Here is a 57,671-nt window from a genome sequence, read left to right as displayed (position 1 = left end):
CTGCGAATATTCCGTTGCTTAAAGCTAATTTATGTCCTCTTACGTTCTTAGATGTACCAGAAGAAGCCTACAGTAAAGCGGTACTTGGTGTGTACGAAATGAATAGAATTGAGTTGCTGCGTGATCTGTATTTATGGGCGTACGAGCGCTCAACAAAAGAATACCTAGCCGTAAAACAAGAGTTAGTAAAGCCAGATCAACAACGATTGCAATATCGAGCAAAGATAAAAGAGATTGTTAAACAAGTCATACTGACGCCTGAATCTCAACCCCTTGATATCATTGAATCGTTTGTTAGCAATGAACAAGAAATGGATAAGAAAAACATTATCGCCCTTGCATTAGAGGAATTAAGACGAATTCACGAGGGAGTTCTAGCTAGATACGGTTTAAGGCCGTCTCAGTTAGAAAAGTGGCGTCAATTGCATGGATAGTGAGTAACATCAAAAGCAATTTAGATTAGCTCACTTTAGCTGATGGTAGAGTGAGCTTAACAAAAATAGGACTTTATTTTTTCTCGCAACCAGATATTTGCCGGGCTTTGTCGCTCTCGATTATGGGTGAGTAAGCGATAGTGAACCGGCTTGGACGTAAATGGGCAATCTAACACTTGTATATCCAGCTTATCGGCAAATGCGGTTGCGATACTCTCGGTTACCATTGCAATGCAATCACTCGCCGCGGCCATCGACATAAGCGACACTAGAGAGGTACATTCTGCGGCTACTTGTCGTTCACTTAGTCGTTCCTCGGTAAAATAATCTGCCATGTAGGTATCTTCACGGCGTAATTTCCAAGTAATGTGTTTCTCAGCATAAAACTGCTCACGAGTAACACTGCCTTCTATTCTAGGGTGTCCTTTTCGTGCAATCAGACGGATCTTATCTTCAAACAGTGGCTCGGTAAAAAACGAGTGTGTTGAATAGTTAGATACTTCGATAGCAAGATCGGCTTGATGCTGGTTGAGCGCTTGGATCAGTGCTTCTTCATTAGAGTGTGTTGGTTGCAATTCAATAGTGACATTACCCAAGCTATTGTCGACTTCTAATTTAGGTAACAGCATTAACATCACAGGTTCTGAGGTGTATATAACGAACTTGCGTGGATACTGAGTCGAAAATCCCTCTAACCCTTCTAATGCGTTGTTGATTTGAGCTAATGCGGGCTCAACATGACGAATTAATTCTTGAGCATGCTGCGTTGGGATAATCCCTCGACCTGATCGAATAAACAGCTGACTTCCCACCTGCTGTTGCAAACGCTTAAGTAAACCGCTAACTCCCGGTTGAGTTAATCCCATTTCTTCTGCGGCTAAGGTAATCGATTGGTGGCGATAAACCACAACAAACACTTTTAATAAGTTTAGATCTATATTTGAAACCATCCCTTCCTCAAACATAACATTTTGTGATGTGTTAAATACAGTTTCATGCATGTATTGCTATGTGTCAATACGCTAAATTAGCACCATACCAATACGAATTCCCAAAGAGGCTACTTATGAAAACTCGTTTTACTCTTTCAGTTCTTTCACTCTCTGTTATGGTTTCATTTGGCGCAGCAGCTAATGATTATGCATCTATTGATACGTACGAGGGAAAAGCGGCATCTAAGTTCACCGAAAATGCCAATACCGCAGTGGCAAAAACGCTTCCTTGGGAAGACACGTCTGCGTTTAAACGCACTACTCATGGTCTTATTGCTGAGTTTGGTACGCATGAAGCAGGCGAGCTTAAAAACCGTTTTGAATACATGGCGGATATGTCTGTGGAAGACTTACCACCTTCAGTAAACCCATCAATTTGGCGTCAAGGAATGCTAAATTACGCGGCAGGCGGTCTGTACGAAGTGACGGATGGGGTATACCAAATTCGTGGCGCTGATTTATCAAACATGACGATCTACCGCACCGATAATGGCTATGTGATTCACGATCCGCTTCTGTCTCGTCAAGCCGCAGCCGCTTCGTGGGAATTCGCAAAACAGCACCTACCAGCGATTAATGGTGAGCACAAAATTACGGGCATGATCTACTCACACATGCACGCCGACCATTTTGGTGGTTCACGTGGTGTTTATGAATCAGGTGATTTTGCAAAAGATGCTGAAATCTACGCACCAAAAGACTTTATTAAAGAGCTGGCTGATGAGAATGTCATCGCAGGCACCGCAATGGGCCGCCGTGCAAACTACCAATACGGCACAACCCTTGATACCAACACCAAAGGCATTGTAGATAACGCACTTGGCCTTGGTACATCACGTGGTGAAGTGACGCTAGTTACACCGACGATTGAGATCCAAGAGCGCGAAAAAGTCATCAACATTGATGGGCTCGATTTCCACGCAATCAATATGCCGGGGGCCGAAGCGCCAGCAGAGATTGTATTGTATGTGCCAGAGTACCGTTCATTGAATACCGCAGAACTGACTTATGATGGTATGCACAATATTTATACTTTCCGTGGTGCAAAAGTTCGTGATTCATTGGTGTGGACTAAATATCTCACGGAGTTAAAAATGCGTTTTGTTGATAATGGGTTAGTAGACAATATTCACGCGGCACACTCAGCACCAGTATGGAATGAGGCAGGCACTGACGTAAACGAAATTTCTGAATACATGACGCTACAGCGTGACAACTATGGTTTCATTCATAACCAGTCGATGCGTTTAGCCAATCACGGTGTGACTATTCATGATGTTGGTCGTCAAATTGAAGAGATCGTTCCACAATCTCAAATCGATACTTGGCACACCAATGGTTACCATGGTTCATACAGCCACAATGCGCGTGCAGTGGTAAACCTGTACCTTGGTTACCATGATATGAACCCTGTGAACACCAACCCATTGCAAACCAAAGATCAATCTTGTGTGTATGTGAATGCAGCAGGTGCAGACGTACTATATAAAGCGGGTATGGCTCACTTTAATGCTGGTGAATATCAAGAAGCCTCTCAACTGTTTAACGACCTAGTACAATGTAACCCGAACAACATTGACTACCGTTTCGCACTCGCAGACAGCTTTGAACAGCAAGGTTACCAGTCTGAAACCATGGCATGGCGTAACAGCTATTTGCAAGGTGCGGTTGAACTGCGTACTGGTGAGATCCAAGAGTCAATCAAACTTGCTTCACCTGATGTAATAGCGAACACGCCAACGGGCATGTTTTTAGACTTTATTGCTGTGAGTTTGAACGCACCAAAAGCGGAAGCCGCAGGTCTTGACTTCAACTTCGGTGTTTACCACCCAGATCTTGAAGAGCGTTATTACGGTGAAGTGTCTAATGCGAATATGGCTAACATTGAAGTCGATAAGCTACCAAAAGTGGATTTTGAATTAATCATCAACAAAGCAGATTTTACAAAAGTCGTTCTTGGTGAGACAACGCTAGAGGCATTATTCAAATCTGGTCAAGCGGGTGTGAAAGGCGATGCATCGCTGTTAGAGCAACTGGCTGGCTCATTAGATAAGTTTGATGGTATGTTTGAAATTCTACCAATGCCAAGCAAATAACATTTAATGATAAAACCGCTCTATTGTGGGTAATGAAATGCCAGTCAGTTAAGTTGACTGGCATTTTTTTAGTTTGATGAAAAGAGGGAGGCGCTTATTGGCGATACGGATGTGTTAGTGCAAGTAAGCTCTACACCTCTCCAGCCACCGCACATTGGCCTTCAATCATTACCTTCTGCTTCTTCTCTAATATCTCAAACATAATCAACAACACAGCAGCGATAACAGCACCAGCAAAGCATAAATACAGCGCGCTGTAGTAGTTGTATAACTCACCCACCACACCCACCATCACGCTTGATACCAAGACACTGATGTTCAACATGTTTGAGAACAGGGTAGAGGCTGTGCCTAATCGGTCTTTCATCATGTCTTGCAGTGCGACCATACCAAGCGTGGCACACACACCAATGAAGAATCCATTAAGTATTTGAGCAATCAGCATGCCTGTAAAACTGGTGGTTGATAGCATAACAAGAAAGAACATGGCACCAGATGTCACGCCAAGTGTCATTACTCTGGTTGTGCTTAGTTTTTCAGCCATTTTACCTGCCCCAAGCATTACAGGGATCTCGCAAGCTGCTGCCATACCAAACATTAAGCCTAACCAACTCACATCCACTTGCAGCTCTTGTGAAAGATATAGAGGCATACTGGTGATGTACAAGTTGTTGGCAGAAAACGCACACACAATAATGAAGCAATAAAGAATTACCATACGACCTAACGGTTTATGCTCAACAACAGCCGCTGTTCGTTCTTCTTTTGTCACCACGTTATCAGGGATCAACTTAGCGATGATGAGTATCGCGATAGAGACCGTAATGGCAGAGACCACAAACGCCGCACTAAAGCCAAATTGTGCTTTAAGCATGAACGCCGCAGGTGGACCAAATACCCATGCAATGGCAAGGCCTGCACGCATTTTGGCTAAAAAACTGGTGCTGTTAGCGACGTGTCTGTCACCGTATTCTCGACCTAGAGCAAACAGTTGACCAAAAGAAGCGCCACTGACGCTACCGAAGACCACGGCCATCGTAATCGCTAACCAATAATCACGAATAACGGTAAAACTGGCGACTAAAATTAAGTAACTTGCTAACGAGACAATCAGAATGGTTTTACGGTTCCAATGCGTGTCTGAGCGCTTGGCAATAAACTGAGACACGATCACAGAACTGCTGACAGCGAGCGTCATATACAGACTTAACATCATTGGTGATGCGCCCAACTCCTCTACAATAAACAAGCTCGATAGTGGGTAAAAAAACGCACTACAAAGCCCAGTAATAAAGGCGATAAAAATAAACAAAAATGTCTTCTTGTTTTGCGGCATAGTGAAGCTCCAGTGTACGAAATAGAATGTGGTTGAACCGTTTTATTTAGGCGTAGTCTACTCAATGATGAGGACGGGTATTGATGTTATTCGAGCTACCTCTAATACTATTCAGTCATTTTGCTCTCTTTCTTTGACAGGTGACGCTTACACGATTAGCCTGAGAGTGATTTATTTCGAGTGGTATTAACCGTTAAGGCCAAACATGAAACCATTTAAAGAACACGTGCAAAATGTACCTAGTTTTGATTGGAAAGTAAGAGAGTTTCATTGTCGTGTAGAAGATAATGAGTTTGCGTGTTCTTGGCATTATCATTCTGAATATGAATTGGTGCTGTATTTAGATCCTGATGAGGCATTTCAAGGCAGTTATTTTGCAGGGGATGCGATTGGCGATATCCATCATAATTCTCTGCTTCTTTATGGTCCGGGTTTACCTCATATGGTGGCGGTACGAGGTGTAAAATTAGAGCAATCGAAGCATCACACGGTAATTATTTGGTTTGCTCACCATTGGGTTGAGCGCTTAATGATACTGATCCCTGAAGCGAGAAACCTCAAGCGCTTATTAGATAATTCAGCTTATGGCTTATCGTTTAGCCCAGAAACCGCACATAAGATGTCAGAATTATTAAAACAGGCTAATACGTTAGATCGTCATTTGCAGGCGATAAAAGTGATTGAGATATTGGTTAGCCTTGCTGATGATTCCAAAGCCAAAAAGCTATCAACCACACCTTATCGAATTAAGCCGCTTTCCGATGATTCTGAATTAAACCATCGAATTGAGCGAGCAACTCGTTATATAGAAACGTATTATGGTGATGCAATTAAGATCTCTGATTTATGTCAGCGACTTCATATGAGTGAGAGCTCGGCTTATCGAATGTTTGAGAAGCATTATGGAATGAGTTTTTCTGACCATCTAAAGCAATATCGTATTGGTAAAGCGTGTGAGCTGTTAGCGAGTACTAACTTTCCTATCGCATTAGTGGCAGAAAAGACGGGGTTTAAAAATATATCTAACTTTAATCGCCAGTTTAAAGAGTTAAAAATGATGACGCCGACTGAGTTTCGACGTCGATTTAATTAGGGATTTCTTCAGAGATATCGAGTAGGAAGCGAAATGAATTTAAATTTTATCAAGCATTTTTTAGCGGTATATGACTTTGGTAGCGTGACAAAAGCCGCTGATCATTTGGATATTACCCAGCCTTCAATGAGCAGTGCGATTAAAAAATTTGAAGAGAGTTACGGGCAACCGTTATTTTTAAAAGTAGGGCGATCTCTAGAGCCAACCGATGCCGCCCATTCATTAGCCTATCAAGTTAGACCTATCATGGAGCAACTGGTGGTGGCATTAGAGTCCCCACGTCGTTTGATAATCAGCGCGCCAGAAATCGTATTGCAATCTCTGCCTGATATGGACGATGCCTTACTGACAGAAAGCCCTGCGGTTGAATATCAAATGCTCGATAAGATTCGCTCAGGTGAGGTGGACATATTAATTGATGATATTACCGTGACGGACTACACCTTTGTGAGTGAGAGTTTAGGTAAGCTAGATATTGCTTTTGCGTGTCGATGCGATCACCCAAGCATTACGGGAAACTCATTAAGTTTAGAGCAATTTAACCAAGCTGAGCATGTTATGCTTAAATTGAAAAACGAGAACATGGGTGCATTTGAAACCCGTCCTGATGAGATATTTGAACGCAATATCGTTCGTGAAGTGAGTGGGCCATCTAATTTATTGTTGAGCGTGAGAAATACGGATGCGATCTGCATTGTTGCTGAAAGTATGTTTGGTTTAGCTCAAGAGCTCGGTTTAAAAGTATTAGAGTCACCTTTCCCACTCCAACCGTATGAAATAAAGCTTATTTACCATCGTCGTAATATAAGTAATAAAACGCATCAATATATACGTGAGCAGATTAAAGCTAGACTGAGTGAACTGCATCAATGAATACATAGATAAAAACTATGCATCGAATAGTCTACGACCAATAGTTTCTCGTTATCAAGCATCATAGTATTACCTGATTACAGTCTAATTCATTAATCTTTAATGAAAAATTAGGTTGATTCTAACTACAGGTAAACCGGAGTTATTTGATGAAAATTGATAAAGATGTTGTTATTCCTCGTACATTAATTGCCACTATTATCGCTGTTTTAATTATTGCCCCTAATGTAGGGTAAGTGTTTCTTATTTATATTTGAGATTTAATAACTGCTGTTATAAGCGTACTCTTGTTTCAATCGGTTTTTGAGGCGATTGAGCTTGTAAAAAGGGCAGAAGAAGTAACCCTATGACAGCGGCACAAGTCGAAATGGTGATAAAGAACCCTGTCCATCCATAGGTTTCTAAGATCATCGCTAATGGGTAGCCTGAAAGCGCTGCCCCCATATAAGCAAATAATCCAACAAACCCTGTAGCAGCGCCTGCCGAGTCTTTGTGTGAGCATTCCGCCGCAGCCATGCCAATTAACATTTGTGGACCAAAAACAAAGAAACCAACAGAAAACAACCCAGCAGCTTGAAACACAAAGTTAGTTAGCGGCATAAGCCATAACGCTGAAACAGAAAGGAAAATACCAATAGCGAACAAAATGTTCATTGGTCCACGATTGCCCCCAAAGAGCTTGTCCGATCCCCATCCTGCAACAAGAGAGCCTACAAAACCGCCAATTTCAAATAGAGATAATGCGGCATTCGCATTAATTAAGCTGTAGTTGTGCTCTTCTGTGAGATACAGGTTTCCCCAGTCATTTACAGCTGTTCTTACGATGTAAACCAATACATAGCTAAAAGCGAGTAACCAAATGTACTTATTACTAAACACATAGGTTTTTAAAATCTCTCGATAGCTTAGCCCTTGACCATGGTTTTCTTGTGCGAGCTCTAGTGGATCGTTACGCCATTTCCCCACACTAGGTAAGCCCATGGTGGTGGGTTTATCACGTAGACGCCAACATACAATCAGTCCAATTGCGACACCAATCATACCCGGTAAGATAAAACCTTCTCGCCAGCTGTAATGAAGGGTTAAATAGCCTACAAGAATAGGAATTAACGCTCCACCGATGTTGTGTGCTGTGTTCCATATTGCCCAACGGAATCCTCTTTCAGAACGAGAGTACCAAGTGGTGAGGAGCTTTGAGCATGAAGGCCAACCCCATCCTTGAAACCATGCATTAAGTACCCATAGAGAAATAAAAGCCGCTAATGAACTAGAGAAGCCAAAAGCAATATTAATCAGTCCGGTGGCAATTAATCCTAGTCCCATAAAATAACGAGGGTTAGAGCGATCAGAAATGGTGCCTGAAAGAAATTTTGATAAGCCGTACGAGATATAGAAAAGAGTGCCGATTAAACCGAGATCACCTTTATCAAGCCCTAAATCTGTGATCATAGCAGGAGCGGCGTAGTTAAAGGTTTTACGAGTAAAGTAAAAACCAGCATAACCAATGTACATGCCGATCATGATATGTAAACGCCAATAGCGATAACTTTCGTTTACTTGAGTATCACTAAGTGTGTTGTCATTTGATGTGGTTGAGCGTAAAAATCCAAACATAGTCATACTCACATTTTTGGTAGTGCAATGCTAATTTGAGTGCCAGAAATAGAGGCGTTGGAATTGATGATCATTTTCCCTCCAAGTGCTTGAACTCGCTCTTGCATGCCTCTTACTCCCATTCCATTCATCAAATCTTGAGTTTTAAATCCAATGCCATTATCCGTAATAAAAAGACTGACTTGTTCATCAAGAGTAAGATCGATCCTAATTTCACTGGCTTGTGCGTATTTATAAGCGTTATTGAGTGATTCTTGGCATAAGCGGAAGATAGTGACTTTAAGCGTATCGCTTAAGCATGAATAATCACCTTGCCAGTTCAGTTGTATATCGACGCCGTGATCGGAAAACTCCATTTCACGGATGAGTTGCTCAACGGATTCTTTTAAATCCAAATCATCCAACATTTTGGGTCTTAGTTTGGTTAATAATCGCTTGGTTGTGTCATAGACATTGAGTGAGAGTGTTTCGATAGTATCGGCGCAACGAACACTCATCTCAGCGGCATCAATGCGTTTAATAATGCTCGCTTGAGTGCGAATCGCAGTGATGTTTTGACCTATTTCATCATGTAATTCACGTGCAATATCACGACGAACCGATTCTTCCGCAGTAATTAATTGGCGTGATAGGTTTTGATTACGAGACAGTTCACTACGTAATTTTTGGTTGAGATCTTTCTGCTTTTGAACCGCTAATCCAAGTAAAATACCCGTAATGGTTTGTGCTGAAAGTGATAAAAGTAAATCGGTAATTTCAAGTTTAGATACACCACTGTGAGCTGCAATTAATGCCACACTATTAAATAATGTCGCTAGTAAAGCTCCTTGCCACCCATATCGTACCGCAAGCAAAATAATCGGAATTGCCATACAAAAAGGAGCGAAGCGTCTTAACTCATCAGGCAAACTCGTTTGTATTAAAATGCTAGCAACCAACAATAGACTGTATAAAGCGATGTGACGTATTTTAAATTCAACAGCGGTATTGATTAGGTGGGAGCTAAGCGGTGCCCATTTATTTTGAAATAGGTAGTTCCACACTAAATAGCACATCGGAACCAGCATTAACCCGCCTGTAATACTCACAAGCCATACCATGTAAATGGACGGAACGTGAGAGCCCACAACCGCAATATTGATGAGTGCGGTGATCATAATGACGCTTGCCATGATGAGAAGATGACGGTTTTGATCGCCGTAGTAATACCGTTTTGCAAACCATGTAATGGGAATACTTAAGGCACTAGCAATAAGAACGGTTAGCCATTGTGGTTCATCAAGTAGTAGAGCTAAAGCGATGGTTAGCCCCCATTCTGCAATGTAAATCGCAGGCCAATAGGAAGGGCGAGTGTGCAGAGTCATTCCTAAGCGTAGAGAAAAGGGGAACAACAAAATGGCGAGCTCAGGGTCATTAATAAAATAATAGGCAATGACCCATAAACAAAACCAAGCACAAGCGGCCATAAAAGCACCGCATAGTGATGTTGCGAAATAGGAGCGCATTAGTATGAATCTTGAGTAAAGAGTTTAGCCAGTTCAACGTTATTTTTTACGTTAAGTTTATCCATTGCATTGGCGCGGTGAACATGGACGGTTTTATGACTAAGCCCTAATTCAATGGCAATGGATTTTACGTCTAATCCAGTTGCAAGTAATTGACAAACTTCGTTTTCACGTCGAGTTAGGTGATTTAGTGCGGTTTTGTTTTTGACAGGTGTTGCCAGTTTAATCGCAATATCTGGCGTAAGGTAACAACCGCCATTAGCACTGGTTCTTACCGCTTGAATGAGTTCATCAGGGCTACAGCGCTTACTTAGGTAACCTTTTGCTCCCAACTCTAATGATTTCTCAACCATGGCAGGAGAATCATGCACACTGAGCATAATGCTAGCAATGCCAGATGGAATATCTTCTAACAGGCTTAATCCACTCTCATCTTGCATTGAAATATCTAAAATGACGACATCAGGATGGCAACTTGGTAGTCCACGACGTGCCTCTGCTGCTGAGCTAAATTCCCCAACGACAGAGATATCTGATTCCAAGCTAAGTAATTGAGCGAAACCAGAGCGGACAATGATGTGGTCATCAACAAGTGCAACATTAATCATGATAAGTAACCAAAATTGGGAGTGAAAAGCAAAATAGCCCCAATGGGAGCGACAAGAATATAAATATAAGGTGGGGTAATGATACTGAATTGAGAGCGCTATTGGTATGATCTCGCGCGCTTTAGCTAAGTAAAGCGCGCGAAAGTATTACGCTTGTTTTGCAGCTAGGTGCATTTTTTTAGCGTGACGGATTTTCTTCTCTTCGGCGATAGCGACAAACACAAGTAAGAAAATACAGATTGCAGCAGAGGTATCTAACGCTGCAAATGTGCCTTTCCAACCGGTTAAGCCAAAGATAGGAGTACCATCTGCAATCATACCAAGGCCTAGTTTTGCAAAGCTGTCACCAATTAAGTAAGCGAAAGTACCTTTCACACCATCGGCAACACTGATGGCTTTTTTAGGAACAAAACCAACCGCAGCAACACCAATTAATAATTGAGGACCAAACACTAAGAAACCAAGTACAAACAGAGAAGCAAGGTACATGAACTCACTGGTCGCGTGTTGGTAAAACTCTAGTGACACAATGATTAAACCAAGAGATACACAAGCAACCAAAGCTCGACGACCATTAGCAAGGTCAGATAAATAACCCCACATTAATGTGCCAACAAGAGCGCCGACTTCGAATAACGTAAAGCCTGAAATAGCGGTTTCTTTTGATAGACCTAACTCTTGATAAGCGTAAACCGTAGACCATTGATCGATACCAATACGAACAATGTATAAGAAAATATTCGCAAAGCAGAGTAACCAGATCACTTTGTTTTTAAGTACATACTCAACAAAGATCTCTTTTTTCGTCATTTGATTTTCTTCAGCGGCAGTATCTTCTTCACTGATTTCTTCATCAAAAAGCTCTTCAACTTTACCTAAGCCATACGCTTCAGGAGAGTCATTACCAAAGCGCATACCAATAAAGCCGACAATGATTGCAATGATCGATGGGAATACGAACATACCAATAACGTTGCCATCAAATAGGTAGTTTGCACCAAATAGAGCAACACCTGCCGCACCAGCACCACCAACGTTGTGTGACATATTCCAAAGGCCTAAATATGAACCACGTTTATTACGAGGCGTCCATTTAGTGATGGTTGAGTAACTTGAAGGACCACCTGTACTTTGGAAAAAACCACTTAACGCATAGAAAGCCACCATCATGAATAGACTCGCGCTGCCGCCACCCATACTGAAGCTAAAACCTAGCATCGCTAGACCAGACAGAATAAGCATGAAAGGTAAGAATTGTTTGGTGTTTTTACCATCGGCATAGTAAGACACCACGGTTTTACCGATACCGTAAGTAATTGAAAAGCCAAGACCAATCAGACCTAAATCAGTCATTGATAATCCGTACGTTGAAATCATGTCGTTTTGTGCGACATTGAAGTTTTTACGGATCAGATACATGGTTAAATAACCAATAAATACAACTAGGTAAGACTGTAGGAAAGGCTTAAACCACATTTTTCTTCGTACTTCTACCGGAAGATCTAATGTTGGTTTTCTAACCTGATCTAAGAACTTTAACATTGTGAACTCTCTTATAATCTATAAGGATATGCACGGAGTGATGTGCTCCATACTCTCTTTGTTATTTGACGAGAGAATAGTAAGGAGTCTAAAAAGCGACCGCATGAGAGAGGGTCTTAGAATAACTAGGAAAAATTCCTAGAAATTGATGAGGGATATAGAAAGCGTGAAAAAGCTCACATTGTGTATGATTCTGTTGGGTATTGTTTAAGTGGCTAGTTGAGTGTGTTAAAGGATGGATAAATAGGCATTTCCATCCTTTAAAATATGGATTTTCTATATACTAATTTATTATCTATTCAATTACTTCAGAGGACGTAATATCTTGTTCTAAAGGGCATTGAACGTCGATTAATAACTCATTAAGCTCTGTTGGACAAAGCATTTGCTCTTTTGTGATAGAAAATTTGGCCGCCATAATTTGATTGAATAAGTTCCAATGTTGCAATAATAGTTTTTCTTGGTTATTTGCAAATTGCGGCCAGGTTTCAGACATCATTGGCGTTAAGCTAGAAGCCCCATGAGAAAAGATCAGCATTTGCCATTTTGTTTCCCATATATCAAGTTTACTTTCTGGATTTACCTGATTGTATTCTTCAAACAGATCTCTAAATATCGCTTCAAATTCACACTTGGTTTTTAAGAAATATTCAAGTAATGCATTGTCATCTTGGCGGATCGCATCAGCAATCATTTTGATTGGCTGTGGATTCATTAGTGTAAATGCAGACAATTTAGTGATGAATAAGTAAATGCGATAGCTTGGTGTTTTATCTGTTGGAAGAGAAGCTATTATTGCATGTAAATAAGCTTGCATATGCTTATCGCAAGCATCACAAATCGCCTTCCAAATCATATCCTTACTACCAAAGTGATGACGAATAAGACTATGGGATACGCCTGCTTTTTCACTGATATTACGCAGTGATACTCGTTCATAACCTAACTCACCGAACATCGTTGCCGCAACCATTAAAATTTGACATTTCGTTTGTTCAGCAGCTTCGTTACTTCTTTTTCCCTGCTTTTTTTCGGTCATTATTCGCCCTTAGTTTTATGCATTTATTTGTTGCTAATTACTTTGGAATCTGAACAGCCAATTCTGATTTCGTATTCAAGCATACCAATTTCATCGCCTAACGCGTACTTAAAAATGTACTTTTCAATTATTTTACTGCACAAGTGTAAAATATATTGATCTACTTCAAATAAAAACTATACTGCACAGGTGTGTAGTAAATAATATGAGTGGAGAATATTGTGCGAAAACAAAATATAAAACGCACATTCCTAGGTGCTGTAATAGCATTGAGTTTGTCAGGAATGCTTACTGGTTGTGAAAAAGCAGTATCAGAAACAACGGATCAAACGATTAAACCAGTAAAATTGTTGTCAGTTAAAGATCTTGCTATGGCAGATTCTGATGCTTTTCTGGCGCGCATTGATGCGACGTATCGAGCGCAGCTGTCATTTCAAGTGGGCGGTGAAGTTTCTGATCTCAAAGTAAAAATGGGACAGGCGGTAAAGAAAGGTGAGTTATTAGCATCGTTAGATCCAAACGATTTACAGTTGGCGTTAGATGCCGCTAATGCTCAGTTTTCATTAGCAAAAACACAATGGACTCGCGCTAAGAGTTTGTATAGTAAGAAATTGATAAGTACTAATGATTACGATCAACGTGAAACGCAATATCAAGCAGCATTAGCTAATTACGAGCAAGCGAAAACAGATCTAAGTTATACCGAAATTCATGCGCCGTTTTCAGGCATTATTTCTTACACCTATGTAAAACCACATCAGATCGTAGGTGAAAAACAAGAGATTTTAAATCTTATTGATAATTCAACACTGGATGTATCAGTAACATTACCAATCAGTTATGTGGACTCTATTTCTATTCCAGCACTCATTAGCAGTGATATGTGGGTCACCATGGATAATGAACCTAATAATGAGATAAAAGGTAGATTTAAAGAGATTTCCACTCAGCCTAATTTAGATACGAACAGCTACGAAGCCATTATCACTATGATGCTACCAGAAGGCCGTAATTTACTTACAGGTATGACAGGTCAAGTTCATATTCCAAAACAAAAAGGTTCTGACTATTTACAATTACCACAGAGTGCATGGGTTAATAAGAGTCTTAATCAAGGACAAGTGTGGTTAATGAACCAAGAGACGAAAACAGTAACGAAAACAACGTTGCCATTAAATGAGCAAGGATTAGTTATTTCTGGTTTACATGCAAATGATTATATCGTTATTGCGGGTGTTGATAGCCTTGTTGAAGGTCAAACTGTAAAAGCATGGCAGCGTGAGGAAGGTATTTAATGAATCGTTCATTATATTCATTACTTGTATTAACTCTGTTTATGTTAACTGGTTGCCAAGAAGAAAATACAACCGAACAAAGTAAACCACTTTATATTTCAGGTTTTACTGTAAATGCACCTGTGACTCAACAATTTCGTTCTTTCAAAGGGCAAGTTGTGCCTGCTGAGCAAACACCGATAGCGTTTCGAGTAACGGGTGAAATCGAAGAAGTGTTGGTTAAAGCCGGAGATGCGGTTAAACAAGGGCAACTGGTTGCAAAGCTAGAAGACAGTAAGGTAAAGCAAGCAGTTAATGATGCTAAGGCACAGTATTCGTTAGCATCAAAACAGTACCTTCGTGGTAAAGAATTGAACCGTCGAGCTATGATTTCAAAAGCTGAACTTGATGAGTTATTTGCGAATAGAGAGCTGGCTCAAGCGACGTATCGTGCGGCAAAAAATCAATTAGCTTATACCCATCTTGTTGCACCGTTTAACGGTAAAGTGCTTGATGTTTATAAAGAGCAGTTTGAACGAGCTGCAGCAGGTGAGCCGATTATGAATGTGTATCAAAACGATAAAGTGTACGTGCGTATTGATCTTTCAGATAACGTGTTAGCCATGATAAATCCTGAAACAAATCGAGATTCTTACCATCCGATGACAACGTTTGTTGGTTTATCAGACTCTTACTCTATGGAGTATTTGGAGCACACAAGCGAGCCAAATGCTCAAACTCAGACGTATGAAATGTATCTCTCTATGCCGCAACCTAATGTTGAGATCTTACCGGGAACTAGTGCAACAGTGAATGTTGATATGGTTGAAGCAGGGATCACTTCAATTGATGGTTATCAAGTGCCTGTGACGGCATTACAAGCAGGTCAAAAATCAGGTCTGTTCTATGTTTGGATCATACGTGATGGGCAAGCAACTAAAGTGCCTGTAACTATCCGAAAAATCAGTGGCGAAGGCGCGATTGTTTCTTCTGGTATCAAACAAGGTGATGTCTTAGCTAATTCAAATTTACGAAAGCTACGTGATGGTAAAAAAGTAATGCTAATGGAGAATCAACACTAATGAACATTGCTGAATATTCAATTAAAAATAAAGTCATTAGTTGGTTATTTATTACCATTTTAACGATTGGCGGTATTACCTCATTTCTTGATTTAGGACGCTTGGAGGACCCTGCATTTACGATTAAAGATGCAATGGTTGTTGCTACCTATCCAGGAGCAACGTCAAAAGAAGTGGAAGAAGAATTAACCTACCCGTTAGAAAAAGCGATCCGTAAATTACCTTATATTGATAAAATTACGTCGACCTCATCCAATGGCATGTCACAGATTATGGTGAGCATGAAAATGGACTATGGCCCAGATGAACTACCTCAAATCTGGGATGAAATGCGTAGAAAAATTAATGATTTAAAACCAACTCTGCCTCAAGGTATTCAATCTTTACAAATCATTGATGATTTTGGTGACGTGTTTGGTGTGATGATGATGCTTACTGGAGACGATTATAATTACGTTGAACTTAAGCGTTATGCTGACACATTAACTCGTGAATTAGAGCTTATTGATGGTGTTGGTAAGATCTCGATTGCGGGTGATCAACAAGAAATGCTGTTTGTAGAGATTTCGTTGGATCGCCTAGCTGCCCTTAATCTAGATATGAATACGGTTGCAGGTTTATTGAATCAACAAAACAATGTGGTTCAAGCAGGTGAAGTATTAGTGAATGGAGAAAGCTTAACGATTCGACCAAGTGGAACATTAACTACCGTTGAATCGTTGGGGGACTTGATCATCCATGGCCGTGATACTGGTAATCTTATCCGTCTAAAGGATGTTGCAACGATCACTCGTGGTTTACAAGAAAAGCCGGGCAACATTATTCGATTTAATGGTAAAAATGCCTTAAATATCGGACTATCTTTTGCATCAGGTGTGAACGTGGTTGAAGTTGGTCAACGTGTCCAAGAAGAGCTAACGTATTTAGAGTCGATCAAACCTGCGGGACTTGAGTTAAGTTATTTCTATAACCAAGCACAAGAAGTAGATACGTCAGTTCGTGATTTTATTATTAGTTTGGCGGAAGCAGTAGCTATCGTTATTGTCGTTTTATTGTTTGCGATGGGGATGCGAAGCGGCCTAATTATTGGTGTGGTGTTACTACTGACCGTGTTTGGTACGTTTATCTTAATGAGCTACAACAACATTGATCTTCACCGTATTTCATTAGGTGCGCTGATCATTGCGCTAGGGATGCTGGTTGATAATGCCATTGTAGTGGTTGAGGGGATTTTAGTTGGTCTCAAAAAAGGACGAACCAAAGTTCAAGCAGCTGCGGATATTGTAAAACAAACGCAATGGCCTTTATTGGGTGCAACAGTGATCGCGATTGCTGCGTTTGCTCCGATTGGTTTATCTGAAGATGCCACCGGTGAGTTCATGGGGGACTTGTATTGGGTGTTGTGTTATTCACTGTTTTTAAGTTGGGTAACTGCCATTACGATCACGCCATTCTTAGCTGACTTGTTATTAAAAGAAGAAGATAAAAACACAGGTGAAGAAGAAGACGCTTATAAAGGGTTCTTATTTACTGCATTTGCTTCATCGCTTAAGTTGGCGTTACGTTTCCGTTGGTTAACAGTGGCATCGCTAGTGGGTCTACTTGTTGTTGCAGTAATGGCGTTTGGTAATGTGAAGCAGCAATTCTTCCCAGCATCTAATACGCCAATGTTCTACGTGGATATGTGGATGCCAGAAGGTACAGATATTCGTGAAACTATCAAACAATCGGAAGCAGTAGAAAGTTACATTAGTAAGCAAGACGATATTGAGTTTGTATCCGCATCGATTGGTCAAGGTATGCAGCGTTTTGCTTTGACTTATCAACCAGAAAAAAGCTATGAAGCGTATGCACAATTTCAGATCCGAACTACAGATCGTGAATCGATGTTTGGTTTATTAGAGAACTTAACCAATTCATTAGATAAGACGTTTGATAAACCGACATTCCAATTCAAAATGATGGAATTCGGCCCGTCTCCAGCATCAAAAATTGAAGTTCGAATTTCTGGGCCAGATCCCCAAATCTTACGTAACTTAGCTACAGATGTTGAAGATATTATATTAACGGACCCAGGTTCGAGAAATATTCGACATGATTGGCGTGAACGAACAAAAGAACTTACGCCGATATTTAATGAATCAAAAGCGCGTCGTTTAGGTATTTCAAAAGAAGACTTATCGAACACATTACAAATGGCGTTTGGTGGTTCTACGTTAGGTATGTTGCGTGATGGTACTCATACATTACCGATCGTGACACGTTTACCAGAGTCAGAACGTGTGGATTTTGAATCTTTACAAAACGTAAAAATCTGGAGTCCATCGCTTCAAACTTATATTCCAGTAGATCAAGTCATTGATGGAGTAAATTTAGATTGGAGTGAACCGCTGATTCAGCGTCGTGATAGAAAACGTACGATCACAGTAATGGCAGATCATGATTTATTAAGTGATGATACTCCAGCAAGCCTGCTAGCGCGTATTCAACCAAAAGTGATGGAATTACCATTGCCTGAAGGGTATGAGATTACGTGGGGTGGTGAATATGAATCGTCTAAAGATGCACAGGAGTCTTTATTTGGTTCATTACCAATGGGCTACCTATTTATGTTTATTATCACCATGTTGCTATTTAACTCGGTTAAAAAACCATTAGTGATTTGGTTTACGGTTCCACTGTCTATTATTGGTGTGGCTTTTGGTTTACTTGGTACAAACATGCCATTTAGCTTTACGGCATTTTTGGGACTATTGAGCTTAAGTGGAATGATTTTGAAAAATGGTATTGTTTTGCTTGATCAAATCAACCTTGAATTGGCGTCAGGTAAAGATCCATACCTTGCTATCGTAGACAGTGCTATTAGTCGTGTTCGTCCCGTAAGTATGGCGGCATTGACGACAATTTTGGGGCTAATCCCATTACTGTTTGATGCATTTTTTAGCTCAATGGCGATTACCATCATGGCTGGTTTGGGTTTTGCTACCGTATTAACCTTAATTGTGGTGCCTGTCATGTTCGCTATTTTATTTAAGATCAAACCGACACAACAACACGCATAAATTAACACTGCCTTAGAGTGATTTTTATCTCACCAACCACAATAGCTAACGCGTTTATTGTGGTTGGTTTTTTTATTTTTATAATAAGCTCTAAGGTAGATATTTATTAGCACTATATTTTGAAGTATAACTCTGTATAATTCGCCGCCTATTCACCCTGTTTGAACAACCGATACTTAGGAACTCGTTATGATGACTGATGAAGAAAGAATTGAACTGCAACAAAACAACCCATTACACGGTCTTAAGTTAGAAACCTTGCTACAAGAGTTGGTTGATTTTTACGGTTGGGAAATTCTTGATACCGCAATGCGTTTGAACTGTTTTAATACGAACCCATCAATTGCAAGTAGTGTTAAATACCTAAAGAAAACAGAATGGGCGAGAGAGAAGCTAGAAAACTTCTACTTATACCGTTTTAAACGTATGCCACGCGCATCAAACCTAGAGTTTGATAAGCCGCCACGTTCACGCACATTCCCACATGGTCTTGAACCAAAAGAGCCAATGGAACTGACGGTTGATTCGATTTTGAAATCACAAGCAAAAGCGGCATCAGCGCATAAAGCTCGTACTTCTAATCGTGGTGGTAACTATCGCCGTTAAGAGATACGTCATTAATTGATGTGACTCTTTAGTTTGAACAAAATAAAAAAGCCAAGCAAGTATCTCAACTATTAGAGAATTCAAGCTTGGCTTTTTTGTGTTTATTATTTAACGATGCGTTGATTAGTATGTTAGTACTTACTATGGTTGCTGTTTAGTTGGTGCTAGCGCAATTTCACGAATACATACGTTTTGAGGTTGTTGGTAAGCAAAAGATACTGCACGAGCAATGTCGTCAGCAGCTAGTACGCCACCCATGCTTTCTTTCCATTCACCGTAACCGTCTTTAATTTCTTGAGAAGACGTATGAGATAGAAGTTCAGTCTCAACCGCTCCCGGTGCAATTGTTGTTACACGAACGTTTGATAAAGCTACTTCTTCACGCACGTTTTCAGAGATAGCGTGAACCGCAAACTTAGTACCACAGTAAGCAGCATGGTTAGGGAATGTTTTCTTACCAGCAATAGAGCTGATATTAATGATAGTACCGCTGTTACGCTCCATCATAGGTGCAAGAACTGCTTGCATACCATTAAGAAGACCAAGAACGTTTACATCAAACATGGTTTTCCACTCTTGTGCGTCTTGAGTGTCAATTTGACCAAGAAGCATTGCGCCAGCGTTATTTACGATAGCATCTACAGGACCAAACTTTGCTTCACCCTGAGCAATAGCCGCTTCAAAAGAAGCTTTGTCTGTTACGTCTACTTTTACTGATAAAGAGTTTGGTAAGTTAAGTGCTTCAAGACGGTCAATGCGACGAGCAAGAAGAAGTAGAGGATGACCTTCATCGCTTAAACGACGAGCGATTGCTTCACCAATACCAGAACTTGCACCTGTAATAACAACTAATTTTTTCATCTTCTATTTCCTCAATAAATTCAATAAGCAACGGGATTTAAAACCCTGTTTCGTTGCGATGGATGTATATTACTGCGACTCTTATTGTTGATATATAGTCATTTACTTGAAACTCTGTTGCTGTGCTGCAACAATAAGGCATCAATTACTACAGAGTTAACTATGATGATTAATCGCATTAACCTTACCGATATCCGTTCGTTTGTCCTTATTGCTCGCTTGGGGAATTTTACTAAGGCGGCGGAAACACTCGACGTATCTCGTTCTCATGTGTCACGCCAAATAAGTAGCCTAGAGAAACAAATGGGCGTGACGTTATTAATTCGTACAACTCGAACGCTACGTTTAACGGAAGCGGGTAAGCATTTTTATCATCAATGTGAACAAGCTCTTCATACTATAGATCAAGCTCTGCTTTCTGCTGTGGATGATGTTGAAAAGGTGCAAGGGGAGATAAAAATAAACTGTGTGGGCGGTTATTTAGGTGAGGTATTTTTAGCTGATATCGTTAATGCCTTTATGCAACAGTATCCAGATGTATCTATCAGTTTAGATTTTAGTAGTAATCGAGTCGATTTAATTGAAGAAGAGTTTGATATTGCTTTTCGTATGGGCAGTCTTGAGGATTCTGGTTTTGTTGCGAAGAAATTACTTGATATTGAGATGGGAACATTAGCCAGTCCAAAGTATTTACAACAATATGGTCGTCCTTCACATCCTAAAGAATTGCAGCAACATCATTGTTTAACAGGCTCTGTCCGTAAGTGGCATTTCCAATCTTTAGTTAATAAAGAACATTATGATGTCTCTATTAAAGGGAATTTACAGTGTAAAAATGGACGAGTATTGGTTGCTGGTGCCATCGCAGGAAATGGAATTATTCGAGTTCCACTGATTTATTGTCAGCAAGAATTAGATGATAAAAAGCTTGTGCAAGTATTTGAAGAGTGGGGAATTCCAACCGTTGACTTTTCTGCGATTTATCATCGAGATCGTTATCAGCCTAAGAGAATAAGAACATTTATTGATTTTGTGAAACAATATTCAGACTCTTTATTTACTTAAACATAATTACAATCGCCATGAAGCACACTTGAGTGAATCATGGCGTTTTATTGCTGGATAGTCTTATTCTTCCTCTGCTTGATATTCTAAAATATCCGCAGGTTGGCATTTTAAATGTTTGCAAATGGCTTCTAAGGTTGAGAACTTTATTGCCTTTGCTCTGCTATTTTTTAGCACAGATAAATTCTGTTCCGTGATACCAATTAACTGTGCTAACTGATTTGAGCGCATTTTCCGCTTGGCTAACATGATATCGAGATTTACAACGATAGGCATATATATTGTCTCTAGATTGTGAGTTCTTGTTCTTCACGAATAAGGCTTGCTTCTTCCATTACTTTTGCGATAACTCGTACGATTAAACCAATAACTAACATACTGATTTCGCTGTCTGAAATGTTAAAGCCTCCTTCCACATTATCTTCAGTATAAGAGAGTGCGATACTGAGAAGTATATCGGATAACACTTGAACAAATGGCATCATAATTAAGATGTTAGCGATTTTACGATACCTGATGGTGTTTTCAAGCGTAAATACTTGCCCTTTTTTGTATAAACGAAATAAAAGAATTAACTGCCATAGAATCGCACAGCTTAATAGTGTGGGTAGCATACTTGGTAGGTAACCTAGCATAGAACGTGAAAAAGAGAGTGGAAGAGTAACTTCAACAGGAAAAGTACTCTGGAATGATTGTGAGTTATAAAGAGTTGAAGCAAACCAAAGGACGGTATCCATTAATGGTAAAGCAACAAAAGCAAACCCAAAAACAATAAGCAGTTTTGAACTAAAAGATTGGATGTTATTTAAATTATTCATGGTGTTTCCCATTCAGTGTGTGTGATGAGAATATATGCCTATTCAAAATAAATAACAATAATTATTTATCGTTTTGCGATAAGTTTTTATCGCTATTTGCTTTGTAAATGTTAACGCTTTAATTTTCCTGCTCTTAATTTCTTGATTGAATCGCTCATTTTTCAAGTATTTATTAGTAATTTTATCAATAATTGTTAGTATACAATACAAAGGATTGTTAATTATATGTTTCGGTGTTGTATGAGTGTTCGATTAAAACTGATTTTATTTTTGTTGGTGTTGTTTTCTGTGGCTATTGCGAGTTCTGCTTTGACATTTAAGCTTGAATCTTATGGAGAAGAGAAGCTTGCATGGGTAATTCATACTCATAATGTTATTACTAATTCAGAAAAATTACTGAGTAGTATGAAAGATGCAGAAACGGGTCAGAGAGGTTTTTTATTGACCCAAGAGATTCATTATTTGCAGCCTTATTACACAGGAATCGCTGATTCCAAGCAGCTATTATCTACTTTGCAAGAGTTGACAAAAGACAATCAAAAGCAACAAGAGGCTCTTAAATACATTGAAAAATCAATGGCTCTTAAATTTGAAGAACTTGCTGCTACCATTGATTTTGTTCAACAAGATCAATTGCCTAAAGCCTTATCTCTTGTCAAAGAAGATAAAGGTAAAGCTTATATGGACGATTTAAGAGAAGATTTGAATCAATTTACTAATATTGAATTGTTGCTACTAGAGCAAAGAAAAGGCGACTTTAAAGAGAATCGCAGTCAACTTGTTACGTTAATTAAGATGCAAATACTCTTTTTAATCTTTTTGGCAATTGGTTCTATTTTCTTTATGAAGCGTAATGTATTTGACCCATTAAAATTATTGCTATTTAGTACGAAGAAAATGCAAAAGGGCCATAAGCTTGATATTGCGGATATCGTCGAGAAAAATGAAATGGGTAAGTTATTATCTGCTTTCTATCAAATGAATGAAGTCGTTCATGAAAAGACAGAAGCATTAGCTTACAAAGCGCATCATGACGAACTTACTGGGCTTAAAAACCGTAGTATGGTTAATACTGAACTACAAGCAGCACTTCATCAAGCAGCAAAAACCAATACGAAAGTCGCCGTGTATTTTCTTGATTTAAATAAGTTTAAAGAGATTAATGACACATTAGGCCATGATATCGGTGATGAGGTTTTAAAGAAAACAGCTCAACTGTTAACTGAGACGGTGAGAAGTCGTGATAATGTATTCCGTCTTGGTGGGGATGAGTTTTTAGTTATTGGTCAAGGTATCGCCCAATGCTCTGGAGTGAAAAAGTTAACCTCGAAACTATTAGAGCAGTTTAAGTTTCCCGTAAATATCGGCTGTGAACCTCTATCTATTTCTCCTAGTGTCGGTGTTGCTATTTATCCAGATGACAGCATTGATGGCGAAGAGCTAATAAAGTTTGCTGACATCGCCATGTATGAGGCTAAAAAAGATAAAGGCAACTCATATAAAGAGTTTGCCCCTATGATGCTTAAACGAGAAACGGATTGATTTCTTTTGCTATATGGTAACGATTTTTTCCTGAAAGTTTAGCTTGGTACATGGCCTTATCGGCTTTTTCTAGAGCCTCTTCTAATGGAGTCTGATCGTTACCAGACCAGTAGTATGCACCAATACTTGCAGATACATAAGGAGTGGCTCCATTAATATTAATAGGGTAGCTAATTGCATTTAAGATACGCTGCAAAATAGCATTAATTTCTTGAGTTGCTACCCTCGGATTTGTTAAGTACAAACCAAGTAAAAATTCATCGCCAGATAGACGAGCGACAAGATCGTTTTCAAAAACATTATTGGTCAAACGTTGTGAAATGATTTTCAATAAATCGTCACCACATTGATGCCCATAAGTATCATTTACCGCCTTAAATCCATCTAAATCAAGGAAGATTAGATAAACGGATTTCTGTTTTTTATGTGCATTAAGTAGCTGTTTATAAGCATTTTGACGGTTAGCTAATTGTGTTAATCCATCATGGTTGGCTTCAAAGTTAAGGCGCTGAAGCTCTTTTACTTGAGTTTGGTCATTAAGTGATATTACAAATGACTCTACTTTATTATCGCCATTTTTGATTAACTTAATGGTTAGTAAACAAGGCAACCAATGTGATTTGTTAGCATGTTTTCTTGAAAAGAACGGACTTGTAACGTCTGTTTGAAGTTTAAAATAACCTACTTTTAGCACCTGCTTTAATACCGATGTATTGAGCTCGATAGGTTGACGTAAATGAAGCTGATTTAGATTGGTGATGTTTCCAAACGTTTGAATAAAGGCATTATTTTTAGTCTCTATTACCATTTTTCTTGTTACAACAATCACTGAACTTGGGTTTTGGTCAAAAATCATTTCAGCCATTCGTTGACGCTGTTCAATGAGGTAACGTTGGCTGATATCTTCTATGTGCACTAATGAGTTATTTTCACCAGCAATCGGGTAAGTCGATATTTGATATTGTTGCCCTGTACCTTGGTGGCGAAGGGTTGTTGGTTCTAATCGTTGATGCATTTCGATGCATTCACGAAGCAGAGTTAATCGGTTTATTGGTTCAAAATCAGACAATAAATTTTCAATATGCTGCTGATTAAGAGATGTCATTTCATCATTATTTAGCTGAATTTGAGGCAACAATAAACGAGCTGCTGGATTATGATAAATTACTTTTTTATTAGGAGAGACAACTAATAGTCCTTGATCAAGTGAATCTAACACTTGATTAATGTAATGAGTTTTATCTTCCAGTCTTTGAAACGCTAGTGTTAATTGAGAGTCACGTTGACTTAAGTTATCAAGCATTTCATTAAAGCAATGAGTGAGCTTTCCAATTTCGTCGGGGTGAACAATATGCAGCCTTTGTTCTGTTACCCCTTTTTTGATAACTGTTTGCATTGAATTGAATATAGACAATAAAGGCGTGGCAATTAATCGGTGTACTCTGTGTGCAAAGAATAACGCTAAAAGTGAGAAGATAACCGTAGTAATTAAGAAAATGGTTAAAATCTGGTTGCGTTGTTCAAACATGCTGTCTTTTGAGGCCCATACTGTCAGATTACCAAGGTGTTCATTATCTAATGTTATTGGGTGTGTAATTGCAAAAAAGACTGAGTGTGAACATTGGATATCTCGTTCGTGCCATGAACAGTTTTCAGGTAAGTTATCTAATTTTGCGAAAGGTTCGCTATTAACATGCTCAACTCGAGCAGCGATCACTTCAGGATCAAAGGAAAGTGCATTCATTTGATCTAAACCTGTTTGTTGGTCATTAAAGATCAACGCACCAGATAGATTACTAGCAATACCCTGAGCGAGAATAGACGTACGAGTGTATAAATTAGCACTATGAGTTACTCCCATAAAATGAGCAACACTTGCCCCTAGGATCATTGTACTAAGGGTCAGTAATGTCCAAATAGGGTAGATGACTTTTTTACGTAACGGCAAAGCGCTGAACCATTGAAGTATCATAATGACCCCTCATTGGTTGCTATTTCAGATACAGATAATAATTGTGAACGAAGAGAAAGCTCTGTTGGCTTAATATTATGTAAACTGATCAAAGGTTTAATTCTATTATTTACTTTAATGAAGGCAATCATTCCACCAGCTGTAATAAACGGCTGGCCATCACCGATTAACAATGCGTGTGGTTGCAAGATTTTAAATGTATTGATAATGCTAGGGTCTTGGGTCGAGAGATAAATGATATGGCACGTTTCTCGTTCGAGATCTTTTACGGACGAATAGGGAATATAGTTAGCTTGTGCCGGTTTTTTGGTTATCAATGTTTGTAATGTATTACTAACATCTAGATCTAATTCACTGCAGAAATTAAATTGTTTATTGCTTGGGGTGAACTCACCCCAAGAGGTTAAAAAAGCAAAACGAAATAAATAAACCGCTTTCAAATTATGATCTTGAATGTTGTTATCGTCAGCTTTGAGATTAAAACTTAAAAGTAAAAGCAGCAGGCAGCCTATTACTTTAGAGCGAAGCCCATAAAATAACGGTGTGGATGAGTTGGCCTGTGCTTTTGTTTTGGACATTGTTATATAAAATTCCAACTTAATTCAGCATAATATTGAGTACCATTTGCAAATGGTCCAAATTGTTCAGGGTATTCTTTTAATTGGTCACTACCTAGGTTCTCAGCACTTAATTTTATGCTTGGCCATGTTGGTTTATGTTGCCAATTAATCGACATATCAACCGTAATGACTTCTGGCCAGATCGTATAATCGTCACCATAAGATTGATATGCTTGAATTAATGCTTCGTCAGGTTCTGATGCTGAAACATAATTCACTACTGATGAAACCCAGACTGTCGGATGAATATCCCACATCACGTGCAGTGTGGCATAGTGATTAGGCGTATTTTCTAGGTCTAAAATAGGCAATTCATTTGAACTACAGATAGAGCCGTTACAATCTCCCTTGATTGTCTTATAGCTGTAATTGGCATTGATTTGTAAGACATCGATTGGTTGCCATTGGATGCTCACTTCTCCTCCCATGGTTTCTTGGGATAGAGGATCAACTAATTGAGCAAACATATCATCAATAATTGTGCCGCTAGAATGCTCAGAGCTATCAGGTGTAAAGTATCGATTTCCTCCTAGGCCTTTATAAGCTCTAACATTATCATGTTGACTATAGAATAGACTTAGACTTACTTGGAATTGATTATCTTGCCAATAACGGTAACCAATTTCATACGTATCGACAGATTCCATTTCTAAATCGCGATTACCTAAGTAATGATAGGACATCATGTAGTCATAATAATTGACACTACCATCAGGGTTGACGGTATAAGCGCAACTACTGCAATAACTGTTTTCTTGAAACTGTGTATCTAATTCTAAACGAGAAGGTGTAATAACTGCTCGGCCCCAGCCCATCCATAAACGTTGGTTGTCCGTTAATTTTTGTAATGCACGAATTTGAGGTTGTGAGTACCACTCTTCAGTGATATTGGCATATTGAATACGATTACCTAGTGTGATTTCTGTTGAATCAGTCACATCAACTGCCCAGTTTGCATAAAAACCATAGCTTTGATTTAGGAATTTATGATCATCAATGGTGCGAATATAAGGAGAGAAGTATTGTTCTTTTTCAGAGAATTGAGCGTACTCTTCGTCAATAATACGGGCATTCGCACCAACTGTTAATATCCCCCAATCTTGAGTATTAAAGGTGTAACGAGTATCAAGATCAATACGAGTAAAACTTGCAGGTTCATTGGTGCTATCAGATTCACTATGAGTAACCCATAGTTGGTTTTCCCATTGGTTACCGTTTAGTTTTTCGTGAAGATATTGGAAACCAATAAATAACTCTTGTGAGTTCATTTCAGTTAAAAATACATCATAGTCATTTTTATGTGTTGCAGGCTCAAGAAAAGCAGGGGTATAAGTTAACCACTGATAATCTTCACGAGACTGGATCCCGCCAAACTGAACAGAAACCGTATTTTGTAGGTTTTGGTAATCAGCACGCATACCAAAGCGTTCTGTTAATACTTTTAAATGCCTAAGGTCTTCAAAGTGCTTATCAGTGTCAGTAAACGGAGAGTGTTGCAGTGATTCAATATAGCCTGATAAATGCGTGTTTTCGCTAATTTGGCCGCTGTGGTGAGCTTTAAATTCTTTGTAGTCAAAATTACCTGTCGAAGCACTTAGTTGTGCTTTCGGTGCACTTTCTGCATCTTTTGTGATGATATTTACGACACCATTAACCGCATTTCCTCCCCACATTGTACCAACTGGGCCTAACACCACTTCAATACGGTCAATACTATCTAGGCTGACAGGTAGAGTATCCCAGTTAACACCTGAGTACATTGGGTTAACGGCACTTCGGCCATCAATCATGACTAAAAGCGTATTATTTTCACCTTGGTTTTTACTGCGAGCTGAAACGGTCCAGTCGTAATCGGAAAATTTGGTAACATGAAGCCCTGGTGCAAGAATCAAGACGTCGGCAATAGAGCGCGCGCTAGAACGCTCTATCTCTTTCGAAGTAATGACATGAACAGAAGCAGGAACATCTGACAGACTAAGTGATGTTTTGGTGGCTGTGACGACTTTCGTATCGGCTAGTGATTCAAGCGGCATATTGAGTAATGCATCAAGATCATCAAATTCATTATCTATGTTTGCGATAACGGGTGAAGATAGAAAGATACATAAAGCATACAAAAATGGAGCACGAGATAGTATCGACATGATATTGAACTAACACCAAACATAGTTGAGATAAATACAAGGTATTAAGTAAATACCCATTTTGTATATTTTGATGCAATTCTTAAGTTTAAGATAATATTAGGAAAGAGATTTACGAGTTAACTCTGTATTTGTGTAATTTATTTCATCATATGGATGTGAAATAAGAATGTAATAAAAACACATTATGAGTTAATAAAAGAATATTGGTGAACTAAGTCACCTTTTGTTGTGTATTAAATCATGATTCATCAAAAATAAAATAAATATCTAATCACACTTTAAAGCTTGTCAATTGTTCAAATGTGATTGTAATCATAGAAAATAATTTTAAATATTTATATTAATTTGTGGGGTATATCAAATTTAATCTATTGAAATGTAGCAAAACTAAAATTTGTATAAATATTACTTATTTGTTTTGTGAGATTTGTTCTTTCTTTCCTATTGACTGTAATTATTTTGAGTTATCGATCACAAAATGTCATCTATTGCCGACTGCCATCTTCTATATTGATAATAGTTCTATCAAATACAGACCAAGAAGAAGGCTCGCTCATGCTATACGATTTAATTGATCATGATTTAATTGATGTTGTTAATCACGATATTGATGCGTGGGAAGACGCAGTAAAAACAACAACGCGTTACTTAGAACAAAAAGGGTACGTAACGGCAAATTATGCCGATGCTATTATTCAATCCACATATGATAATGGCCCATATTATGTACTTTGTCCAGGTATCGCCATGCCTCATGCCCGCCCTGAGGCTGGGGTGATAAAAACAGGATTAGGCATTCATATATTCCCATCAGCCATTGAGTTTGGCTCTGATCTTGGTCCTGCCAATATATTACTTACCTTAGCTGCAAAAGATTCTGATACACATATTGAAGTTATTCAAGCATTGAGTGAGATGCTTGTAGATGAAGAAAACATTGCAAAATTAACCGCAGCAACTTCAAAAAATGAAGTGCTCGATATTATTAAAGCATATTAAGAAAGGATATCTCATGAACGCTAGAGCAAAAGTGCAAGCCTTCGGGGGTCATTTGACCGCAATGGTATTGCCAAACATCGGAGCCTTTATTGCGTGGGGCTTTATTACTGCGTTATTTATTCCAACAGGTTGGATGCCAAATGAACAGTTTGGTGAAATCGTTGGCCCTATGATTACTTATTTATTGCCGTTACTTATCGGCTATACCGGTGGACAGCTCGTCGGTGATAAACGAGGTGCTGTCGCTGGTGCTATCGGTACGATGGGTGTCATCGTTGGTGCTGATATTCCTATGTTCGTTGGTGCCATGATCATGGGACCTGTGAGTGCATGGGCGATTGTTCAGTTTGATAAACGAGTTGAACACAAAATCCCATCAGGTTTTGAAATGGTGGTAAACAACTTCTCTCTTGGCATCATAGGCATGATCTGTTGTTTGGTGGCATATGAAGTTGTAGGACCTGCGGTAACTGCGGCGAATTTATTTGTAAAATCAGGCATCGAAGCACTAGTAGCAACTGGCTTTCTTCCTTTACTTGCAGTCATTAATGAGCCTGCAAAAGTTCTCTTTTTAAATAACGCTATCGACCAAGGTATTTATTACCCACTTGGCTTACAAGCAGCAGCGGAAACGGGTAAATCCATTTTCTTCATGGTGGCATCTAATCCAGGACCAGGTCTAGGTATGTTGTTAGCTTATGCCAAATTTGGTCAAGGGCTAAGTAAACGCTCTGCACCTAGTGCGATAATTATCCATTTCTTTGGTGGTATTCATGAGTTGTATTTCCCTTACGTACTAATGAAGCCAATTATGATTGTAGCCATGATTGCTGGTGCCGCGACAGGTATAGCAACATTCAATTTACTGGATGCTGGCTTGGTTGCTGGTCCAAGTCCGGGCTCTATCTTCTCTTATTTAGCATTAACACCAAAAGGCAGCTTTATCGCGATGCTTGCGGGTGTAGCAAGTGCCACGGTTGTTTCATTCCTTGTTGCTAGTGCGATTCTTAAAATGAGCAAGAAAGAACAATCTGAAGATGAGTTTGAGCAATCGGTTATCGATATGAAAGACATGAAAGCCGAAGGTAAAGCACAGCCTCAGGCATCAGTAGAAAAAGCAGAAGCGCAACCAATTAAATTTGTCGCTTTTGCTTGTGATGCGGGAATGGGGTCAAGTGCAATGGGGGCTTCAACCTTTAAGAGAAAATTAGTTAAAGCGGGTTATGACATTGAGGTTAAAAACTTTGCGATAGAAAAAGTACCAAGTGATGCGGATGTTGTTGTAACTCATGAAAGTTTAGAAGAGCGTGCAATTAAAGCGACAGGATTACCTGTGATTACGATTACCAATTTTCTTAATGACCCTGCACTTAACGAGTTACTCAATACGATTGAGACACAACAGGCTTAACGATATTTATTTCTGGGGGATGGTATGTCCCCCAAGTAGGAGAAAAAATTATGGTACAAACAACAGCTGCGGTTATTTGTGGTGAGAAAGACATCCAATTAAGAACATTTGAATTACCGCCAATTTCTGCTGATGAATTATTGGTAAAAAATATTTCAAACAGCGTGTGTTTATCAACATACAAAGCAGCCTTACTTGGTAGTAAGCATAAGCGAGTACCTGAGAATATTGATGAAGTGCCTGTTATTACCGGCCATGAATATGCAGGAGTTATTGTTGAGGTTGGTGAGAATTTAAAAGACCAATTTAAAGCTGGTGACTCTTTTGTACTTCAACCTGCGATGGGGTTACCTACGGGGTATTCTGCAGGTTATAGTTACGAAACCTTTGGTGGAAATGCAACGTATTCAGTTATTCCTAAAATTGCTATCGATTTAGGTTGTGTATTGCCTTATGACGGTTCGTATTACGCTGATGCTTCTTTGGCTGAGCCAATGTCATGTATTATCGGTGCTTTCCATGCAAGTTATCACACTACACAGTTTGTGTATGAGCATGAAATGGGAATTAAAGAGGGAGGAACGTTGGCATTACTTGCATGTGCTGGACCTATGGGGATAGGTGCGATTGATTATGCGATTAATGGACCAGTAAAACCAAGACGAATAGTGGTTACTGATATTGATGAAGCTCGCTTATCTCGTGCTGAAAGTTTAATCCCAATTAGTGCAGCAAAAGCACAGGGTATCGAGCTGATTTATGTCAATACCATTGAGATGGAAGACCCAGTTACTTACCTTAAATCCCTGAACGATGATCAAGGCTATGATGATGTAATGGTATATGCTGCAGTTGCACAAGTATTAGAGCAGGCCGATGCACTACTTGGTAATGATGGTTGTTTAAATTTCTTCGCAGGTCCTACAGATAAAGAGTTTAAAGTGCCATTTAATTTCTATAACGTGCATTATGAATCAACGCATATTGTTGGAACGTCTGGTGGTTCTACAGGTGATATGGTGGAGTCTTTAGAGTTATCAGCAAAAGGTGACATTAACCCTTCATTCATGATTACTCATGTTGGAGGACTACAAGCTGCGCCTCATACCATTTTAAATCAGCTGGATATTCCGGGTGGTAAAAAACTGATTTATCCACACATCGATTTGCCTTTAACTGCAATTGATAATTTTACTTCACTTGCAAAGCAAGATCCGTTTTTCTCTGAATTAGATGCAATCTTAGCGAAGAATAATTATGTATGGAATCAACATGCAGAAAAAGCACTATTAGAGTTCTATGACGTGAGCTTAAGCGTTTAATTCTATTAACTTTATGTGGTAGCCTCTAGAGGTTACCATATACAGAGAGGTTTAAGCCTTGTCACAAAATGTTGAATTGTTAGAAACCGTAGAAGAATGTGATGATGCAACGTCCTTTCTTCATGCTTCTAACAAATTAATTAATCTCAAATTAAAAGCATTACTACCGGATATCTTTGTTCAAGATGAATTGGTTATGGAGTATGCCGTTGAACCACTTTTAAAAGAAGATGGTCCGCTTGTGACAACAGATGTGGTATCTAAATTGATGTTTGCTATGGGAAAGATCTCATTAGAAACTTATGCAGATATTGGATTGTATGCCCAAGTTTTAGAATACGCGCAAAGTCAGCCAGATAAGTTGTCATTTGGTGATGATATGATCTATGACTTTATTAGTAATCAAGCGATATTATCAACACAGCAAGACAGCTTTTATCTTGAGTCAATCAATCAGTTAAAGTTTTCTTCTTTTGAAGTCTTTTCTCAAATGAGATATGAGTCTCTAATAAAAACCGTTCTCAAACTTTCCTGTGAAATGTTATTAGAAAAGATAGAAGAGGAAATCACTCAATAAGGTTTCCAAATGAAAGTGAATTTAAATGTTAGTGGTTTTGATACCGAAGCGTTTTTTCCAGATAAAGACATCGCAAAAATTCACAAACCGTTAGTGGAAAAATTTACTCGGTTATATCAAGAGCAAGAAGAACGAGTCGTTATTTTTCTTTGCGCTCCTCCAGGAAGTGGTAAGTCAACATTGGCTGCATTTTGGGAATATTTATCTCAGCAATCTTCGTTCATTGAGCCACTTCAAGTATTACCATTTGATGGTTTTCATTACACCAATGAAATTTTAGAAAGTAATACCACACAAAGAAATGGCGAAACCATCTCGTTAAGAAGCATTAAAGGTGGATTTGAAACGTTCAATCTCACGGATCTTATTCGTAAATTAAAACAGCTGAAAACTCAGGCACCAAAGTGGCCTTATTATGACCGTAATTTGCATGATCCTGTTGATGATGCAATTCAGGTTAATAAAAATATTGTAGTAGTAGAAGGGAACTGGTTATTACTGGATGAGCCGGTTTGGAGTGAACTATATAAATTAGCTGATTTTACTGTATTTATTGATACGGATGCGGAGTTTTTAAAAGACAGATTGGTTAATCGTAAAATACGAGGTGGAGTATCAGAAGAGGACGCATTAGCATTTTATGAGAATTCAGATGCGATAAATGTAGAGAAAGTACTCAATCACAGTATTAAAGCTGATTTGAATTTGTATATGAATCAAAATGGATCATTTGAAATTCAGTAGGAGAGAAGAATGAACGTTGTTGTTGATACCCACACACACACTCTTGCTAGTGGTCATGCTTATAGTACGATCATTGAAAACGCACAATCTGCACAGAATAAGGGGTTAAAACTTCTTTGTACCACTGATCATGCTCCTGAGATGCCGAGTGCCCCCCATTACTGGTATTTCAATAATCAGAGAATTTTGCCCCGCTTTCTTCATCAAGTTGGTATTCTTCGTGGTGTTGAAGCAAATATATTAAATGTGAAAGGTGAAATAGATTTACCTTCTTCGTCAGATCAACATTTAGATTGGGTTATTGCGAGTTTTCATGAACCTGTATTTGTGCCTGCAAGTGAAGCAGAACATACAGCCGCTTTGCTTAATGTGATAAAAAGTGGGCGTATTGATGTGCTTGGCCATTCAGGAAACCCTAATTATCCGTTTGATATTGAACGAGTCCTACAATGCGCAAAAGAATACAATGTTGCAATAGAAGTAAACAACACATCGTTAACAGGAAAAAGCCGTATAGGAAGTGATGTTCGTTGCGATAAAATTGTTGAAATAGGCAAAGAGATTGGTGTGTATTTTACAACAGGCTCTGATGCTCATTTTTGTGAGGAAATTGCGCGGTTAGATCTTGCGATAGCATTACTTGAAAAATACGAGATTGCAGAAGATAAGATCATTACGACATCGACATCTCGCTTTCTAAACTTTCTTTTGTTAAGAGGAAAGTTAGCTATTCCAGAATTTGAGCGTTTGTATTAATTGATAACATTGAATAGCTAATAGACAGCAAAAAGCCGATACACATGACGAGTATCGGCTTTGTTATTTGTATTGCTTTGAGACGTATTTATGCAGTTTGCAATCTCAGTCTTTCTACTGGTTTATCATTTATTGGTAAATGAATTAATGCCGCACAGAAAGCAAGTACAACTGTAGACCACCAAATTGGCTCGTATGAACCGTAATAATCGTAAATACGACCACCAGCCCAAGCGCCTAAAAAGCTTCCTACTTGGTGAGTAAAGAACACTAAGCCATACAAGGTTGATAAGTAACGAGCACCAAAGATTTGGCGAACTAAACCAGAAGTTAATGGCACTGTACCTAACCAACAGAAACCAATTGCACCGCCGAAGATAGCTGCTGTATGTTCAGTAACTGGTAGCGTTACAAATGCACCAATCACAATGGTACGAACAAAATACAAGGCAGACATAACATGACGCTTGTTGAATTTGTCACCCATTACACCCCAGAAGTAAGAGCCAAAGATATTGAAGATGCCAACATAAGCCAGAGCCATGGCAGCGCTTGATGCAGGTAAGTGTTTATCCGCTAAATAACTTGGTAAATGCGTTGCAATAAACATGACATGGAAGCCACATACAAAGAAACCAGCATGAATTAACCAGTACCCTCTGTGTGAAAATGCTTCTTTTAGCGCTTCAGTAAGAGTTTGAGTATCTTCTATTACTGCTGTTTGTGAGCTTGGTTTGGCGGTTTTCATGAATAATGCAAAAGCCACCATCAGTGCACATAACATTGCAAACACTTGCATTGCGATTTGCCAATTAAAATCATGTAGTAGTGTTTGTGCGCCGGGGATCATGGCAAACATACCAAATGAGCCCGCAGCTGTGGTTAAGCCAAATGCTTTAGCTGCATGTTCAGCAGGAACGACTTTTGCCACTGCACCTAAAATGATCACATAACTTGTCGCACTTAATCCAAGACCAACTAATGCGCCAAGAGAGACATAAAGCATACTTGATTCAGTTGCTATAGACGTTAAAGCAAGGCCTGCTGCATAAGCAATAGCACCAATAATAATGATACGTTTAGAGCCCCATTTGTCAGATGCCATGCCTATAAATGGTTGGAAAATTCCAAATAAAAGGTTTTGTAGTGCAATAGCAAAACTGAAAAATTCACGACCGGTTTGGAAGTGCTCTGAAATTGGCATCATAAAAATGCCGAATGATTGTCTGATCCCTAGACTGATAATTAAAATCCCGATCCCAAGCCATACTAGTGGTGGAAAACGAAAAATACTCATAATGTGCTCTTAGTGATGATGGTGAGAATGATGATGGCTATGGTCTTGACCTGTTTGCTGGTGGCAACCGCTATTTACTGCTTGTTGAGCAAGTAAATTTAATAAAGCGGGTGAGTTATGAACAGCTATTAGACTTAAAACCAGTAACACACTCATTCTGACCAATTGAGCGAAAATGGATTGTGAAAACATGCCGCGCTCTTAGGGTTAAAAAATAAGAGCGCGAATAGTAGGGAAAGCGAGGTAATGAGGCAAATGACCATTTGTAAAGTTGCTTATGCGTTTTTTGCATATATGACGACAATAGGAGCGTTTTATGATGAATAATGCGTATTTATTGTCATTTTTATTCTTTATTTTAATGCTTGTCGTTTTTATTTCAGATATTTATTTTTTATATTAATTAAGTTTAAATATGTACGTTTTTTATATTAAAGTGTTTTTTGCTTAAATGTTTGCATATTCTGTTGGTTTATTTAAATAAGTATTGAGTGATGTCTGTATATATTAGTAACATTTTTCCGTTAATAATAATTAACGTCAGTTTTTAATATAAATATATGGAATATAAAAATGAATAAGATCTTTAAAAAAACGCTATTATGTTGCTCGACTGCAATTGTTTTTTCTAGCGTAGCTTCTGCATCTGTTGTTATTCATGAGCAGCAGAAAACACCTGCTTATTTTCAACATGATGGTGTAAGCAATACTCAACTCGTTAATGATAGCTTAACAACGATTGTTGCTGATGAGCAGTACATGATTTTAGAATCAAATAATGTTGATACTGAAACTGGTGGTGCAAACTCTCATACTATTACCGTGTTTGGCTTAACAACCGGCTCTCAAGATACATCAACGGTTAAATATGATGTAATCGTTAATGATTATGAGCAAGATATCGTTCCTAATTATGTCCTAGGAACAAGTGTTACAGGCACAAAACTGCTAGATGATGCAGGTATTCATATTTACTCACCGAGCACTGTTACTCTTGGTGGAAAAGAGTTAAATGAAGCTATTGATGCAAGCGCTGGTGCCGTTTCATACAGTTTACCATTGATTGTTGATGGTGAGTCAGTTGCTGATGTTGAGTATAAGATTGAATATGGTAATAACATTATCGTTACTCCAGGAACAAATACACCTTCATATGGTTTGAACCAAGTCGTTACTCCTGAGCAATTATTTGTAGATTCAGGTACAACAGTAGATAGTAATGAAGAGGTTGTTATTATCGGTAGTGTGAATACAGCTGAATCAGGTAACCACACGGCTAATCTAAAAGTGATTGGTTTAACTACAGGTTCTTCTGAAGATATTGCAATTAATTACTCAGTAAACTAATTTAAAGTAATATTTAATATATAAGCCATGGTAGAAATACCATGGCTTTTTATTTTATTTCACCAACAATAACTTCTTCAACTTTACTGTTTAAAAATAAATTACGTTTAATGATTGGATTGACTGCAGCTAATGATGCAGAAACGCCACTCCATCCCTCAGTATTTGCTTTTAATTCTACATAAGCAATATTATTTTTAATTCTAAAGTGCGTCACTCTTCCTGCATCTTTGTAAGTGGCATCAAAAATTTCTTGGGCACTTGTTTGAGATAAATCTTTAAATGATGTTTTCGGAATACACTTATTTTTATAAGAGGTCGATTGTAATGGGTTAGTTCCACCTATTTGTGAAAACTCAGCCATTGCATGACGATATGCGGAAATATCTTCAGGCAACGACAATATATATTCGTCATTATTACAAGTTACTGTATTTGAGATTAATTGGGATTCAGGACTGCAGCCAGAAAGAAGTGCTAATAATGATATGAACGAAAGAAGTGCTTTCATTTGTGAATTTCTGCAAGTTAGTTATAAGTATATTTATTAGTTTATAGAATAAACTGTCAAAAAGGTGTCTTTATTTTGATAATTATGGAAGCAAGTACAGATTTTATAAGATTTGGCATGCATATAGAAGATATTTATATATTTATATATTTATTATTCAAATGTAATTTCAAATTGCATTTTTATTATCTATTTTTTGTTCATGTACTTTATTTTCGGTCTCCTTATCTTTATGAGTATTGGTAAATTTTCTATTTTTTCCTACACTTAAATGGAGATAAAAAGGAGTGTTTATGAAAGGGATCATTTTTTCAGAGTTCTTAGAGTTAGTTGAAGATCAATTTGGGTTAGACGTTTGTCAGCAAATGCTAGATGAAAATGATGATGAAGGAGCTTACACCGCTGTTGGTACTTATGATCATAAGCATTTAGTAAAGCTTATTATATCATTAAGTAAAGTGACAGGCATAAGCATTGAAGATTTACAGCAAGTGTATGGTAAATCTGTTTTTCTTACTTTATTTCAAAGTATGCCAGAGTTAGATGGGCAAGCATTAACTACGTTTGACTTTATCAGACAAGTAGAAAGCTACATTCATTTAGAGGTGAAGAAGCTATACGCTGAAGCTAATCCCCCTCGTTTTAAGTTTATATCAAGTACAGAGAGCGAAATGGTGATGGATTATATTTCTGCTCGTTGCTTCTCTCATGTTTGTTTTGGATTGATTTTAGGTTGTGCAGAGCATTTTAATGAGAGGATTGATATCCAGATGACCCCTGTTTTAGATGATGGTTCTCAAGTTCGTTTCACCTTAACCAAATCATAAAAGATTAAGGCAAAGTAAATGGATGTTGATAAAACAATTGAATTATTGAATCGGAAAATTAAACGAGAGAAAGCAGCGAGAAAAGCGGCTGAAGAGTTATTAGAACGTAAAAGTCATGAGCTTTATATGGCAAAGCAATTGGTAGAAGATACATTGTTTACTGTTCAAGAAAAGGCGGAAAAAGACGTTGTTTTACTCGAGTTTAAAAGCTATATCGATTCCATTTTATTGGATTACAATCAGCGATTATTAAAGGAGCAACCAACTCAAATGTTGTTGCAGAGCTTGATTAATGATTTAGGATGCCTCAACAGTATTCAATCAGTGCGTTTGTCTTTTTCGTCTAATGTTAATGAAACACTTACGCAATTATATGCAGGAAAACATCAAGAGTTTGAAACACCTTCCCATGCCTCTCATTCTGTTCAATGGAATGAAGGTCTGACTCAAATAACGGTTTTTTTTGAACTTGAAAGCATTGAATCAGGAGCCATTCAACTTATTTTTAATACCTCACCTAATGATATGTGGCGCGATACAATCGAGAAACAGTTTAGTCTGATTTCTGAAATGATTAACGCTGCGTTTGAACGTAAATATTTACTTGATAAAACCCTTAAAGAGAAAAAAAGAGCAGAAAGCTCAGAAAGGGCTACAAGGGATTTCGTCGCTATGATAAACCATGAGTTAAGAACGCCGTTAAATGGTTTATTAGGATCTGCTGAACTGATGGAAGATACACAAATAACGGATTATCAAAATAAACTTCTAGAGACGATTCATCAATCAGGTCAAATGCTAAGGATCATAATTAATGATTTGCTTGATTTTAGTAAGATGAGCGCGGGAATGTTAGAGCTTAAAGTGGCGAATTTTAAACCTTGTATCTTAGTGAAAACTATCGAGCAGATTTTTACACCACAGATGGCAGAAAAGTGCTTACGATTTGATATTCATATTGCTGATAACTTACCACCTGAGCTTTTAGGTGATATTGATAGGATCCAACAAATATTAGTAAACTTAATTGGTAATGCATTTAAATTTACCAAAAAAGGATACATCAGTTTACAGGTTGGCTGGCAAGATAAGGCCTTATTGTTGATCATTTCTGATACGGGATGTGGGATCCCACAAGACAAGCAAAAATTCCTTTTTGAGCCATTTACTCAAGTTGATAACTCAAGCCAAAGGCAATTTGAAGGTACGGGGCTTGGCTTATCTATTTGTAAATTACTCGTTGATGAAATGTCTGGCGAGTTAAGTTTTAAAAGTGAGTTAGGTAAAGGTTCTGAGTTTCAAGTTAAGCTGCCATTAACTGTGGTTTATGAACAACAAATGCGTTCAAGTGAAGATAATCAGTTGTCTTTTCCAATTGAGAATCTGTCTATTCTCGCGGTTGAAGATATTAAAATGAACCAAGTAATTTTAAATATGATGCTAAAGAAACTTGGAATAACTCCTGATTTTGCCAACGACGGTATGGAAGCGTTAACCTATCTACAAGATCATGAGGTTGATATTGTTTTAATGGATTGTCGAATGCCGATTCTTGATGGATTTGAAACAACAAAGCGTTTAAGAGAGCAAGGGTATAGAAAACCTATTTTAGCATTAACCGCAGGAACCACCTCAATAGAGGTTAAAGCGTGTATAGACGCTGGAATGGACGATACTTTAAGTAAACCTTATAAAGCTGCGGAGTTGGAAGCAATGCTAAAATCGTGGGGAGCAAAGAACATATAAAAAAGCCTCACAACATTGTGAGGCTTTGAATTATAAGAATGTCTATTTGAATATTAGGACAAAGCGTTATGCTTTTTGCTCTTTCAACTCTAATTCTTCAGCTTGTTTACTGCTTTCAAGCATCTTACGAATGATTAATGAAGCAATAAAAGCGATGGCAACCATCACTACCGCAAGTACAGTGAGTAATTGGAAATAACTACCATATACTGTTTGTACAAACTCTTGAGTAATGACATGGCCTTTTTCTTGCGCAATAGATGTCGAGAATACTGCGCCAATGATGCCACTTAATGCCATCGCAACAGAGAATAGACTTACGGAGAAGCCTTCGATATGTTTTGGTGCAACAGACAGAATGAAGGCTACCACTAAGCTACCTACAATTACTTCAGCAAATGCTTGGAAGAAGTGAATAAGTAAGAATACTTCTGGACGAATAATCGCATCTTCACCCACTCCCATTACCGCCATGGTTAAAATACCAAAAGCGATCGCAGTTAAGATGAATGCGAAGCCGATTTTTGTCGCTGTCGAAAAATGAATATCGCGTTTTTCAAGTGCTGAGAAAATCATCGCAATAACTGGACCTGCAACGATACACCACAGTGGATTCATTGCCATAGATGCTTCAGGTGCGATAGGAATAAGGTCGAATAAATCACCGCGCATAGTATTGATCGTTACCATGGTCATTGATGTCATCATTTGACCGTAGTAGACAAAGAATGCCGTTGTTAGCGCTGTCATGATTAGGATAGTGCCCATTTTAAGCGCATCCGATTTCTTTGATTTCAGCATTAAAATTACGAAGTAACCGATAGCTGCAAGACCAATGGCATAAACAATGTTTTGACCAATATCCATGTTTGAGAACATGAAGAAAACCAAGGCAATCATTGCTACTGATGTGATTAGAAATGACATCCAGTTTTGCATACTTACAGGTTTTTGATCAATATGAGCACCAACGGTTAATAGTGGTTTACGGAAGATCACTAGAGTCGCAAAAGCTAATAAAGCAAGAACACATGATAATAAGAAACTTCCGTGGAACCCTAAAACAAGAACAAACATCGGGAATAGATATTGGCCTAGTAGGGCACCAACGTTATTGACTGAATAGTTTACTGGGTAGCAGTTTTCAAAATGCTCTTGAGTATCAAAAGTACGTTTGTACAGGCTTGGGTAAGAAGGCGACATTAAGCCTCGGCCGTAGCTCGCTAATGCAATACCACACAACGCCATTGGAACATTTGTAGTATATGAACCAAGCACTAGTAGTGCATAACCAGTAGCAAAACCAAAGTAACTAATGGTTAGTGAGCGGTAAGCACCTAAAAATTTGTCAGCAATGAATCCACCAGCAATCGCAAATAATGGTCCGATTGATGAAAAAGCACCAACAACCATCATGGTGTCAGCTTCACTGTAATTTAGTTCTTCAAGGAAAAAGCGAGTTAAAATAACCATTACGCCATAAAATGATAAGCCAAACATCATTTGGCAAAACATCATGGACTTATTTAGTTTGTTCCACATAAGGGGTCTCTGTTAGATAATTACTTTTCGTATTTTATCATCAAAAGAATGTAACAAAGTACGATATTCTCAAAAAAGCATCGTTTAAATATTGTAAGTAATGGTGTTTTGTGGTCGTTTGTTTCGTTATTTTATATTATTTGTTTATAATATGTTTTTATTGTTTCTTAAGTAATCAATAATGAGAGAGGGAATAGATGAATCATTCAAAATAATTTTTTTTGAACGATATCATCTATTTTTTAAATAAGAGAACGAAATCGTTATCGTTGAGCTAATAGGTATTCTAGAGCGCCTACAATTGCCGCAACTTGAGCGTCATTACACTCCTGATCGGTTACTTTTTCGCTATCTGGGTAGACTTCCGTTGTTGATACGTAATCTGCATCAGTTAAGCCTGCGCATAATCCTAGCTTTTTAGTCGGGTAATTAATGACTCCTTCTTGAGCCACATCAGAGCCGATAATTTGGTTGTTTTCATCTGGTGGCGCAATGTGAGTTACGGTACGAACAGAATCAATAATGGCTTTTTGGAGCTCTGGAGCTGGTTTTTCTGTATCTCCAACCGTATAAAAACCATCTGGAATGTAGCCTTCAATGTAAGCGATACCATCACGAGCAGCCAATGCTGGGCGAAACTCTGTTTCATCACTATCGGTTGTTTCGTGCAAATCGATATGAGCAAATACTGGTGCATCTAATGAAGCAACTAATGCCATTAACCCTGCCGACTCTTCTGCTGGGCTATTTGGATAAAATGAGCGGTTAGGATCCGTAGCTGTTGGGTTCCAACGGTTGATCACTTCATAACCCCATGGGCTTACGCAAGGAGCAACAACAATATTGAACCATTGACTGTAGTACTCAGCTTTTGTATCGACAAATTGCAGCGCACCATGAACTCCAGAGGTTTCGTAACCGTGTACGCCACCACTGATCAGCAATGTTGGTTTTGTATCATCCCATTGTTTTGTTTTGATATACAGAAGCGGAAAGCGTTCAGTATCATAAGATAAAGCACCATATTGTGATACGTCGAAACGCTCAGATAGAGCCGTGATTTTCGTTACGACTTCTTCTTGATATGAGCGTTTTACTGTCATCGTTGAAAGCCATGCTGCTTTTTCTTGCTCTCCCCAAGGTTGACCTTTAATGCCAATTGGGTAACTGTATTCGTCTTTCATTATCAATCCTTACTTTTGATGATCAGTTTGTTTGTTCTCTGTTCCATATAATACGATCACTTCCTCTATAAATGCCAAAATGAATGATCGCTTTTATAGAATCTTCAAAAGATTGGTTATTATCAGCATCTTGTTGCAACCACGGTAAGTTTAATAAAGAAAGCGTTGGTACAACTTGTCCTCGGTTGCCATTACCTGGTGCTGTGAATGTCATACTTGTTGAGCCATCTTCAACATGAGTATTATCTAAACTTGCTTTTGTTGTCCCTTTTCCTACGGGTAGTGCATTAGGATCTTTACCTACATCAAAACTGAACTCAGGCATAGATAAAACGGTACAGCTGTCATCGATTTTGACGAATCGATTGCCGGTATAAGATTCCGTTTGTATTTTAGATTCAAGATCATTCAATTCAGAGCCATATGCATCTTCCATAGTGATACGACCCCATTCTTGTCGTTGAGTATCTGTGGCTGGAAATGCGTAACCCAGACAAGCACCAGAAGCATTGGTTTTATGACAAATTTGGTCTTGATCTCTTAAGTCATCCGTCGCTAATTGCAGCGTTATTGTATCTTCAACGGGTGCTTTAGGATTGAAAGGTTTTATGTAACGTAAATTCGCCCCTTGCAGCTGCATTTTAGCTTGTGCTGGTAATTTAATTACGTTCCCCGGTGTTGCAAAACCAGAGCGCTGCCCTAAAACTGAAAGGGTTTCACTATCAATGATGGACATATTTGATGGTGAAGCTGTATAGGTTCTTAAATTCCAACCATTGTTATAACGCCACCATGACCCAATTGTGTAGTTTTGCAGTAAGGTTCCCGTTTCAGATAACGGATAAAGACTTAATGTTGGTGATTCTGTAAAGCTGAACGTTTGTCCCATGTAAGTAAAATCATTACAACCCTTTTGAATGCTTGGTTTATCTCCCAATACATTAAAGTAAGCAGGAGTAAATCGACCAATAGAGCCTGTATTTGCCGCTTTAATTTGATAAGCAGAACTGCCTAAATAGCCTTCTGGTGGGGTAACCGATATGTCAAATACACCCACTTCACTAATACTTTGAGGGACACGGTTGGTACTCCCTTGTGCTATTTGGTGATCGTAGTGGTTGGTCGATAAGTTACCTGTATTTCCTCCTAACTGTTGAGAAGGAGCAATTAACGTATGATCCAAAATTAAGTTATCTTGAGCGTAGTTTGGTGTCACTGGGTTATCAGCAAGATAGGTGTCGTTATCTCCCATCCATGCATGCGCTCTTACATTTAAATTAAAGGTTTCACCGGCGTGAGCAAAAATAGAGCAGCTTACGTCTTCAGATGAACAATTGCTGTTAGCACTTGAGTTATTTTTGTCAGTAACATAAGCACTTAAACCAACAGGAATACTGACAAATAAGTCACTGCCTTCAATGTTTTGATAGTAACCTTTTTGATATTTAGCATTTAGTTGCAGTTGGCCAGCATCTGCGTAATTTAAGGTTATTTTTGCTTCGTTATTGGTAAAGTTTAATGCGAATGTGGTTGCGGCACTTTCTTGTTTTCCAATGTCTTTCCATGAATTATTTACTAATCCATACAGTGTAGGTGAGCCAATTAAATTACTTTGTTTTGGTGTAATGTAATCAGACCATAGCTGAATGTTTTTGGTACCAGTAAATGAGCTGCCACAGCCTTTGATGGTAGCCTCAACAGGTTTATTGGCTAATTTATCAGGAACAATAACCGTCAAACCTTCTGATTCGAAGTTAAGGGTACAGTTTTTATCACTCAATGATTGGCCATTAATGCTACATAGCGTGTGACTAAATGGTTTTGTTGATGGTGATGAACTCACAACATCCAATTTAACGTTACCTTGGGTTGGTTTACCTATTGATAAATTAGCAATCCCGTTTCTAACCGTAATATTATTGCCATTTAACCAATAACCATCGCCACCTAAATTATTGGTATCTAAGGTAACATCAACATCTTCAGTAAATAGAGTTGAGCAAGATTCGTCAGCACAAGCACGTAATGTGACATTAGAAACATCACAAGTAGACCCTTGTCCTGAATGATCAAATTCAAAGTGATCAATTTGCTCACCAATTGGTTTTGAGTAAAGTGCACACACTTTGAAATTATCAATCTCATGGGTGTTATAAAGCTGACCCGTTGAACCGGTTAATGACATGATAAAATTTTCAGGTGGTTCATCTTGATTGTATTGTGGCCTTAAAACATCAATCGGCCCAATTTCTTTACGAAAGTCAGGTGCGAGCCCAGCATTAACCACACTACGTTCAACCGTTACATTTGCGTTATTTCGGTTGGTTGAGTCAATAGTAATACGGTAACGATGTGTTTTATTATAGCCATTATTATTGTCAATATCTGTAGATACACGGGTTCCTGTAATGTAGTTATAGCCTGAATATCGAGCACCAGAACCACGTAATACAATAGATTGTGCTGTATTATAAGAGTTGTAGTTTTTAGACCCGCCTTCTTTTGAATAGTTACCGTATTCATCTAGACCGATGCCAAGCCAACCGCCCGTAAATCCGGGTTTAACGGCTTCGGAGTTATTTTTAAAGCCATAGCCTAATGGGCCACCAAAAGCACCCGCTTGTGGGGTTACTTCGGCATCAGAAAATACAATGGCTAAACCATCAGCACCGTTGCCACCATGAGCCATGTAATCAAATTCAACTTCGATTTTATTGCCAAGTGCAGGGTACAAATATTGGTAAGAAGAAGCGGTTGATTGTGCTCTTCGCGCTTGTGTCAGTTGTAAACGGCCGTTTATAACTGTCGGTGTAAAAGAACCGCTACTTCGGCTTGTTACCCAGCTTGTGGTTAGACTGTCAAAATTATCCTCATAACAGGTCATTTCGATGTTATCAGGACACGGGTGGCGCTGCTGATAAAGTTGGTTCACTTGTTCATCTGTCAGTGCTTGATCATAAACGTTTACTTCGTCAATCAAACCATCAAAAGTACGTGTTAAATCGTAATCATTACCCACTTGTAATGGTTGTGTATTTTCTTTTAAGTGCTTAAGTGGGTAAACCGGCTCTATAATTGAACGAACTTCCACACCATTAACGAAAATAGAGGCTTTATGCGTGTTATGAGCGTCATAGCGGATCACGATATGTGACCAACGGTTAAGAGGAATGCTCTCTCTTGTGGTTAAATTTATTGGATAGTAAGTATCTTTTAGTTCCCAATACCAATTTATTTGGCCTTGAGAGTTTAGGTGAAATTCATAGTTTCCATTTTTCGATACAATGGTATTTAAACGATTATAAGAAGGGTAAGAGCTAGGGTTGATCCACGCACTTACTGTAATCGTATCTTCGTTAGATAACTTACTATTATGTGGTACTTCAATGTATTGCGTTTGGCTTTTTTTGAAGTCACCATAGCCACACGTACCCATGTTTGCCATATCAACAGGCAGTGCTGGGTTGTCTTTCTTTGGTTGAATTCGGTTTTTGGCTGTGCCGTTAAAATCGTTACCAGAACTGTCTTTAACTTCACCAATTGCACCACTCCATGAGTTCTCATCTAAGCGTAGAGATAACGCCGCTGGTGGAAGTATTGGCGGTGGGGTTAGTGTTTTGTTGATATAGGCATCACCTTCCATAAATAGTTTATGGCTCGATACCCTCCCTAAAATATGGCTATTATTATTCAGAGAAAGAGTGTTGTTTGCATAGATATAACCTTCAACAGAAGCATTATCATTAAGTTGAATATTCTTATAACCAATAATGTAAAGTGATGCATTATCATTTAGTGTTATTTTTATTTGATTACTAAGGGTAAGGTTGTCATATATAAAAAGGCGAACGTTGCCAGATATTTTTATTTCTGCGTGACCAGTTACTGATAAATTTTTAATCCAATAGTCACCTGAATTTAATGTTACTTTAGCGTTGTCTTCAATAGCTAGTCCATTTAGATAGGTAGTATTGCTTGAATTTTTTATGCTTGCATTACATGTGTTTCGAACTTCAATACGATTATATTTTCTATTTTTATACTCTTGAGAGCCTGAATTACAGCTGCGAAATTTAGTTGAATCACTTGTTTGAAAAGAGCTTAATGAAAGAGATGGAGTATTGTTTCCTGTGATTTGACAAGATTTGTATCCGCCTGAAGCATTATCACAGCTGTCATTAGGTAAGCCAGCCCCTTGGTTGCTAGAGCAAAAATCTAAGCTATTACCGTGTGTACCGTTAATTTTAGCCGAATTATTCATTTCTAATTGTGCATATGGACAACTTTGATATGAATTTGAATGCCCTTGAGCTATCCCTGGAAAGTAAGTATTTGGATTAATCGTTGGAAAAGCGAATGCGCTCAATGGCATCAAACATAAGCTAAACGCTGAAATAATCAGTGAGCGAGAGAAAGGTTTAATCATCACTACGAATACCTACTTCAATAATACGTTGCAAGGTGGTGGTTCCAAATTTACAGGTGGCTGTGCTTGTTAAGCTGTACACTTTTCGGCCTGAATCTAATGTTCCAATAGGTTTGCATTTTACTTGTGCTTCGCATTGCGATAATCCATCACCCGAGAAGGTGTAAACACTTGGTGTATTGTCAGCAACAAAGCAACTGCCTGTTTTTTCCATATAGAAACGACTGATCTCAATTTGAGTGCCAGATTGAGCTGCCATATTAGTGCGAGTTCCCATAATAGAGGTCACGACATGTGTGCTCATTTTTTGTTGGTTCTTCGTTGCCATTAAAGCAATAAAACCGACGACGATAAGAACAAAAATCGTCAGGATCAGAGCGGAACCTCGCTGAGATTTATTAAGGCGTATTGGCGATAAGGACGTCATGATCCAACTGCACCTCTTCATTGTTATCAGTGAAAACAAATTGCATTTTTACTAAGCCATTACGAACTAAAGACGCTTGTTCAACATTGAATGTGGCGAGTTTGATTTTTTCAGCCATTAATTGACGAGTGCCTGCGCTAAGTTCATGTGGCGATAATTCAGCTCGAGAAAGAGGGTAATCCGCGTAGCGATATAGTCGACTTCCTTCTAAGCAATAAGCGACTGGTGTTTTATAAGCATACAGTCGGTGAGCTGGAGAGTTTGCACTAAAGCTAGTTGAGCGAGTGAGTGTCACATCAATCATTTGTGCATTTTCACTTGGCTGAAAATCGATATCACGCTTTACTTCAGCCATGCGACTTACGCCATTGGTTGGTAACGTTGAACGTAAATTTTGAGCGTTAACTGGCATGATGACAATGCGATCACCCGCTGAAAATCCATGTTCAGGTAACACTCGGATTTCGGTTGATTTAGCCGGTGCTAAAGGTAGGGTTTCATAAACCGCCGTATTTGTGATTGGTAGCCACTCTATGCATTGTGTCGTTTCATTGACTTCTACGCTGTTGGGTACTGCATCTCGAATTTCTTTGTGCATACGTTCCGTTACAAAGCGTCCTTGAAGGATCAACTCTTCTCTCGTTGTTGTGTCCGCATAAAGAGACATACTGTGCTGAATTATGGCACCAAGAGACAAACCAACCACCGCAAGTAAAATGATAGAAATAATCATCTCAAGTAGAGTAAATCCAAGGGATCGTTTCATTAAAAGTTACCTCGAATCACTGAAAATACGTAGTGTTGTCCTGATGGGTCGACCACATCAACAACAATACGTTTTCTGTTTCCGCTGATAGTATCAGGCTTTCCATCTAAATTAGCGTCGTAGAAAACCTCAATAGAAATAGAGAAGTTAGGGTAGATACCAGCTAAATCGTTACCTAATACATCTTTTACTGAGCCGGATAGTCCATTAAAGTCATCAACATCGTTGTAGAGAGTTCGTGTTGTTTTATCTTCATTCGCTTTTTTATCTGGTCCTAGATCTATTGGTTTTGTACAAGGATTGATTGTTGAACCACATACTGGTAATCCACCATTAGGACCACTATTTTGGTCAAATTGACGACCTACAATTTCATCCATCACCGCAGCACCCAATTCAGATGCTTTTGTTGAGTACATTAATTCAGCATTATGCTGTGAACGAGGAACGAGTGAAGTGGTTACGATAAGTAAAGCCGCACTCATTATAATTATCGATAACACAATCGAAATTAAGCTAAACCCTTGTTGATGTTTAACAAGCATGGATATAGCCCTCTTTTTCGATACAAATTTTAGTTTGTGTTTTGGCGGTAATTAAAATTTCACATGATGTGTTTTGGCACTGTTTTATACGTCCCATCGCATCAAAATCAAAGGCAAAAGGTGTGGTAAGTGTTTTGTATTGGTTTCCTATTTGCAATGCGAAATAGGCATTTTGTTTTTCTAAAATAGCCACGTAGGTGAGGTCTTGGTTTTCAAGATACTCATTATTTCGCTGGGCATCTGGGAATGAGGTTGCACATTCAGTTTCTTTATCAAGGCTAACTTGTTGTGCACGATTTTCGTTAATTAGCCATCGGTTACAGTAACCGTTTCGATTCATAGCTCGAGTTTGGGTTAAACGTAATGAACGCAATAATTCCGTTTCTAATGTTTGTGCAGAAACGCTACTAATTCCTGAGAAATAGCTGCTGGCACTGAGTGAGACAATTGAAATTAAAACAATTACTGCAATAAGTTCAATTAATGTAAATCCATCTATTTGATTACGAGTCATTTTTTCGTTACAAAATATTTAAACCGTATGAAGGTTGGGTAGTTTACGGATAAAAGTTTTTAATAGAAGTAAAATAAGAAGCATTAAAGTGAACAATGCATTATCTATGTTGTTTTTTTATGTAAAAACTCATGAGCATTCATCAAAGTTATTGCGACGAGGTTCAAATTATAATTTTTACCGAAAATACTCGTATTTTTAAAACTGTCAATGGATAAGTGAACTGTGGAGTGAAAAGGGAGAGGTTGAACACTTTAATCGAAAATATAAGTGGTTATTTTAGTATTCGTATTTGATAAGAAGTAGATGTAAAAAAGGCAATAATGCATGAAACATTATTGCCTAAAAGTAGCCGATATATGGTGTTTAAATTACATGCCTACTGACATATGTAATCCATAAAACACGCCTCGGTTGATAAGTTCAGACACGAGAATACAAACAAAGCTTAATAATATTACTGGAAGCTTTGGTTGGCTTGACATCAAACGTGGCGAAAACATCAGAACAAAACCAACAAATAATAAGCCAAGGCGTAAAACTTGAAGTGTTGCCATGTTAGGTATGATGTCAGATGCAACAATGATTGCAGAACTGATATGGCTCAACCCAATCAATTGGCTAACCGTTGCAATTAAACTAATAGCAAGAGCAATTGATGCAAATACTGGTAAAGCATTATTTAACTCTGCGTGTTTATGATTAGTCGCGACCAATAACGTGTGAGCAAATGCTAGACCAGATATAGCCATGGTTAATAGGAACATTATTGGTGTGTAAATGCTGTTCCATGTTGGTACGGTATTAATTAAATACACCTTGATCATGGCATACATAAAACCAATCCCGATAACCATAGAGATGAGCAATAAGCCTTTTTTCAATGCATCAGAGCCTTTATTCACCACTTTTAACAGCCAGTAAAAGCCACCTGCGGCAAAAAATAAGCTAGAAGCAAAGATCTCATTTGATAACCAAGAGCTACCAACACGATTAAGCGCATTAAATGCTCTAAGTGGACTACCTAAGTGCATTGTTGATGCGATTAATCCTAGTCCCATTAATACCCAGATAAAGAACATATTACGATGTAATCGTACATCTTCATCTTGTGATAATTTACCACTTAACGTCACGCAACCTAATACTAAAAAGGCACCGACAGCAGTTTGAGAGAGTACCGTGAATAAAATCAACGGCCATTCATGCCAAGCCATGTTATACCTCCTTAGGGTTTGCTAGATGACCCGTTTGATCATCTGTTGGACGAGCGTTACGGTTTGGCTTAATCACAATGTTTGGTTTTGTAATTAATGATGAAGGCAACGGAGCCACATCTGCATTTGTTCCGTATTTTTCACGTAACTCTGCAATTGGACCAAATTCAAGAGCTCGTAATGGACAAGAACCCACACAAATCGGTTCTAACCCTTGGCCTACACGTTCATAGCAACCATCACATTTTGTCATGTGACCTTTTTCTTCATTGTACTGAGGTGCACCATATGGGCAGGCCATCGTACAATATTTACAACCGATACAAACTTCCTCGTCGACAACAACGAATCCATCTTCTCGTTTATGCATTGCACCTGACGGACATACTTTAGTACAAGCAGGTTCATCACAATGGTTACACGCAATAGATAGATAGTATGAGTACACACTTTGGCGATAAATTTCGCCTTCTTTTAGCCAATCACCACCGGCATATTCATATATACGACGAAAATTAACACCGACATCCAAGTCTTTGTTATCTTTACAAGAAAGTTGGCATGTTTTACAACCAGTACACTTACTTGAATCAATATAAAAACCGTATTGTTTCATTATTTAACCCTTATGCCTTCTTAACCAGTTGCACATCTACTAAGTTCGTATGTTGCGGATTACCTTTTGCTAACGGACTTGGACGTTGAGTTGTTAGTACGTTAATACAACCACCGTGATCAACTCTTTGACCATCAGGGGCATACCAACCACCTTCGCCAAGAGCAACTACACCCGGCATCATACGAGGGGTCACTTTTGCTGCGATATGAACTTCACCACGATCATTAAAGATACGGATTAAATCACCATTATTAATGCCACGTTGCTGAGCATCCATTGGGTTAATCCACATCTCTTGAGGTGCTGCATCTTTTAGGATGCTTACATTCCCATAGGTTGAGTGAGCACGAGCTTTATAGTGGAAGCCGGTTAATTGAAGTGGGTAATTACCCGTTTTTGATTCTTCATAGCCTTCAAAGTTAGGTACATAAATTGGAAGAGGGTGAATAACCTCGTCTTCTTTTAGTGTCCATGTACTTGCTAATTCAGCCAGTTTTTCAGAATAAATTTCGATTTTTCCTGTTGGTGTTTTTAGCGGGTTGGCTTCAGGATCTTTACGGAACTCTTTATAAGCAACGAAATGTTCGTCAACTTTACGCTTATAAATACCTTGTTCACGCATAGCATCAAATTCAGGCAAGCTTGGATCTTGAGCTCGTGTTAATTGGTAGAGGTGACGTAGCCAACCTTCTTGATCTCGACCTTCAGTAAATGCTTCTTTCACACCTAATTTATCAGCAAGGCCGGTACAAATATCATAAATACTTCTCGCTTCAAATTGAGGTTTGATCGCTTGAGAAGCAAAGATAAAGTAAGGCATGTTACCTGCTGACGCATCCATACAGAAATCAGATTGCTCAGAGGTGGTTAGATCCGGTAGAACGATATCCGCGTATTTTGCAGATGATGTCATGTGGTTATCAATAACCACGATCATTTCACAGGCGCTGTCATCTTGTAAGATAGTATGTGTACGGTTGATATCTGCATGTTGGTTGATAATACAGTTACCAGCGTAGTTCCAGATGAACTTGATTGGCACATCCAGTTTTTCTTTTCCTCGGATACCATCTTTCGTTGCTGTCATTTCAGGGCCACGAACGATTGCATCTGTCCATAAGAACATCGGAATAGAGGCTTCCACTGGGTTACTAAGCGTTGGGAAGCGAACAAATGGAATGCTAGAGCTACCTTCACGAGCACCAGTACCACCACCGTTAATACCAACATTACCTGTTAGAAGTGCTAGCATAGAGATTGCACGAGAAGCAATTTCACCATTAGCGGTACGTTGTAAGCCCCAGCCTTGGATAATTGCACACGGTTTTGTTGAACCGATTTCACGAGCAGTTTTAATGATAATGTCTTCAGGAATACCAGTAATCGTTGACGCCCATTTTGGTGTCTTTTCAGTATTATCACCACCAAGACCTAAAATATAAGACTTATAATCACTATTTGCAGGCGCTGATGCTGGAAGTGTTTTTTCATCGTAACCAACACAATATTTATCAAGGAAAGCTTGATCAACTAAGTTTTCTTTGATCATGACGTGAGCCATCGCTGCAATGAAAGCAGTATCTGTACCTGGACGAATAGGGATCCACTGATCTTCACGGCCACCTGCGGTATCAGTATAGCGTGGGTCGATAACGATCATGCGAGCGTTAGATTTTGCCTTACCTTCCATGAAATGATGGATAACACCGCCACCGGACATGCGAGTTTCAGCTGGGTTATTACCAAATTGAACGATTAGTTTGGTATTTTCTAAATCTGATGGTGAGTTATTAGCTGCAAAACCACCGTAAGTATGGTTTAAACCTTCAGCAATTTGTGCCGTTGAGTAGTCACCATAATGGTTAAGATAGCCACCATTCAAATTCATTAAGCGAGCAATCAAGCTGCCACCTGGAGGCCAAGACTTAGTAACAGTACCACCTAGAGTACCTGTTCCGTAGTTTAGGTAAATTGCTTCGTTACCATATTCTTTTTTAATACGGTTAATGTTGTCTGCAATTTCTGTAAAAGCTTCATCCCAGCTAATACGTTTAAATTTACCTTCACCACGAGCACCAATGCGCTTCATTGGGTATTTTAAACGGTCAGGATTATAAACTCGGCGGCGCATTGAGCGGCCACGTAAACAAGCTCTTACTTGGTGATTTCCATATTCATCATCACCAGTATTGTCAGTTTCGACCCACTTAATTTCACCATTAGACACATGCATACGTAATGGGCAGCGGCTGCCACAGTTAACAGTACATGCACTCCAAACGACTTTATCTTCAGCCGTTGCAGGTTGTGGTGCAGCAGAAGCAGAGCGAGAAGCAAAAGGAAGCGCTATACCACTAGTAATAGCTGTGATTCCACCCAATATAGACCCGCCTTTTACAAAACTGCGACGGCTTATTTTTGGGGTTAGCAATTGTTTTAATTTCATGTATCGACATTCTCTAAGTTATATCTTGGGATTGATATGTTCCGATGGAAATTATTATCATTACGATCACTACCTCTCTATGGGTAGTTATTCACATAATTTAATTTTTATATATAAATAAACATTGTTTTTGATCAAGCAAAAGAGACTGAGTTATAAATATGACTATTAATAAGCTTAAATGTATCGATTTTGGGAATGTTGTTTCATAGGAAGAATAACTTTGCTAAATATTGAATATATTAATAGTGAATTTAGTTGAGCGAGAACAAAAAAAACCTTAACACTTATAGTAAGATTTAAATCAATGGTTAAATTTTTATATAAGAATATTAATGGAAAACATAAGTGCTGCGGCAAAATTATTTGGTAGTCTTTTTTATTATCCACTAAATAATGAGAATAATACTCAATACATAAATTATATTAAGCAAAGTGAAGATTTGGATGATACTGAGTTTTCAGATTTTATCCGAGCGTATGAATCGACAGATAATGAACTTGTTGCAGATGATTTTCAGCGTTTGTTTGAAGGGGGTGATGTTATGCCTGCACCACCTTGGGGTTCAGTATACCTAGATAGAGAACAAGTTATATTTGGTGATTCAACTTTACGTTTCCGCCAGTTTTTACTTAGCCATAATATTGAGTTAAACACAGGAATGAGGGAGCCAGAAGATCAGTTTGGGCTTTCTTTATTAGCAATGGCTATGATGATCGATCAAGAAAAAGATGAAAGTGTTATTTCAGAGCTACTTTCAGAGCATTTATTGCCTTGGTCATATCATTATTTAGAGTTAGTTAAAAAACACAGTAAAACTGATGTATATAAAACATTATCGGATATTACTGTTGGTTGGTTAACTGCATTACAAAAAGAACTTAATATTACACCACATGAATATAAGTTGTATTTTTAATGAAAGATAAAAGAGATGAAAACTATTATCGTTCTTATTTAGAGCATAAAACAGTAAGCCGACGTGGTTTATTTCGTGGGCTATTGTCTGGTGCAAATAAATCGTTAAAAGAGTCATCTCAAAATACAATTAAACCAATAGTCGCAAGGTCTCCTTATGCTATCGAAGAGGGGCTATTCAGAGAGCTTTGCCAAGATTGTGAACAGTGCGCTACTGCATGTCCTCAACATGTAATAGAGATGGTGGATGCTCGTCCTCAATTGAATCTTGATTACAATCACTGTACTTTTTGTGAAGAGTGCCAGTTGGTATGTGATTCAGGCGCTCTAGGTAAAGAGTTAGGTGTTATCAATTTACAACCTGAGTTTATTTCAAGTTGTAATAATAAACTTTCTGGAGGGTGTGAAGTGTGTGCTGATGCCTGTCCGCAGAAAGCGATAATCATAGAACCTAGAAAGTTGCCACAAGTGGATGCCTCTTTATGTAATGGCTGTGGTTTATGTCGTTCTGCATGCTTTATTGGTGCAGTACAAATGACTTTTGTTGTTCCAAGCTAGTTTGTATTTAAATGTATTAAAAAAGGTGACGATTGAATGTCACCTTTTTTATTATTATGAGAGAACATAACCAGCGTATTAACGCTGTTCTAATGGGTAAGAGCGGTAACTCCACATACCATAAACGCGTAATGCATCTCGGTAGATACCTAATAGTTCTTTATCTGTAGGCACTTTTAGCTCTTCAAGTGGGCGATCATTGGCAGAGTAAGTATCAAATGTGATCCCTTTAGGGCCTGTTTGCCAACTTGCAACTTCAAATAATGCTTGTCCACGACGAACGTGACTTGCAGAACTGATGATAGTGGCATGATCGATATTATGTCGAGCTAATGCATAGCTACTGTATAAGGCATTTTCAACAGTGCTTCTTGCGTAATTATCTTCAATGATACGTGATGCATCAATGCCGTTTTTCACCAACCAATCAGCCATAAGTTTGCCTTCGGTTTTGTGGTTTTTAGGAACGCCTCCCGTTACAACAATGTATGAGTTAGGGTTTTTCTTCGCCATATCCAATGTTGCGTTTAAGCGATCAATCAAGATTGGGTTCATACTACCATCTGGGTTCAGAGCATAGCCTAAAGTAATAATGGCATTTTTGCCTTTACCTTGTTTTTTGATGGTATTACTCAATGGTGTTTCCACGATTCGGTCAATGGTTGACATTATCTTCTTCAGATCTGCAACACGGCCTTTATTAAGTTGCTCTAATGCCGTTAAGTGACGCGTAACTTCGCTTTTATTCCCTTTGAAGTTTTGCCAGATTACAAGATAAGAATGTGCGTCTACATCATCTGGAGCCACGCTTAAAATTTGAGTAAAGAGTTCGATTGCGCGATCAACATTGCTGTTATAGATCTGAGCATTAGCAGCAGAAAAAAGTAGGTCAACTCGATAAGGTTCAAGTTGGTAAGCTTCAAGAAGGCGATTAGTTATCATCTCCATGTTGCTTGGCATCTTCGCCGTAAACCCTGCATGTGAAATACGTGAAGGGTTCTTAAATACCTGATAAGCATCATTTAAAAGCTGATCCACAACCTGACGTTGAGAGGTCATCTCTGTATAGTCAACTTGTGGTTGAACGGTATCTAAAGCAGCAGCAACGTTTGTTGAGTACAGTGAGCCAGAGAAAATAACAGCAAGAGAAAGGGTAAGTAGGGTGCGTTTCATTATTTTTTATTCCAAAGGGTAAACGTAGTTTAATCCTATTACTTGAAAATAAAGAGTATTGTGAGCGCAATCGTATTTGGTTTTATTGGATTGAAGAGAATCCTAATAGTGTGAACTAATGTCACACAAGAAAATAGGGCTGGAATGGTTAAGTATGTGATAAAAGTTACTTTTCTTGTGAGCAAGATGAAGGTGCTTTTGGTTGTGCTATAGTGTCCTTCTCGCCCTCTTGAAAATAGGAAAAAACTAAAGTCATAATAACAACGCCTATTAAAGCAAGCCTTTTATTGATAATTAAAATGCGCTCTTTCTTCATATTTACCACTTGTTCTGTTTAGAGTCATTGCTTAAAAGATCAAAAAGAAATTCGATAAACTTCACAAGGCTCAAATACATGCCTAAAGAATCTACGTATTACAGTAATAATAGGCTAAAAAATACTCTATCATTGTGTGTATATTCAATGAGTAGGTGGGCTTAATGAAACAAAAGGATTTTTTTCTATATGCCGTTATGAGTGTGTTTTTAGGTATGCAAGGATGTGCATCATCTTCAGACATCAAGCAGAATGTAGGTCCTTCTGAGGTTGCTCATACAAAACAAACATTACAAATTGCTGGTTTAAAACATTGTAATAATGAAGGTAATGATTCAATTCACTTAAATCCAGATGAACCCTTAACAATTATTGTTCATGGGTGCTTTTCGTCTGCTGGACGTTTTCAGACTTTGGCTGATGTATATGGATTATATGACCAACAAGCCATTTGTTTTGAATATGATGATAGAAAGAGTTTAGAAGAAACCTCAGGTGAGCTAGTAACGGCTTTAAATCAACTATCAACTCAAAACCCGAATCAAGATCTGCATGTCATTGGTCATAGCCAAGGAGGATTAGTTGCTCGACGTGCATTAACTTCAGAAAGAGAAGACCAACAAACGGTCACGGCTAAGAAAGTGCAATTAACAACTGTCTCGTCTCCCTTTAATGGTATTGAAATTTCATCGCATTGTGGAATAACGCCACTACGTATTCTCTCGTTAGGTATTGTCGATTTGATTTGTTATGCCGTGACGGGAGAAAAATATCAACAGATCCCACCTAATGCTGATTTTATTGAGCAACCAGGTGAACTTGTTGCATCTGTCTCTCAGCATTTAGTCGTCAAAACCGATGAGCGTAATTCGTGTCGTAAGGAAAATGACAAAGGAGAGTGTATTGAGGACGATTACGTTTTCAGCGTTAATGAACAATCAAATAATCAAGTTGATGATGGTGTGAATACGGATTTAGTAACCGTAAAAGCAGGTCATGTTGAGATTGTTGGAAATGGTGAGTCAGTACCAACAGATTTAATTAATATATTAAAACAGCAAAAAGTATTGGTGGATAAATCGGATATCAATCAGCAAGAACAAGCGCGTTTACTTCAACTTCTTTATTCAACACCACAAGAATCAAATCTATAAAAACCAGCCGATGGAGGCTAATGCCGCTCGCTTAACAGCTAGTGGCTCTTTTTTTATAAGGGTAGCGCGGTGCTTTATAAAGCACTTGTCGCGGAAATGGTTTTCGCTTTCTTTTCTTTGGCAGGATTAGACGCTTTCCGCTTTCTC

50 protein-coding genes (2 of these 50 running past the window's edge) are annotated in these 57,671 nt (G+C 38.5%); 22 read left to right on the top strand and 28 right to left on the bottom strand.

Annotated elements, in window-relative coordinates:
• Positions 1 to 434: the 3' portion of a Fic family protein gene (locus AVFI_RS14435; protein ID WP_065624537.1), read on the top strand. It extends 922 nt beyond the left edge of the window; 434 of the gene's 1,356 nt are visible here — the last part of the coding sequence; the start codon falls outside the window, past its left edge; the stop codon is at positions 432 to 434.
• A 56-nt stretch (positions 435 to 490) separates the two neighbouring features.
• On the opposite strand, the gene AVFI_RS14430 is transcribed toward AVFI_RS14435, so the two are convergent.
• Positions 491 to 1,384 (bottom strand): LysR family transcriptional regulator, encoded by an 894-nt coding sequence (locus AVFI_RS14430; RefSeq protein WP_188863603.1) that lies wholly within the window; start codon positions 1,382 to 1,384, stop codon positions 491 to 493.
• A gap of 116 nt (positions 1,385 to 1,500) precedes the next feature.
• Here AVFI_RS14430 and AVFI_RS14425 point away from each other — a divergent pair, with 116 nt between their 5' ends.
• Positions 1,501 to 3,522 (top strand): alkyl/aryl-sulfatase, encoded by a 2,022-nt coding sequence (locus AVFI_RS14425; RefSeq protein ID WP_188863602.1) that lies wholly within the window; start codon positions 1,501 to 1,503, stop codon positions 3,520 to 3,522.
• A 130-nt stretch (positions 3,523 to 3,652) separates the two neighbouring features.
• On the opposite strand, the gene AVFI_RS14420 is transcribed toward AVFI_RS14425, so the two are convergent.
• Entirely contained in the window at positions 3,653 to 4,858 is a 1,206-nt protein-coding gene (locus AVFI_RS14420) for a sugar efflux transporter (protein WP_054775691.1), read from the bottom strand.
• Between the two features lie 205 nt (positions 4,859 to 5,063).
• Here AVFI_RS14420 and AVFI_RS14415 point away from each other — a divergent pair, with 205 nt between their 5' ends.
• Both AVFI_RS14415 and AVFI_RS14410 read left to right on the top strand, forming a co-directional pair.
• On the top strand, positions 5,064 to 5,951 hold the full coding sequence (locus AVFI_RS14415; RefSeq protein ID WP_054775690.1) for a helix-turn-helix domain-containing protein: 888 nt from the start codon (positions 5,064 to 5,066) through the stop codon (positions 5,949 to 5,951).
• A 33-nt stretch (positions 5,952 to 5,984) separates the two neighbouring features.
• Positions 5,985 to 6,824: a LysR family transcriptional regulator gene (locus tag AVFI_RS14410; protein ID WP_188863601.1), complete on the top strand. Its 840-nt coding sequence runs from the start codon at positions 5,985 to 5,987 to the stop codon at positions 6,822 to 6,824.
• A 273-nt stretch (positions 6,825 to 7,097) separates the two neighbouring features.
• Here AVFI_RS14410 and uhpC read toward each other — a convergent pair whose 3' ends face one another.
• The 5 genes from uhpC to AVFI_RS14385 all read right to left on the bottom strand — a co-directional run bounded on the left by uhpC (position 7,098) and on the right by AVFI_RS14385 (position 13,132).
• A complete protein-coding gene (uhpC, locus tag AVFI_RS14405) occupies positions 7,098 to 8,438 on the bottom strand; it encodes an MFS transporter (RefSeq protein ID WP_005421794.1) in 1,341 nt (446 codons plus the stop codon).
• A gap of 8 nt (positions 8,439 to 8,446) precedes the next feature.
• The gene (gene uhpB, locus AVFI_RS14400) at positions 8,447 to 9,904 is read right to left on the bottom strand and encodes a signal transduction histidine-protein kinase/phosphatase UhpB (RefSeq protein WP_235630821.1); all 1,458 of its coding nucleotides are present in this window, start codon (positions 9,902 to 9,904) and stop codon (positions 8,447 to 8,449) included.
• 38 nt (positions 9,905 to 9,942) lie between these two features.
• Positions 9,943 to 10,551 carry a transcriptional regulator UhpA gene (uhpA, locus tag AVFI_RS14395; protein ID WP_005421796.1) on the bottom strand — a complete coding sequence of 203 codons (609 nt, stop codon included), beginning with the start codon at positions 10,549 to 10,551 and terminating at the stop codon, positions 9,943 to 9,945.
• 147 nt (positions 10,552 to 10,698) lie between these two features.
• Positions 10,699 to 12,093, bottom strand: a complete 1,395-nt coding sequence (gene uhpT / locus AVFI_RS14390; protein ID WP_005421797.1) for a hexose-6-phosphate:phosphate antiporter — start codon at positions 12,091 to 12,093, stop codon at positions 10,699 to 10,701.
• 295 nt (positions 12,094 to 12,388) lie between these two features.
• Positions 12,389 to 13,132, bottom strand: coding sequence for a TetR/AcrR family transcriptional regulator (locus AVFI_RS14385; protein WP_017019931.1), 744 nt, complete (start codon positions 13,130 to 13,132; stop codon positions 12,389 to 12,391).
• A 221-nt stretch (positions 13,133 to 13,353) separates the two neighbouring features.
• Here AVFI_RS14385 and AVFI_RS14380 point away from each other — a divergent pair, with 221 nt between their 5' ends.
• From AVFI_RS14380 to AVFI_RS14365, 4 genes are all read left to right on the top strand, one after another.
• Positions 13,354 to 14,427 carry an efflux RND transporter periplasmic adaptor subunit gene (locus AVFI_RS14380; RefSeq protein ID WP_054775689.1) on the top strand — a complete coding sequence of 358 codons (1,074 nt, stop codon included), beginning with the start codon at positions 13,354 to 13,356 and terminating at the stop codon, positions 14,425 to 14,427.
• Positions 14,427 to 15,488 (top strand): efflux RND transporter periplasmic adaptor subunit, encoded by a 1,062-nt coding sequence (locus tag AVFI_RS14375; RefSeq protein WP_188863599.1) that lies wholly within the window; start codon positions 14,427 to 14,429, stop codon positions 15,486 to 15,488. The genes AVFI_RS14380 and AVFI_RS14375 overlap by 1 nt, the downstream gene beginning before the upstream one ends.
• Entirely contained in the window at positions 15,488 to 18,550 is a 3,063-nt protein-coding gene (locus AVFI_RS14370; protein ID WP_065639550.1) for an efflux RND transporter permease subunit, read from the top strand. The genes AVFI_RS14375 and AVFI_RS14370 overlap by 1 nt, the downstream gene beginning before the upstream one ends.
• A 189-nt stretch (positions 18,551 to 18,739) precedes the next feature.
• Complete coding sequence (locus AVFI_RS14365; RefSeq protein ID WP_005421808.1) at positions 18,740 to 19,156, top strand: VF530 family protein; 417 nt, start codon at positions 18,740 to 18,742, stop codon at positions 19,154 to 19,156.
• A 141-nt stretch (positions 19,157 to 19,297) separates the two neighbouring features.
• Here the strand turns inward: AVFI_RS14365 and AVFI_RS14360 are convergent, their stop codons facing one another.
• Positions 19,298 to 20,017, bottom strand: a complete 720-nt coding sequence (locus AVFI_RS14360; protein ID WP_011262955.1) for an SDR family oxidoreductase — start codon at positions 20,015 to 20,017, stop codon at positions 19,298 to 19,300.
• 165 nt (positions 20,018 to 20,182) lie between these two features.
• Between AVFI_RS14360 and AVFI_RS14355 the strand changes: the two genes are divergently transcribed.
• Complete coding sequence (locus AVFI_RS14355) at positions 20,183 to 21,082, top strand: LysR family transcriptional regulator (RefSeq protein ID WP_038155721.1); 900 nt, start codon at positions 20,183 to 20,185, stop codon at positions 21,080 to 21,082.
• Between the two features lie 63 nt (positions 21,083 to 21,145).
• On the opposite strand, the gene AVFI_RS14350 is transcribed toward AVFI_RS14355, so the two are convergent.
• Together AVFI_RS14350 and AVFI_RS14345 are read right to left on the bottom strand one after the other, a co-directional pair.
• Positions 21,146 to 21,358 (bottom strand): helix-turn-helix domain-containing protein, encoded by a 213-nt coding sequence (locus AVFI_RS14350; RefSeq protein WP_054775688.1) that lies wholly within the window; start codon positions 21,356 to 21,358, stop codon positions 21,146 to 21,148.
• A gap of 11 nt (positions 21,359 to 21,369) precedes the next feature.
• A complete protein-coding gene (locus AVFI_RS14345) occupies positions 21,370 to 21,900 on the bottom strand; it encodes a DUF2975 domain-containing protein (RefSeq protein ID WP_188863598.1) in 531 nt (176 codons plus the stop codon).
• A 240-nt stretch (positions 21,901 to 22,140) separates the two neighbouring features.
• Between AVFI_RS14345 and AVFI_RS14340 the strand changes: the two genes are divergently transcribed.
• The gene (locus tag AVFI_RS14340; RefSeq protein WP_188863597.1) at positions 22,141 to 23,442 is read left to right on the top strand and encodes a diguanylate cyclase domain-containing protein; all 1,302 of its coding nucleotides are present in this window, start codon (positions 22,141 to 22,143) and stop codon (positions 23,440 to 23,442) included.
• Here the strand turns inward: AVFI_RS14340 and AVFI_RS14335 are convergent.
• From AVFI_RS14335 to AVFI_RS14325, 3 genes are read right to left on the bottom strand one after another with little or no spacing between them, the layout of a single operon-like run.
• Positions 23,423 to 25,414 carry a sensor domain-containing diguanylate cyclase gene (locus tag AVFI_RS14335; protein ID WP_155662314.1) on the bottom strand — a complete coding sequence of 664 codons (1,992 nt, stop codon included), beginning with the start codon at positions 25,412 to 25,414 and terminating at the stop codon, positions 23,423 to 23,425. The two genes, AVFI_RS14340 and AVFI_RS14335, sit on opposite strands and share 20 nt — an antisense overlap.
• Complete coding sequence (locus tag AVFI_RS14330; RefSeq protein WP_155662312.1) at positions 25,411 to 25,992, bottom strand: YfiR family protein; 582 nt, start codon at positions 25,990 to 25,992, stop codon at positions 25,411 to 25,413. Before AVFI_RS14330 ends, AVFI_RS14335 begins: the two co-directional genes overlap by 4 nt.
• Positions 25,993 to 25,994: 2 nt before the next feature.
• Entirely contained in the window at positions 25,995 to 28,178 is a 2,184-nt protein-coding gene (locus AVFI_RS14325) for a TonB-dependent receptor plug domain-containing protein (RefSeq protein ID WP_054775687.1), read from the bottom strand.
• 558 nt (positions 28,179 to 28,736) lie between these two features.
• On the opposite strand from AVFI_RS14325, the gene AVFI_RS14320 reads away from it, so the two are divergent.
• From AVFI_RS14320 to AVFI_RS14295, 6 genes are read left to right on the top strand one after another with little or no spacing between them, the layout of a single operon-like run.
• Positions 28,737 to 29,180 carry a PTS sugar transporter subunit IIA gene (locus AVFI_RS14320; RefSeq protein WP_005421821.1) on the top strand — a complete coding sequence of 148 codons (444 nt, stop codon included), beginning with the start codon at positions 28,737 to 28,739 and terminating at the stop codon, positions 29,178 to 29,180.
• Between the two features lie 13 nt (positions 29,181 to 29,193).
• Positions 29,194 to 30,591 (top strand): PTS mannitol transporter subunit IICB, encoded by a 1,398-nt coding sequence (locus AVFI_RS14315; RefSeq protein ID WP_005421822.1) that lies wholly within the window; start codon positions 29,194 to 29,196, stop codon positions 30,589 to 30,591.
• 50 nt (positions 30,592 to 30,641) lie between these two features.
• Positions 30,642 to 31,913 (top strand): zinc-binding dehydrogenase, encoded by a 1,272-nt coding sequence (locus AVFI_RS14310; RefSeq protein WP_054775686.1) that lies wholly within the window; start codon positions 30,642 to 30,644, stop codon positions 31,911 to 31,913.
• A gap of 58 nt (positions 31,914 to 31,971) precedes the next feature.
• A complete protein-coding gene (locus AVFI_RS14305) occupies positions 31,972 to 32,490 on the top strand; it encodes an MltR family transcriptional regulator (protein ID WP_054775685.1) in 519 nt (172 codons plus the stop codon).
• 9 nt (positions 32,491 to 32,499) lie between these two features.
• Positions 32,500 to 33,234, top strand: coding sequence for a nucleoside/nucleotide kinase family protein (locus tag AVFI_RS14300; protein WP_005421825.1), 735 nt, complete (start codon positions 32,500 to 32,502; stop codon positions 33,232 to 33,234).
• A 9-nt stretch (positions 33,235 to 33,243) separates the two neighbouring features.
• A complete protein-coding gene (locus AVFI_RS14295) occupies positions 33,244 to 33,990 on the top strand; it encodes a phosphatase (RefSeq protein ID WP_054775684.1) in 747 nt (248 codons plus the stop codon).
• Positions 33,991 to 34,078: 88 nt separating this feature from the next.
• Here the strand turns inward: AVFI_RS14295 and AVFI_RS14290 are convergent, their stop codons facing one another.
• Positions 34,079 to 35,287 carry an MFS transporter gene (locus tag AVFI_RS14290; protein ID WP_012535192.1) on the bottom strand — a complete coding sequence of 403 codons (1,209 nt, stop codon included), beginning with the start codon at positions 35,285 to 35,287 and terminating at the stop codon, positions 34,079 to 34,081.
• A gap of 9 nt (positions 35,288 to 35,296) precedes the next feature.
• Complete coding sequence (locus AVFI_RS14285) at positions 35,297 to 35,479, bottom strand: hypothetical protein (RefSeq protein ID WP_026029387.1); 183 nt, start codon at positions 35,477 to 35,479, stop codon at positions 35,297 to 35,299.
• A gap of 381 nt (positions 35,480 to 35,860) precedes the next feature.
• Between AVFI_RS14285 and AVFI_RS14280 the strand changes: the two genes are divergently transcribed.
• Entirely contained in the window at positions 35,861 to 36,634 is a 774-nt protein-coding gene (locus AVFI_RS14280) for a hypothetical protein (protein ID WP_155662308.1), read from the top strand.
• Between the two features lie 49 nt (positions 36,635 to 36,683).
• On the opposite strand, the gene AVFI_RS14275 is transcribed toward AVFI_RS14280, so the two are convergent.
• Complete coding sequence (locus AVFI_RS14275; RefSeq protein WP_005421833.1) at positions 36,684 to 37,145, bottom strand: hypothetical protein; 462 nt, start codon at positions 37,143 to 37,145, stop codon at positions 36,684 to 36,686.
• A 293-nt stretch (positions 37,146 to 37,438) separates the two neighbouring features.
• Between AVFI_RS14275 and hnoX the strand changes: the two genes are divergently transcribed.
• Positions 37,439 to 37,972, top strand: coding sequence for a nitric oxide sensor HnoX (gene hnoX, locus AVFI_RS14270; RefSeq protein ID WP_054775683.1), 534 nt, complete (start codon positions 37,439 to 37,441; stop codon positions 37,970 to 37,972).
• A gap of 18 nt (positions 37,973 to 37,990) precedes the next feature.
• Positions 37,991 to 39,718 carry an ATP-binding protein gene (locus AVFI_RS14265; protein ID WP_017019909.1) on the top strand — a complete coding sequence of 576 codons (1,728 nt, stop codon included), beginning with the start codon at positions 37,991 to 37,993 and terminating at the stop codon, positions 39,716 to 39,718.
• Positions 39,719 to 39,784: 66 nt separating this feature from the next.
• Here AVFI_RS14265 and AVFI_RS14260 read toward each other — a convergent pair whose 3' ends face one another.
• The 10 genes from AVFI_RS14260 to AVFI_RS14215 form a co-directional block, all read right to left on the bottom strand.
• Positions 39,785 to 41,260: a peptide MFS transporter gene (locus tag AVFI_RS14260; RefSeq protein ID WP_017019908.1), complete on the bottom strand. Its 1,476-nt coding sequence runs from the start codon at positions 41,258 to 41,260 to the stop codon at positions 39,785 to 39,787.
• Between the two features lie 263 nt (positions 41,261 to 41,523).
• Positions 41,524 to 42,444 carry a M14 family metallopeptidase gene (locus AVFI_RS14255; RefSeq protein ID WP_054775682.1) on the bottom strand — a complete coding sequence of 307 codons (921 nt, stop codon included), beginning with the start codon at positions 42,442 to 42,444 and terminating at the stop codon, positions 41,524 to 41,526.
• 22 nt (positions 42,445 to 42,466) lie between these two features.
• A complete protein-coding gene (locus tag AVFI_RS14250; protein ID WP_188863605.1) occupies positions 42,467 to 46,870 on the bottom strand; it encodes a DUF6701 domain-containing protein in 4,404 nt (1,467 codons plus the stop codon).
• Positions 46,863 to 47,297 (bottom strand): hypothetical protein, encoded by a 435-nt coding sequence (locus tag AVFI_RS14245; RefSeq protein ID WP_054775681.1) that lies wholly within the window; start codon positions 47,295 to 47,297, stop codon positions 46,863 to 46,865. Before AVFI_RS14245 ends, AVFI_RS14250 begins: the two co-directional genes overlap by 8 nt.
• Positions 47,269 to 48,063 carry a PulJ/GspJ family protein gene (locus tag AVFI_RS14240; RefSeq protein ID WP_054775680.1) on the bottom strand — a complete coding sequence of 265 codons (795 nt, stop codon included), beginning with the start codon at positions 48,061 to 48,063 and terminating at the stop codon, positions 47,269 to 47,271. Before AVFI_RS14240 ends, AVFI_RS14245 begins: the two co-directional genes overlap by 29 nt.
• A complete protein-coding gene (locus AVFI_RS14235; protein ID WP_065594722.1) occupies positions 48,063 to 48,608 on the bottom strand; it encodes an MSHA biogenesis protein MshD in 546 nt (181 codons plus the stop codon). The genes AVFI_RS14240 and AVFI_RS14235 overlap by 1 nt, the downstream gene beginning before the upstream one ends.
• Positions 48,598 to 49,122 (bottom strand): pilus assembly FimT family protein, encoded by a 525-nt coding sequence (locus tag AVFI_RS14230; RefSeq protein ID WP_188863596.1) that lies wholly within the window; start codon positions 49,120 to 49,122, stop codon positions 48,598 to 48,600. Before AVFI_RS14230 ends, AVFI_RS14235 begins: the two co-directional genes overlap by 11 nt.
• Before the next feature lie 371 nt (positions 49,123 to 49,493).
• The gene (locus AVFI_RS14225; RefSeq protein WP_069582567.1) at positions 49,494 to 50,339 is read right to left on the bottom strand and encodes a dimethyl sulfoxide reductase anchor subunit family protein; all 846 of its coding nucleotides are present in this window, start codon (positions 50,337 to 50,339) and stop codon (positions 49,494 to 49,496) included.
• A gap of 1 nt (position 50,340) precedes the next feature.
• Complete coding sequence (locus AVFI_RS14220) at positions 50,341 to 50,955, bottom strand: DMSO/selenate family reductase complex B subunit (RefSeq protein WP_005421848.1); 615 nt, start codon at positions 50,953 to 50,955, stop codon at positions 50,341 to 50,343.
• Positions 50,956 to 50,965: 10 nt separating this feature from the next.
• Positions 50,966 to 53,404: a DmsA/YnfE/YnfF family dimethyl sulfoxide reductase gene (locus AVFI_RS14215; protein WP_188863595.1), complete on the bottom strand. Its 2,439-nt coding sequence runs from the start codon at positions 53,402 to 53,404 to the stop codon at positions 50,966 to 50,968.
• Between the two features lie 335 nt (positions 53,405 to 53,739).
• On the opposite strand from AVFI_RS14215, the gene dmsD reads away from it, so the two are divergent.
• On the top strand, positions 53,740 to 54,324 hold the full coding sequence (gene dmsD / locus AVFI_RS14210; RefSeq protein ID WP_054775679.1) for a Tat proofreading chaperone DmsD: 585 nt from the start codon (positions 53,740 to 53,742) through the stop codon (positions 54,322 to 54,324).
• Complete coding sequence (locus AVFI_RS14205) at positions 54,324 to 54,881, top strand: ferredoxin-type protein NapF (RefSeq protein WP_054775678.1); 558 nt, start codon at positions 54,324 to 54,326, stop codon at positions 54,879 to 54,881. The genes dmsD and AVFI_RS14205 overlap by 1 nt, the downstream gene beginning before the upstream one ends.
• Positions 54,882 to 54,959: 78 nt before the next feature.
• Here the strand turns inward: AVFI_RS14205 and AVFI_RS14200 are convergent, their stop codons facing one another.
• Positions 54,960 to 56,054, bottom strand: a complete 1,095-nt coding sequence (locus AVFI_RS14200; RefSeq protein ID WP_155674139.1) for a YdcF family protein — start codon at positions 56,052 to 56,054, stop codon at positions 54,960 to 54,962.
• Positions 56,055 to 56,534: 480 nt separating this feature from the next.
• Here AVFI_RS14200 and AVFI_RS14195 point away from each other — a divergent pair, with 480 nt between their 5' ends.
• Positions 56,535 to 57,524 (top strand): esterase/lipase family protein, encoded by a 990-nt coding sequence (locus AVFI_RS14195; protein ID WP_054775677.1) that lies wholly within the window; start codon positions 56,535 to 56,537, stop codon positions 57,522 to 57,524.
• 31 nt (positions 57,525 to 57,555) lie between these two features.
• Here AVFI_RS14195 and AVFI_RS14190 read toward each other — a convergent pair whose 3' ends face one another.
• Positions 57,556 to 57,671, bottom strand: the 3' end of a protein-coding gene (locus tag AVFI_RS14190) for an IS4 family transposase (RefSeq protein ID WP_199414946.1). 1,207 nt of this gene lie beyond the right edge of the window; 116 of the gene's 1,323 nt are visible here — the last part of the coding sequence; the start codon falls outside the window, past its right edge; it ends in the stop codon at positions 57,556 to 57,558.

The sequence above is a fragment of the Aliivibrio fischeri ATCC 7744 = JCM 18803 = DSM 507 genome, assembly GCF_023983475.1.
Taxonomy (GTDB): Bacteria; Pseudomonadota; Gammaproteobacteria; order Enterobacterales; family Vibrionaceae; genus Aliivibrio; species Aliivibrio fischeri.
Note: the sequence above shows the minus strand (reverse complement) of the source record. Positions and strands in the feature narration are given on the sequence as shown.

Excerpts from the sequence above, each read along its gene's own strand:
- AVFI_RS14430 (WP_188863603.1), bottom strand. The coding sequence starts at position 1,384 with ATGGTTTCAAATATAGATCTAAACTTATTAAAAGTGTTTGTTGTGGTT.
- AVFI_RS14425 (WP_188863602.1), top strand. The coding sequence starts at position 1,501 with ATGAAAACTCGTTTTACTCTTTCAGTTCTTTCACTCTCTGTTATGGTT.
- AVFI_RS14420 (WP_054775691.1), bottom strand. The coding sequence starts at position 4,858 with ATGCCGCAAAACAAGAAGACATTTTTGTTTATTTTTATCGCCTTTATT.
- AVFI_RS14415 (WP_054775690.1), top strand. The coding sequence starts at position 5,064 with ATGAAACCATTTAAAGAACACGTGCAAAATGTACCTAGTTTTGATTGG.
- AVFI_RS14410 (WP_188863601.1), top strand. The coding sequence starts at position 5,985 with ATGAATTTAAATTTTATCAAGCATTTTTTAGCGGTATATGACTTTGGT.
- uhpC (WP_005421794.1), bottom strand. The coding sequence starts at position 8,438 with ATGTTTGGATTTTTACGCTCAACCACATCAAATGACAACACACTTAGT.
- uhpB (WP_235630821.1), bottom strand. The coding sequence starts at position 9,904 with ATGGCCGCTTGTGCTTGGTTTTGTTTATGGGTCATTGCCTATTATTTT.
- uhpA (WP_005421796.1), bottom strand. The coding sequence starts at position 10,551 with ATGATTAATGTTGCACTTGTTGATGACCACATCATTGTCCGCTCTGGT.
- uhpT (WP_005421797.1), bottom strand. The coding sequence starts at position 12,093 with ATGTTAAAGTTCTTAGATCAGGTTAGAAAACCAACATTAGATCTTCCG.
- AVFI_RS14385 (WP_017019931.1), bottom strand. The coding sequence starts at position 13,132 with ATGACCGAAAAAAAGCAGGGAAAAAGAAGTAACGAAGCTGCTGAACAA.
- AVFI_RS14375 (WP_188863599.1), top strand. The coding sequence starts at position 14,427 with ATGAATCGTTCATTATATTCATTACTTGTATTAACTCTGTTTATGTTA.
- AVFI_RS14370 (WP_065639550.1), top strand. The coding sequence starts at position 15,488 with ATGAACATTGCTGAATATTCAATTAAAAATAAAGTCATTAGTTGGTTA.
- AVFI_RS14365 (WP_005421808.1), top strand. The coding sequence starts at position 18,740 with ATGATGACTGATGAAGAAAGAATTGAACTGCAACAAAACAACCCATTA.
- AVFI_RS14360 (WP_011262955.1), bottom strand. The coding sequence starts at position 20,017 with ATGAAAAAATTAGTTGTTATTACAGGTGCAAGTTCTGGTATTGGTGAA.
- AVFI_RS14355 (WP_038155721.1), top strand. The coding sequence starts at position 20,183 with ATGATTAATCGCATTAACCTTACCGATATCCGTTCGTTTGTCCTTATT.
- AVFI_RS14350 (WP_054775688.1), bottom strand. The coding sequence starts at position 21,358 with ATGCCTATCGTTGTAAATCTCGATATCATGTTAGCCAAGCGGAAAATG.
- AVFI_RS14345 (WP_188863598.1), bottom strand. The coding sequence starts at position 21,900 with ATGAATAATTTAAATAACATCCAATCTTTTAGTTCAAAACTGCTTATT.
- AVFI_RS14340 (WP_188863597.1), top strand. The coding sequence starts at position 22,141 with ATGAGTGTTCGATTAAAACTGATTTTATTTTTGTTGGTGTTGTTTTCT.
- AVFI_RS14335 (WP_155662314.1), bottom strand. The coding sequence starts at position 25,414 with ATGATACTTCAATGGTTCAGCGCTTTGCCGTTACGTAAAAAAGTCATC.
- AVFI_RS14330 (WP_155662312.1), bottom strand. The coding sequence starts at position 25,992 with ATGTCCAAAACAAAAGCACAGGCCAACTCATCCACACCGTTATTTTAT.
- AVFI_RS14325 (WP_054775687.1), bottom strand. The coding sequence starts at position 28,178 with ATGTCGATACTATCTCGTGCTCCATTTTTGTATGCTTTATGTATCTTT.
- AVFI_RS14320 (WP_005421821.1), top strand. The coding sequence starts at position 28,737 with ATGCTATACGATTTAATTGATCATGATTTAATTGATGTTGTTAATCAC.
- AVFI_RS14315 (WP_005421822.1), top strand. The coding sequence starts at position 29,194 with ATGAACGCTAGAGCAAAAGTGCAAGCCTTCGGGGGTCATTTGACCGCA.
- AVFI_RS14310 (WP_054775686.1), top strand. The coding sequence starts at position 30,642 with ATGGTACAAACAACAGCTGCGGTTATTTGTGGTGAGAAAGACATCCAA.
- AVFI_RS14300 (WP_005421825.1), top strand. The coding sequence starts at position 32,500 with ATGAAAGTGAATTTAAATGTTAGTGGTTTTGATACCGAAGCGTTTTTT.
- AVFI_RS14295 (WP_054775684.1), top strand. The coding sequence starts at position 33,244 with ATGAACGTTGTTGTTGATACCCACACACACACTCTTGCTAGTGGTCAT.
- AVFI_RS14290 (WP_012535192.1), bottom strand. The coding sequence starts at position 35,287 with ATGAGTATTTTTCGTTTTCCACCACTAGTATGGCTTGGGATCGGGATT.
- AVFI_RS14285 (WP_026029387.1), bottom strand. The coding sequence starts at position 35,479 with ATGTTTTCACAATCCATTTTCGCTCAATTGGTCAGAATGAGTGTGTTA.
- AVFI_RS14280 (WP_155662308.1), top strand. The coding sequence starts at position 35,861 with ATGAATAAGATCTTTAAAAAAACGCTATTATGTTGCTCGACTGCAATT.
- AVFI_RS14275 (WP_005421833.1), bottom strand. The coding sequence starts at position 37,145 with ATGAAAGCACTTCTTTCGTTCATATCATTATTAGCACTTCTTTCTGGC.
- hnoX (WP_054775683.1), top strand. The coding sequence starts at position 37,439 with ATGAAAGGGATCATTTTTTCAGAGTTCTTAGAGTTAGTTGAAGATCAA.
- AVFI_RS14265 (WP_017019909.1), top strand. The coding sequence starts at position 37,991 with ATGGATGTTGATAAAACAATTGAATTATTGAATCGGAAAATTAAACGA.
- AVFI_RS14260 (WP_017019908.1), bottom strand. The coding sequence starts at position 41,260 with ATGTGGAACAAACTAAATAAGTCCATGATGTTTTGCCAAATGATGTTT.
- AVFI_RS14255 (WP_054775682.1), bottom strand. The coding sequence starts at position 42,444 with ATGAAAGACGAATACAGTTACCCAATTGGCATTAAAGGTCAACCTTGG.
- AVFI_RS14250 (WP_188863605.1), bottom strand. The coding sequence starts at position 46,870 with ATGATTAAACCTTTCTCTCGCTCACTGATTATTTCAGCGTTTAGCTTA.
- AVFI_RS14245 (WP_054775681.1), bottom strand. The coding sequence starts at position 47,297 with ATGACGTCCTTATCGCCAATACGCCTTAATAAATCTCAGCGAGGTTCC.
- AVFI_RS14240 (WP_054775680.1), bottom strand. The coding sequence starts at position 48,063 with ATGAAACGATCCCTTGGATTTACTCTACTTGAGATGATTATTTCTATC.
- AVFI_RS14235 (WP_065594722.1), bottom strand. The coding sequence starts at position 48,608 with ATGCTTGTTAAACATCAACAAGGGTTTAGCTTAATTTCGATTGTGTTA.
- AVFI_RS14230 (WP_188863596.1), bottom strand. The coding sequence starts at position 49,122 with ATGACTCGTAATCAAATAGATGGATTTACATTAATTGAACTTATTGCA.
- AVFI_RS14225 (WP_069582567.1), bottom strand. The coding sequence starts at position 50,339 with ATGGCTTGGCATGAATGGCCGTTGATTTTATTCACGGTACTCTCTCAA.
- AVFI_RS14220 (WP_005421848.1), bottom strand. The coding sequence starts at position 50,955 with ATGAAACAATACGGTTTTTATATTGATTCAAGTAAGTGTACTGGTTGT.
- AVFI_RS14215 (WP_188863595.1), bottom strand. The coding sequence starts at position 53,404 with ATGAAATTAAAACAATTGCTAACCCCAAAAATAAGCCGTCGCAGTTTT.
- dmsD (WP_054775679.1), top strand. The coding sequence starts at position 53,740 with ATGGAAAACATAAGTGCTGCGGCAAAATTATTTGGTAGTCTTTTTTAT.
- AVFI_RS14205 (WP_054775678.1), top strand. The coding sequence starts at position 54,324 with ATGAAAGATAAAAGAGATGAAAACTATTATCGTTCTTATTTAGAGCAT.
- AVFI_RS14200 (WP_155674139.1), bottom strand. The coding sequence starts at position 56,054 with ATGAAACGCACCCTACTTACCCTTTCTCTTGCTGTTATTTTCTCTGGC.
- AVFI_RS14195 (WP_054775677.1), top strand. The coding sequence starts at position 56,535 with ATGAAACAAAAGGATTTTTTTCTATATGCCGTTATGAGTGTGTTTTTA.